Raw genomic sequence first — 57671 nt, forward strand, 5'->3', positions numbered from 1 at the left:
GAATCCGGTCATCACCTCGTCGGAGATGTACAGCGCGCCGTCGGCCGCGCAGATCTCCTTGAGCCCGGCGTTGAAGCCGTCCAGCGGCGGGACGACGCCCATGTTTCCCGGCGACGCCTCGGTGATCACGCACGCGATCTCACCCGGCTGCGCGGCGAACGCCGCACGCACGGCCTCCAGGTCGTTGTACGGCAGCACGATCGTGTCGCCGGCCTGGGCGCCGGTGACTCCGGGCGTGTCGGGGAGGCCGAAGGTGGCGACCCCGGAGCCGGCGGCGGCCAGCAGCGCGTCGACGTGCCCGTGGTAGCACCCGGCGAACTTCACGACCTTCGCACGCCCCGTGAACCCACGGGCGAGCCGGATCGCGGACATGGTCGCCTCGGTGCCGGACGACACCAGCCGTACCTGCTCCACGGGCTCGATCCGGGACACGATCTCCTCGGCGAGCGCGACCTCGCCCTCCCCCGGCGTACCGAAGGAGGTCCCCCGGGCCACCGCGTCCTGGACGGCCGCGATGACCTCGGGGTGCGCGTGGCCGAGGATCATCGGCCCCCACGAACACACGAGGTCGACATACTCACGTCCGTCGGCGTCGGTGAGGTACGGACCCGTACCGGACACCATGAACCGGGGCGTACCGCCCACGGCCCGGAAGGCACGCACGGGGGAGTTCACGCCGCCGGGCGTCACGAGGGACGCACGGTCGAAGAGCGTCTGTGAAACTTGGGCTTCGTATGAATACGCCACTTTGGTCCTGATCTGCGATTCGGAGGTTCGGGGGCCCGGCTGAATTTCTCGGCCGGCGGTGAGCGGGGAGCGCACGCCGCCCGTATGAGGCTCGTACAACGAAAGGGCGTCAGTCCCCTCGCGTCTGCGAAACTGGGGCGGGACAGGTAAAGCTCACACATGCCATGGTGTCAGAGGCACCGACGGTCTTGCGGACAGGTGTTTCACCGCACGCCCGTGGGGGAGGTCACTGACACGATGATCGGGTTGCGCGGCGGGGCTGTGTCTCCTAAGAAGTAGTCGGGTGGATGAGATATGCATCGCGGTGGCGGAGTGGGCGAAGGGACCGACGACCTGGGGCCCGAGCCTGCCCGGCGAGGGCGGCACCGGCGCGAGGCCGAGCGCGTACGGAAGGCCCAGGCGGGTGGCGCCGATGAGCCCGGGAGCAGGAGCAGTGGACGGGTGGGGGTGACCTACAAGTACTTCGGCGCCCCCGACGGGGCCACTGCCGCACGTGTGCCCATTTCCATGCGCCCCGAGGAGCTGGGCGGCGACGAGCTGGGCATGGGCGGCATGTTCAGCAAGATCAAGCCCGAGACGGTGGCGGCCATGGTCCTCACCGGCATACAGGGCATACCCCTGAACAAGGTCCCCCCGCTGGAGCTGGTGGTGCTCCACCCCGACTACGCGGTGGTCAAGCTCCCGATGACGGTCGTCGATCCGCTGCGGGACGTCGGCGAGGAGTCGGTCGGCGCGGCGGCCTTCATCTGGTCCACGGTCCCGGACCGCGGCGGTCCGCGCGACGCGTTCAACGTCTACCAGCTGCTCCACGAGTGGCAGGACTTCTCCCACCGGCTGCACGACGCGGGACATCAGGCGTACTGCCTGGTGTGGCCCTGACCGGCGGGGTGTTCCCGGGGGGCCTTGCGGGGTAAGCGGCCGGGAGGACCGGGACGGCCGGCCCGTGCGGCACACCGGGTGCTCGCGCCCCGCCCCGGTATAGGAGCATATGAGGCATGACGGCGGATGAACTGCATGTGGTCGTGGAGACCACGGACGACGGTGTCGTCCTGATTCGCGTCCGGGGCAGCCTGGACGGGTGGTCCGGATCCGAGGCCCTGGTCCGGGCCCTCGACGGGGCCTCCGCGCAGGGCCGGCGCCTGACCGTGGCCGACCTCTCCCAGTTGGAGTTCGCGGACTCCACGGGGCTGCACACCCTGCTGAACGCCCACCAGCGGCACACCGAGGCCGGCGTGCCGCTGGTGCTCGCCGGGCCTTTCATGATCGGCGTACAGCGGCTCTTCGAGGTCTCGGGCACGCAGGACGCCTTCCGCTTCGCGGACACGGTGGACGCGGCGCTGACGTGCTGACCGTCCCGGCGGCGCCGTCCGCCGGCCACCCGGCAGGAAGTGTGGTCCGGGGCCGGCGGGGCAGTCGCAGAAGGTATGAACGGGGAGCAAGAAGTGCCGCGGGACGGTGAGCGTTCGGCCAGGGGGCCGGAGGAAGCCGTCGGTCCCCCTGCCTGGACGGCTCCGCCCGGCACCACCCACGCCCCCGGTGTGCCGCGGAACGCGGCGGCGGCGCGCGACATCGTCTCCCGCCTCCTGGAAGAGGAGTTCTGCGGGCTGGGCGGAGAGGCCCCGGCCGACGTCGTGGTGGCCGACGCCCTGTTGGTGACGTCGGAGCTGGTGACCAACGCCGTCAGGCACGGTGGCGGGCTCATGGCGTTCTCCGCGACGATCACCGACGACGGACTCCTCCTGACCGTCGGCGACGCCAGCACCCGGGCGCCGGTCACCGCGGAGCACACCACCACCCTCCATATCGGCGGCTACGGCTGGGAGCTGGTCCGTCGTCTGGCGGCGCGCGTGTCCGTCACCTACCACGAGGACGGCAAGAACATCGTGGCGCTGGTCGCCCTCGTCTGACTCGCCCCGCACGCGGCACGGCGCTCGCCACGCGGAGCGGCACGCGGTACGGCGCCCGGTGCGGCACCACACGTCGCAGCGGGGCCCGGACGCCTGTGGCCGGAGGCTGTTGGCATAATTTCCGCCATGGTCCGTGACCCTCTCGACAACCCCGTTTCAGCCACCGCGCCGGTGGTGGCCGCCGAAGGCGAGGTCGGCGGTCACTGGGTCGTCCGGGCCCGGGGCGACCTCGACTGCGACAGCATCGATCCGCTGTTCATCGCCCTGTGGCAGGCCGTGGCCGGGCACGAGGTGGTCGTGCTGGACGCGTCGGCGGTCACCTTCGCGGACTCGTCGTTCCTCAGTCTTCTCATCGACGTGCACCAGCGCACGCAGCTGCGTGTCGCGGCCCCCCGCCCGGCCCTGCTACGGCTCCTGCGGACCGCGGGTGTCGACCGGGTCATCCGCACGTACGCCACGCTCGACGAAGCCCTGGCCGAGCCGCCGGACGCTCCCTGACCGGGCCGCCGCGGCGACGCCGCCCAGGTCAGCCGGAGGGGGCGGGCGGCGGAACGGTCTCGTGCCGCGCGGGCGGCGGGCCGTCCTGCGCGTGAGCCGCACCGGTCTCCCCGACCGCCGGTCCGGGGACGAAGAGCGGCAGGATCCCGGTGACGTCCAGGATCCTGCGCAGGAAGTCGGGCGTGTTCTCCAGGTGCAGCCCCACGCCGCGGGACGACGTGCCGCGGTGGATCAGCAGCAGGCTGGAGACACCCATCGAGTCGCACAGCCGCAACTGGGCGCAGTCCAGGAACAGGTCGCGCAGGCCGGGTTCCGCGGCGAGGCAGTCGTGGGCGCGCTCCACGAGCTGCTCGCTGGTGTCGTAGTCCAGGTCACCGACGAGACGCAGACGTACGGTTCCCGGACCGGGTTCAGTGGTCAGGGTGAAGGGCGGACAGTGCAGGTCGGTCATCCGAGGCTCCGGGGTTGTGGCCGGCTGCCGTACGGACGTCCAGGACGGTACGTGCCTGGTCGAGCAGCCGGATCGATCGGGGGAAGTCCTTGAGCTCCGCCCCCAGGACGTCGAGCACGGGTCGCAGGGATCCGGCCGGAACTCCCCGGGCGTCGAGAATGCCCGCGGTCCAGGCCAGGAAGCCGGTGAAGAGGTCGTCGTCGTCCACGTACAGGGCCACGCCCAGGTAGTCGACGATGTGGGCGATGTCCTGTGCCGTGTGCTCGCGCTGCTGGTCCGTGTAGTGCGCCGCCGCGGGAAAGCGGCTCTCCAGCTGCGCCAGCACCGCCCGCACCAACTGCGGGCGGCTGCGGGCGACGAGGGTGTACTCCTGGTCACCGAGGTGCGGAAGGTCGTCTATCTGCTGCCTGGCACCGGCCAGGTACGGGACCGGGAAGCCGTCCGCGATGCGGCGCGCCGCGCCGCGCGCGTCCGGCTCCCATGCGTCGGCGCCCAGGAGGCGCGCGTAGCGGCCGTCGGGCCCGAAGGCCGCCCCGCCCACGAGCACGGGCACCCCGACCGCCTGGCAGGCGGTGATCGCCGCGTGCGCGGAGGGCAGCCGGGTGGGAATGGAGGAGGACAGCGCGACGACGTCGGCACCGTGGCTGTGCAGGTGTCCGATCAGATGGGGCGTGGGGACCTGGGCACCGAGGAAGTCGACCTGCCAGCCGCGCAGCGTGAGCACCTCGGCGAGGAGGCGGGCCGGCAGGACGTGCCACTCCTGGTCCACGCACGCGACGGTGACCCGGCCCAGGTGCGGGGTGGTGCGCAGCGACGGGTGGTGGGCGAGCGCGGCGATGATGCGCTCGGCGATGGCACTCGCCGCGTGTTCCTGGGCCACGCTGAGGCGGTTGGCCGCCCATTCGGTGCCGACCCGCGCCTGTACGGGGGCGATCACGTCCAGCAGCACGCTCTCCGCGTCGATGCCGTCGTCCAGGGCGCTGAAGGCCACCTCGGCGGCGGCGTGTTCGTCCCGTTCGGTCACCGCCGTCCACAGCAGGTCCTGGTAGCCCCGAATCCGGGGCGCGGCGAGCGCGTGCGTAGTCATGCCGTGTACCTGCCCCGGGTGTGGCCGTCCACCGCGCTCAGGTGCGTCGTCTGCGGTGCGGTGATCGCGACGAGCGCCATGTCGTCGTGCCGGCCGTCGTGCAGCCACTGGGACGCGAGCATCTGGATGCGCTCGACGACCGCCTGGCCGGGCATGCCCCCGCACTCCGCGAGGGCCCGCATCAGCCGCTCCTCGCCGAACAGTTCGTCGCCGAGGGGCCCGCCGCGCGCTTCGGTGACGCCGTCGGTGTAGAGCAGGCACGTCTCGCCCGGGCGGAGGTAGGTCTCCACGGTCCGGGCATCGATGTGGGGCAGGGCCCCGACGAGGGTGCCGCGGGTGTCGATCTCCTCGACCCGGCCGTCGTTGCGGACCACCAGGGGGGCGGGGTGGCCGGCCGACGTCAGCCGCAGGCGCACCCGGTTCCCGGTCCGCTGGACCGAAGCCATCACCAGGGTCGCGAACCGGGTGTGGTGCGAATTGAGGAGAGCGCCGTTGAGGAGCCGGAGCATCCGTTCGTGGTCGTCCGCCATCGGCGTCAGTGCCTGGAGCGTGTTGCGGATCTTGCCGGTGAGCACGGCCGCGTCCAGGCCCTTGCCGCAGACGTCTCCGAGGACCGCCAGGGACGGGGCGTCGGGCGTGCTGCCCGGGTGCACGTCGTAGAAGTCACCGCCGACCCGGTCCCGCGCCGCTGCGGGCTGGTAGCCGCCGGCGAACTCCACACCGTTCACCCGGTGCAGCCGGGGCGGCAGCAGATCCCGCATCAGGGTGCGGGTTATGCCGCTCTGTTCCGCGTAGAGGCGTGCGGCGGACAGGGCCGCACCGGCCCGGGCGGCGAACAGCCGGGCGAAGACCTCCTCGCTCTCGCTGAACTCGGAGGAACCCGTACTGCGCAGCAGGATCAGGACGCCCGCCGGGACGCCGTGGCCCGGGAGCGGGGTGACGGACGCCGACGCGACGGGACCGTTGAACCCTTCCGGGAGCACCCAGTCGGGCAGCGTCGCCGGGTCGATCCACCGGGAGGGAACGGGCGGGAAGCCCTGCAGCGCCTCGCTCAGGCCGGGGACCTGGTCCGGATCCGCCACCACGGTGCCGCGGACCGCCGCCCCGCCCCCGACCGCGTACGCCATCGGGAGGTTCCGTCCCACGGCGGGTGCGATGACGACCGCGGCGTCGGCGATGTGCCGGGAGGCGAGCTGGGCGGTGGCCTGCATGCAGCGGTCGGTGTTCAGGGAGGCCAGCAGGACGTTCGACGCCTCGGCCAGGAAGGTCGTGCGCTCCCGCTCCGTGGCGAGTTCCACTTCCGCGAGCCGCCGGTCGGTGTCGTCGACCAGCCACCAGACCACGTTCCCGTCCTGGGCCGGGGTCGGATGCGCCTCGAAGCTCTGCGCGCCGATCTCACCCCGGAAGACCTGCCGGTCCACGTCTGCTGCCGGGCGGGAGGGGCGCGTGGTCTCCTCGTGGGCCCGTACCAGCCAGGACGGCGCCGACGCGGACAGTGCCGTGCCTCGCGCCGCACCGTCGAGCAGCAGTACCGCCGCCGGATTGGCGTCGACGACGGCTCCGGCCCTGTCGGCGACGAGCACCGGGTACGGGGCCATGGCCCAGTCGGCGGACGTGGACCGTTGGTGCGTTCTCGTAGCGATCTGTTCCTTCGGAGGAGCCATGAGGGGGGACCCGCCGGGGCGAGTCGCACCACCTTCCAACTGGACGAAAATTACTTTCCCTTCGGCAACCATTGCCCACGCAGGGCACGGATGGCAACCCGCACCCCCCTCCGGAGGAAGGTGTACGGCGGTACGCGCATCACACCCGCCGCGAAGCTTCACGTGATGCGCACACCTCGGCTACGCGTGCCCGCCCTGCGCCCTCGTAGTCCCCGTCCGCCCGCTCTCAGCCCGCCCCCGGGCGTCCGTGCCAGTCGAGACAGACGACCAACGCGTCGTCCGTCGCCGGGCCGCCACTGCCACGGTGCCCCAGCAGTGCCTCCAGCACGGCGCGCGGTACCTGCGACGCCGGCAGCAGCCGTGTGTCGGTAATCACCCGGGTCAGGGCGCGCAGGCTGTACTTCTCCCCCGCCGGTGACAGGGCGTCGTACACCCCGTCGCTCACGAAGAACAGCCGGTCGCCGGGTTCGACCCTGAAGTCCTGCACGGTGTAGACCGTGTCCTGGAACATCCCCAGCGGCATCTGGGCCTCCAGCTCGACGGGCTCGACCGTCCCCGCCCGCAACCGCCAGACGCGCGGCGATCCGGCGTCGATGATCTCCACGTTGCCGGTGGCCAGGTCGAAGCGGAGCAGGAGGGCGGCCAGGTACTGGCTCCCCCCGTGCTGGCCGTAGACCGCCTGGTCCGCCAGGTACGCCTGGTCCGCCAGGCCCAGGCCGGCCCGGCGGGCGTTGCGCAGGGCGTTGACCGCGAGGTTGGTGAGCAGCGCCGCGTCGATGCCCTCGCCCATGCCGTTGTTGACGGTCAGGACGAGGTCGTCGGCGGACGCGGACCAGTCGAAGCTGTCTCCGTGGATGGCGTAGGCCGGGGCCAGTTGGGCGCCGATGCTGTACTCCTCGCGGGCACACGAGCGCCCGGGCAGGAGCTGCCACTGCATCTCCGCGGCCAGCGTCAGGCGTTCCGCCCGGCGGGCCCTGAGGAACAGGTCGGTGTCCCGCTCCGCGACGACGACCTCGTGGGCCAGCGCGTCCGCGTACCCCCGCAGATCCTCCAGTACGCCCGCGGCGGGTTCCTCGCCGTCCCCGCCGGGCAGAGTGACGCTCAGCACTCCCAGCCGGTCGCCGCGGACACTGACCGGCAGGTGCACCGTCGTGGTGGAGGCGGCCCGGTCGGACACGCAGTGCGGCTGCTGGGCCCCGAAGGCCCGGCCGGCCGCGCTGTCATGGACCGACAGCGGTGCGCCGGTATGAGGAAGGTCTCCCACCGGCTGGAGCCGGGACATGGAGTAGTCGGCGAGCAGCAGCTCGACACCCACTGCCTGGTGCCGCCGCTCGATCAGCGAGCGCAGCACGTCGAAAACCTGGTGCGGCGCGGCCTCACGCAAGGTGCGTTCGACCGCGCTGGGTCTGTCCACTTGTACACGTCCTGCTTCCATTGGCCTATCTTCGATTCTGCGACTGCTCACACCGACCAGCCGGCACGGTCCACAGAGGCTCACTCGGGAGTGTCACATGCGAGAGGATCCCGCCCCTGCCCCACAGGAGGCATCCGACGGCATTCTCGGCGCTGAGCAGCTGCTGGAACTCATCCAGACCGCCTGGGAGAGCAGCCGGGACGCCTTCGACAGTGCCCCCGTCTCGCAGACCCAGACCCGTGTGATGTACGTCGTCGAGCGTGAGCCGGGGATCAACATGCGCGATCTCGGGCGCCGGCTCACCATGGCCGCGCCGTCCGTGAGCCGCCTGTGCGACCGGCTCCAGGCAACCGGTTTCCTGAGCAGGAACCCCCGGGTGGAGGACCGCCGCGAGATTCAGCTGCGGCTCACCGACGTCGGTCGGGCACACCTGGGGGAGCTCAGGCGCCGCCGGGAGCGGTTCCTGCGTCAGGCGATGGGCGACATGACACCGGCCGAGTGCCGTGCCTTCGCCACCGGCCTCACGGCGTTCTGCGAGGTGGTGGGCGGGTCGACGCAGTCGGCAGGCCGCACGCCCGACCGCCGCCACACCGCGTAGGAAGTCGCCGCACGGGCGCCCGCAACGCGACCCGGGAAGGCTCCCGCACGCCGGCACCCCGCGTCCCCGACGGCTCCGTGCGGGCCCGGCCCCCTGGCACCCGGACGGTCCCGGAACGCGCCGGGCCGCGCGGCCCACCGGCTCGGCGCACCTCAGCTCCCGCCGGAGAGCCTGCCGCTGAGGGCGCCGTGGAGATCGGCGCTCTGCTCGTTCAGCCCGATGATCTCCACCTGCTTCCCCCGCTGGGCGTACTTGGTCGTGACGGCGTCCAGCGTCGCGACCGAGGAGGCGTCCCAGATGTGCGCGGCGGACAGGTCGACGACGACGCGGTCGGGGTCGGTGGCGTAGGCGAACCGGCCGACCAGGTCGTTGGACGAGGCGAAGAAGAGCTCGCCGGTGACGGAGTAGACGACGCGACTGCCGTCCGGATCGGTGACCGCGGTGACGTCGGCGAAGTGGGCGACCCGCTTCGCGAAGATGACCATCGCGGTGATCGAGCCGACGACCACACCGACGGCGAGGTTCTCGGTGGCGACGACGCAGACCACGGTGACGACCATGACCGTGATCTCGCCCGCGGGCATCCGCCTGAGCGTCCGGGGCGCGATGGAGTGCCAGTCGAAGGTCGCGAAGCACACCATGACCATGACCGCGACGAGGGCCGCCATCGGGATGTCGGAGACGACCGGCCCGAAGACGATGCACAGCACCATCAGGAACGTACCGGCGAGGAACGTGGACAGCCGGGTCCGGGCACCGGAGACCCGTACGTTGATCATGGTCTGGCCGATCATCGCGCAGCCGCCCATGCCGCCGAAGAACCCGGTCACGATGTTGGCGATGCCCTGTCCGATGGACTCGCGGGTCTTGCTGGAGTGGGTGTCGGTGATCTCGTCGACCAGCTTGGCCGTCATCAGCGACTCCATCAGGCCGACCAGCGCCATCGCGAACGCGTAGGGCGCGATCGTGCTCAGCGTGTCCAGGGTGAGCGGCACGTCCGGCAGTCCGGGCACGGGGAGCGACGAGGGCAGCTCGCCCTCGTCGCCGACCGTCGGTACGGCGATGCCCGCGGCGACGGTGATCACGGTGAGGACGACGATGGACACCAGCGGGGCCGGGACCGTCTCGGTGATCTTGGGGAGGAACACCATCAGCGCCAGCCCGCCGACGACCAGCGGGTACACCGCCCAGGGCACGTCAGCGAGGTGGGGGACCTGTCCCAGGAAGACGAGGATCGCCAGCGAGTTGACGAAGCCGACCATCACGCTGCGGGGCACGAAACGCATCAGCCTGGCGACGCCGAGCGCCCCGAGGACGATCTGGAAGACCCCTCCGAGGATGACGCCCGCGATCAGATAGCCGAAGCCGTGCTCCCGGTTGAGCGGGGCGATGACCAGGGCGACCGCGCCGGTGGCCGCGGAGATCATGGCGGGCCTGCCGCCGACGAAGGAGATGACGACGGCCATGGTGAACGACGCGAACAGGCCGACCGCCGGATCGACCCCGGCGATGATCGAGAACGAGATGGCCTCGGGGATCAGCGCCAGGCCCACGACGAGTCCGGCCAGGGCCTCGGTCCGGAAGACCTTCGGGGACAGCCAGGGCGGACGGTGACCGCGGAGCCGGCCGGCCGGCGACAGTACGGAAGAGGACAAGGGGAGCAGGACCTGTCGTACTCGGGCACACCCGGCGGCACCGTGGGGCGTGCGTGGGCTGCGGGGCCGGACGGCGTGCCGCAGGCCGTCCGCGGCGGCGGACGGGGGTAGGGGGCGGGCAGCGCGGGCGGCCGCCGCCCGGGGCGGCGTACCGCCACGACCCGGGAGCGCACGCCCCGTCAAGAACGAAGGGGCGCCGGAGGCATCATCGGTCCGGCCGGAGTGCGCGGGCGCTGAGCAACTCTACCCTAACGTTAGGGTAGAGATCGGAGCGCCGTCCGATCGTGGCCACGGCGAGATGCGGGAAGGGCACCCCAGTGGGCAGCGAGCACATGCAGATCGGCGAGGTCGCCGCACGGACCGAGCTGTCGCTGCGCACGATCCGGCACTACGAGGAGTCGGGGCTCGTGGTCCCCTCCGCCCGCTCCCGGGGCGGGTTCCGCCTCTACACCGAGGCCGATGTCGACCGGCTGATGGTCGTCCGCCGGATGAAACCGCTCGGCTTCACCCTGGAGGAGATGCGGGACCTGCTCGAAGCGATCGACTGCCTCGACCGCGACGGGGAGGGGGTGCCGCGGGAGCGCGACGCGCTCCTGGAGCGGGTACGCGCCTACGAACGGGCCGCGTCCGAGCAGGTGCTCAAGCTGCGGACCCAGCTGGCACGGGCCGAGGAGTTCGCCGGAACGCTCCGCCGCCGCCTGGAGCGGACCGGCCCGCCCGAGGTGTAGCCGACGACGAGGCCCGGCCCGCGATGCGGGGAAGGGCCGAGGCCATCACCCCGTAACGGCCCGCTCCAGCCATTCATTGGCCGAAGAATGATCTCCAGCGCCCCCTCCGGCCGTGCCGATGCAAGGAGCACCGACACCGGAGGAGGCCCGCCGTGGGCGACGCCCTGCTGGCCCTGTCCGTTCCGCTCCTGATCCTCGCCAGTGGTGTCCACGCGGCGTGCGACCGCCGTCGGCGGCGCCGGCACCCGGCGCCGCCGTCCCCCTACACCCGTCAGGCGCACCGGCTCGCCGCACAGGACGCACTGCTGCGGGCCGGGGCCGTCATCGACGGCGCGTACACCTGCCTGGGGGGCTTCTACGAGAGCCCGGCCGCGCCGCGTCCGGCCCCGGCGGCCCCCCGTGTCAGCGGCGGGGCGGAGCCCAACCGGGGTCACGGCCCGTCACGGCCAGCACCCGCTCGAAGGCGGTGACGCCGGGCGTTACGGGGAACGGCTCGCCGAACACCTTCATCTCCCGGGCCTGCGGGGCCAGCGCCGCCAGCCCCGGCCCCACTTCCCCCACCACCGCCGGGTCGGGCACGAAGTCCTGTCCGGTCGCCCGCGCCAGGTCCCAGGCGTGCACCGTCAGATCCCCCAGCACCATGAGCCCCACCGTCCGCGCGGGCAGCCCCATGCCGCCGGTCACCCCGTCCTCCGCCCCCGGGACGTCCCAGGCCCGCACCAGGCTCGCCGTCTCCTCGTCGAACCGGCCGTGCCAGTCCCCCGTGACGACGTCCGGCGTCCCGCTGAAGTCGGCCGGCTGCCTGGCCGCCAGGGCCCGGAAGTTCACGACGACGAGGAACAGGTGGTTCAGCAGGGCCCGCACGTCGTACTCGGCGCACGGCGTGGGAGCGGTCAGATCCACGTCGCCGGTCCCCCGTACGACAGGGCGCGCCCGCGCCGCCGCCGCGTCCAGAAGCTCACTGATCTTCTTCATGGTTCCGACGATGCGCCGGTCCGGCGCACCCCGTCTTGAAGAAACGCGACAGCGGCGGCACGAGCGCGTCCTAGGATCCCGTCCATGGCCGGATCCGGACGCGACACGCGGGGCATCGTCGACGCCCCCGACCTCTTCACCCACGTGCGCTTCCGCCGTCGTGAACCCGCTCCCGCGCTGCGCCCCTTCCTCGAGCACTACTGGCTGATCGACTGGGACCTTCCGGAGCCGTACACCTCCCACGTGGTGCCGCACCCCTCCGTCCACCTCGTCTTCGAACGGCACGAGGCCGGCAGCGCTGGGGAGCGGGCGGGCCGAGCCGAGGTCCACGGCATCGTCCGCGGACTGTTCAGCCAACGGCTGGAGGGCAGGGGGCGGGTGTGCGGAGTGAAGTTCCGGCCCGGCGCCTTCCGGCCGTTCGCACCGGGCCGGCCGGTGTCGGACTGGACCGGTCGGCGCGTCCCCGCGGCGGAGGTGCTCGCGGCCCCGCCGGTCGGGGCCGTGCTGGATCCGGACGGGGAGGACGCGCGGGTCACCGCACTCGACGCGTACCTGCTGCCGCTGGTCCCCCCGCCCGACCCGCAGGCCGAGCACGCGACGGCGCTCGCCGACCTCGTCCGCACGGACCGCTCGCTGCTGCGCGTCGACGCGCTCGCCCGGGCGGGCGGGCTGTCCACGCGCTCGCTGCAGCGGCTCTTCTCCGCATACGTGGGGGTCGGGCCCAAGTGGGTCATCCTCCGGCACCGCATCCATGAGGCGCTGCACCGCGCCGAGAGCGACCCGGAGCCCGACTGGGCGGGGCTCGCCGCCGATCTCGGGTACAGCGACCAGGCACATCTGGCCAGGGACTTCACGGCGATCCTGGGCCTGCCCCCGACGGCGTTCACGCCGCGCTGACCGTGCCGCCGCGCTCCCGAAACCCTCTCGCCGCCGTACTCCGCCCAATGGCATCCTGACCAGGTGAACGGACCTGAGATCACCCTCGAAGCAGCCCCGGAACTCCGGCTCTTCGTCGCCCATGAACGCCGCGGGGGACGCACCGCCGTCGTCACCGACGGCTCGTCGACCCTGGGACACGTCGTGGAGTCCCTCGGCATCCCGCTCACCGAGGCCGGACAGCTGCTCGTCGACGGCACGCCGGTGCCCGTGTCGCACATCCCCCGCGCGGGGGAGCGGGTCGAGGTGCGGGCCGTGCGGCGCCCGCAGCGGGTCCCCGGCGCCCCGCTGCGCTTCCTGCTGGACGTCCACCTGGGCACGCTCGCACGCCGGTTGCGGCTGCTGGGCGTGGACGCGGCCTACGAGAGCGAGGACATCGGGGACCCCGCGCTGGCGGCCCTGTCCGCGGAGCAGCAGCGGGTGATGCTCTCCCGGGACCGGGGGCTCCTCAGGCGCCGGGAGATCTGGGCGGGGGCGTACGTCTACAGCGACCGCCCGGAGGAGCAGCTCCGCGACGTGCTCGGCCGGTTCGCCCCGGTGCTCGCCCCGTGGACCCGCTGCACCGCGTGCAACGGACGGCTCGCGGAGGCCGACAAGGAGTCCGTGAGCGCCCGCCTGGAACAGGGCACCCAGCAGTCGTACGACGTGTTCGCCCAGTGCACGTCCTGCGAGCGGGTGTACTGGCGGGGCGCCCATCACGCCCGTCTGGAGGCCGTCGTGGCCGACGCGGTACGCGAGTTCGGCGGGGCGGGCAGCGGAGCCGCCGCCTCCTGATCCCGGGGGCGGCCGCCGGCGGGAGACGTACGGCCGCCGGTGGGAGGAGCCGACGCCACGTGCCCGCCGGGTCACCGGTACGGTCCGGGCGTCGCCGGTACAGCTGCCGCCGGACCGCGAGCGGCCGGTCCACCGCGGGCTCCCCACCCGCACGGCCCACGGGCACGGCGTGAAACGCTGGTCCCATGGTCGTCGCCCGCTCCGTCGCGCTCTTCGTCGTCGCCGCACTCTTCGAGATCGGGGGCGCCTGGCTCGTGTGGCAGGGCGTGCGCGAGCACCGCGGCTGGATCTGGATCGGCGCGGGGGTCATCGCCCTGGGCGCGTACGGCTTCGTGGCCACGCTCCAGCCGGACGGCGACTTCGGCCGCATCCTCGCCGCGTACGGCGGGGTGTTCGTCGCCGGCTCGATCGCCTGGGGCATGGTCGCCGACGGCTACCGCCCCGACCGCTGGGACGTGACCGGGGCCCTGGTCTGCCTGGCCGGCATGGCGCTGATCATGTACGCGCCCCGCAGCCACTGAGGCCGCACGGCCGCTGGACCTGCGCACGGGCGGCCTGCCTATTCTTGGCCCGTACCGATCAGCTGTCCGAGGAGTTCGCCATGGCCGCCACCCCCATCGCCGTCATCACCGGTGCGAGCAGCGGCATCGGCGCCGCGACCGCCCGGCAGCTGGCAGCCGCCGGATACCGCGTGGTGCTCACCGCCCGCCGCAAGGACCGCATCGAAGCGCTCGCCGCCGAGCTCACCGGGGCGGGCCACCAGGCGACGGCCTACGCCCTGGACGTCACCGACCGGGCGGCCGTGGACGAGTTCGCCACCGCGTTCCGCTCCCTGGCCGTCCTCGTCAACAACGCGGGCGGGGCCCTGGGCGCCGACCCCGTCGCGACCGGTGACCCCGCCGACTGGCGCCAGATGTACGAGACGAACGTCATCGGCACCCTCAACGTCACCCAGGCCCTGCTCCCCGCCCTCACCGCGAGCGGCGACGGCACGATCGTGATCCTCTCCTCGACCGCCGCACTGTCCTCGTACGAGGGCGGCGGCGGCTACGTCGCGGCCAAGCACGGCGAGCACGTGCTGGCGGAGACCCTCCGGCTGGAGATCGTCGGCACCCCGGTCCGGGTCATCGAGGTCGCGCCCGGCATGGTGAAGACCGAGGAGTTCGCCACCACCCGCTTCCGGGGCGACACCGAGAAGGCCGCGAAGGTCTACGCGGGCGTCGACGCCCCGCTCACCGCGGACGACGTGGCCGAGACCATCACCTGGGCCGTCTCCCGCCCCAGCCACGTCAACATCGACCTCCTCGTGGTCCGTCCCCGCGCGCAGGCCTCCAACTCCAAGGTCCACCGCACGCTCTGAGGCCGGCGGCCGGCACGGCCGACGTGCGGGCGCACGGCTGACCGCCACGGAACGCGTACGACGGAGCACGGACGAGTCCCGGCCCCCCGCCACGGGGGCCGGGACTCCTCCCTGTGCCCACCGGGCCGTCCGGGAGTCCACCGACCCGTCGCCGTACCGCGTTCGGCTGCCAGCGGGTGCTGTCCGCCCCCCGGCGATATTGGGTGAGGGAACACTGCCGGGCCGCCGCATCGCGAGGCCCGGCGCCGCCCGCGAGAGGACACCCGGTGCCCCGGTTCATAGCGAAACGCCGAAGCCGTCCGGACTGGTACACGGCGATGCCGCCGCCCTCCGTACCCCTGAGCGCCGGCGCAGCCGTCCCGCACACCACCGGCGGACCCGCCGCGGAGCGCTCAGCCACGAAGAGACGAGGCCGGAGTATGCCCCTGCACCCCCTGCGCGGATTCACAGCGGGCCGACGGCGTCACGCCGCGGTCCTCGCCGCGGTGCTGACCTGTTCGACGGTGCTCACCGGACAGGACCCCGCCGCGGCCGGCGGCGCACCCGCACCGTCCGTGCCCGCCCCGCGACTGGACTGGAAACCCTGCGTCCAGGACAGCCCGTTCGACTGCGCGACCGCCAAGGTGCCACTGGACTACGGCAGTCCGGGCGGTCGCGCCGTCGAACTGGCCGTCGTCAGACGGAAGGCGACCGGCCCGGGACCGCGCGTCGGCACCCTGTTCTTCAACCCCGGGGGCCCCGGCGGGCCCGGGACGGTCCAGATGCCGCAGAACTACGAGTCCTTCCCGCGCGAGGTGCGGGAACGGTTCGACATCGTCAGCTGGGACCCCCGCGGGATCGGCAGCAGCACCGCGGTGAACTGCTTCGCGAACCCCGAGGAGGCCGCCGACTGGAACGGGAGCAAAGCGGCGGGCTTCCCCGTGGGCGAGAAGGAGCGCACGGCTTTCGTCGCCGCGTACGAGGACCTGGTGCGGCGCTGTGAGAAGCGTGACCCCGACCTCCTGCGCCATGTGTCGACCGCCGAGACCGCCCGCGACCTCGACCAGCTCCGCCGGGCGGTGGGCGAGCCACAGCTCAACTACCTCGGGATCTCCTACGGCACGATCCTGGGCGCCACCTACGCCAACCTCTTCCCCGGCAAGGTCCGCGCCATGGTCCTCGACAGCAACATCGCCCCGCGGGCCTGGACGAACGACGCGTCCGGGGACGCCCGGCGCACGACGTTCCTGCGCGTGGGCTCGGACCTGAGCGCGGCAGCGACCCTGAACGAGTTCCTCGACCTGTGCGGGTCCGCGACCACCGCCCGCTGCGCCTTCTCCGCCGGCGGCCCGGAAGCCACCCGGGACAAGTTCGACCGGCTGACGCGGCGGCTCCGGGACCATCCCGTCGGCACGTGGACCTATGCGCGCACGGTCGCCGACACGGTGAACAGCCTCTACATCGTCACCCCGGGGTGGGCGGACCTGGCCGGCAGGCTGGAGGACCTGTGGCAGGGCCGCGAGCCGGAACCGGCCCCGTTCCCGCCCGCGCCCCCGGTACCGGATCCGAATCCCTACCTGGGTGAGGAGCAGGCCGCCGCCGTGCTCTGCGGCGACAGCCCGAATCCGCGGGACCCCGGTGTGTTCCACGCCCTGGAGGAGGCGAGCGCCGCCCGTGCGGGAGACGCCGGACGCTTCTGGACCTGGGCGGCCGAGGGGTGCACCACCTGGCCCGTCTCCCCCGGCCGCTACTCCGGCCCCTGGGACAGGCCGACCGCACACCCCGTCCTGGTGGTCGGCACCGCCTACGACCCCTCCACCGCCTACCCGAACTCGCCGGCCATGGCCGAGGAGCTGGCGAACGCCCGCCTCCTCACCAACGAGGGGTACGGGCACACCGCGCTCCTCAACCCCAGCAGCTGTGTCCAGGAGCACGAGAGCCGCTACCTCGTCGACGGGACCCTCCCGGCGGTCGGAACGACCTGCTGGCAGGACACACCGCCCTTCTCCGCGCCCAAGCCGACCGGCGGGGTCGCCACCGGTGGCGGCGGGACGGCCGGCGTCGTCTCCTGAACAGGCCGCCCCGGCACACGGCGCACACCGGCAGGCCCGGACCGCAGTCGGTCCGGGCCTGCCGTACGTGTGGGGGCGGAGCGCCTCAGCCCTTCACGCACACGAGCTGCTTGAGCTTCGCGACGACCTCGACCAGGTCCCGCTGCTGCTCGATGACCTGCTCGATCGGCTTGTAGGCGGCCGGGATCTCGTCCACCACACCGGAGTCCTTGCGGCACTCCACGCCCCGCGTCTGGTCCTCCAGGTCCTGCGTCGAGAACTTCCGCTTCGCGGCGTTCCGGCTCATCCGCCGTCCCGCACCGTGCGAGGCCGAGTTGAAGGACTTCTCGTTCCCCAGCCCCTTCACGATGTACGAACCGGTGCCCATAGAGCCCGGGATGATCCCGAAGTCCCCGGAGCCGGCCCGGATCGCGCCCTTCCGGGTGACCAGCAGGTCCATGCCGTCGTACCGCTCCTCCGCCACGTAGTTGTGGTGGCAGGAGATGACCGGCTCGAAGGTGACCCTGGCCTTCTTGAATTCCTTCCGGACCACGTCCTGGAAGAGGCCCATCATGATCGAGCGGTTGTACTTCGCGTACTCCTGCGCCCAGAAGAGGTCGTTCCGGTACGCCGCCATCTGCGGGGTGTCGGCGATGAAGACCGCCAGGTCACGGTCGACGAGTCCCTGATTGTGCGGAAGCTTCTGCGCCTGTCCGATGTGGAAGTCCGCGAGTTCCTTGCCGATGTTCCGGGAACCGGAGTGCAGCATCAGCCACACCGCGCCCGCCTCGTCGAGACAGAATTCGATGAAGTGATTGCCCGAACCGAGCGTCCCCATCTGCTTCGTGGCACGCTCCTGCCGGAATTTCACCGCGTCCGCGATGCCGTCGAAGCGTGTCCAGAAGTCGTCCCAGCCCGACGTCGGGAAACCGTGCAGCCTTCCCGGATCCACGACGTCGTCGTGCATTCCGCGGCCCACCGGAATGGCCTGCTCGATCTTCGACCGGAGCCGCGACAGGTCGCCCGGCAGGTCGTTGGCCGTGAGCGACGTCTTCACCGCGGACATTCCACAGCCGATGTCCACGCCCACGGCGGCCGGGCAGACCGCCCCGTGCATCGCGATCACCGAACCGACGGTCGCACCCTTGCCGAAGTGGACGTCCGGCATGACGGCCAGACCCTTGATCCAGGGAAGCGTGGACACGTTCCGCAGCTGCTGCATCGCGCCGTCCTCGACGGACGCCGGGTCCGCCCACATCCGGATCGGTACGTTCGCGCCCGGCACCTCTACATACGACATAACCCCTCGATTCCCCCGAAAAGACTGAAAGCGCAAAACCGGTGCCGAGGTCGGCATATAGGTCTGCCGACCGGCATTCACAGCGGCGCGTGCGATACACATTGTGTCCATCGGCCGCCATCGAGCGGCAACCTGTTTTCGTACCGAAGGGAGTCTGGGACCGTGCGACACATGGCGTACGTACCCGGCGTCGCGCTCCTCGTAGCGCTCGTCGCCGGCTGCAGCGCCGGCTCCGACGCCGACGACCCCGCTGCCGACAGCAAGCCCGGCAGCCCCACGGTCTCGGCCGCACCGCCCGGCAAGTACCGGACACTGCCCGAATCCTGCCGTACGGTGCCGCGTTCGACGCTGAAGGACCTGCTGCCGGGGGTCGCCGAGCTGCCCGAGAAGCAGCGGGAGAAGGTCTACGAGGGCACGGCCCTCAACACCTTCGACACCGACCGCAAGGTCGGCTGCCGCTGGAGCGCGAACGCCCCGGACGCGTCCCGGAACGTCTCCATCGACCTCGAGCGCGTCGTGTCGTACGACCCCTCGGTGAGCGACGACGACCGCGCCGACGAGGTGTACACGAAGAAGGAGGACGCCGCCGGGCTGGCCCCCGGGGCGAACGGCGCGACCCCCAGCAGCACCGTCGCCGGCTCCCCCGCCCCGAAGCCCGGCGGAACCTCTTCCGGTTCCCCGGACGCACCGGCCACCGGCTCCCCCTCGGCCGCCCCGTCCGCCGACACCGCCGAGGACCTCCGGCCGCGGCTGCTGGAAGGCCTCGGGGATGCCGCGTTCCTGGACGACGAGCTCGCCCGGGCGGGATCCGCCGCCCAGCACCGCACCGTGAGCGTGGTGTTCCGCACATCGAACGTCATCGTGACCGTCCGGTACACCGAGCAGCCCGCCCGCATCACCGAGGTGCCCGACAGCCAGGAACTGCAGGAGAAGGCCCAGGCCCTGGCCCGGAAGCTGGCCGAGACACTCAGCGAGTGACCCGGCCCGGCGGATCCCGCCGAAGGGCCGCCCCGCACCCCCGGCCCCTGCGACCGAGGCGGCATCCGGCCGCCGACCGACGTACCGTGGCCCTCCGGATCGCCGGGCCCGCCCCGCGGACCGGCCGATCCGCCCGCACGACGTACAGCCCGCCCGCACGACTGAGACCGCCGTGCCGTCCGAGTGAAGGAACCATGCACCGATCAGCCCCGCGACTGTCCCGCATACTCGCCTGCGCCGCCGTTCCGGTGATGCTCGTCGTCGCCGGCTGCTCGTCGGACTCCGGCGACGACAAGAAGGGCTCGGACTCCTCCGCCTCCTCGCCGAGCGGGAAGAAGACGGAGCCGACCGTCGAGCCCGCGAAGTACGACACACTGCCCGCCGACACCTGCAAGTCGATCGCCAGGAAGACGACCGAGTCCCTGGTCCCGAAGGCCAAGGTCAAGTCGGGCACGGCGGGGAAGTCCAACAACACGGAGACCCGCAGCAGCTGCGCCTGGAACGGCCTCGACGACAACGGCGTCAAGGGCTCCCAGTACCGCTGGCTCGACGTCGGCTTCCTCCGCTTCGATTCGGACCAGGCCCTGGGCAGCGGGGCGAAGCGGGCGACCGACGAGTACACGAAGCAGGTCGCCAAGGCGCAGGCGGCCGAGGGGGCCAAGAAGGTCTCGGCCGCACCGGCCGACGGAATCGGCGAGCAGGCCACCTCCGTCACCTACGACCTCTCCAAGACCGGCGAGGACTTCGAGTACGCGACGGTCGTCGCCCGTACGGCCAACGTCGTCGTCACCCTCACGTACAACGGTGCGGGTTACGCGGGAGCCAAGACGCCCTCAGCCGCGGACATCCTCAAGGGCGCCCAGAAGGCCGCCAAGGAAGCCGTCGCCGCTGTCGGCGCCGAGGCCCCCGCAGCGGAGAAGCCCTCGGCCACCCCGTCCGACGAGGCCTCCGCCAAGACGTCCGACAAGGCGTCCGGCAAGACGTCCAGCAAGGCACCCACCAAGTCGTCCACGAAGACGTCCACCAAGTCGTAACTCCCCCGCGACGCACGAGAGCGCACCTGCCCGGCCGGGCAGGTGCGCTCTTCCGTACCGGCACCGGCCGGCGTGGGGTGCCTAGCTGGTGCACTCCGAACCCGCACCGGCGCTGAAGATGTAGCCGCCCTTCCAGTTGATCAGATTCGAGGTGCCGGCCTCGTTCTTCATCAGTGCGGACAGGCCGACGCACCGGCCGCCGGCCGCGGCGGTGCTGCTGTAGACCGGGCCCGCGTACGAGGAGAAGTTGCCCTTGTCGACATCGGCGCCGGCGGTGTTGTTGCCCGCCCAGATCCGCAGATCCATGTAATTGGCGCTGCCGGACGTGTTGTTGTCCATGAACGCGCAGGCGCTCGTGGTGTTGGCGTTGGTGTAGAAGAACAGCGTCCCGTAGCGCGTCGTCGCACTGGGAAGCGCCTTGGCGTCGGTGAGTTCGTACGCGGAGCCGCAGAGGGTGGCGGCCGCCGCGGCGGTCGCGCTCATGCTCGCGGCGATGGCACGCGTCTCGGCGTCGGCACCGGCGGCCACCTTCACGGCGGGCGGCTCGGCGGCGATCGCGACGGGCGCGGTGACACCCATGGCGGCGACGGCCGCTCCGGCTACCGCGAAACAGGTCAGAGTCCTACGGACAGAAGACACGATTCCCCCTGGATCAAATAAAGTTGACGGACCGTCTTCCGCGTCACGGGCCGAGCGGGCCGGCAACGGCGGTGAAGACGGTGGGACCGTAACCGCTCGGGTTCCGCACGGCCACCGCTTAATCCGGTCACTCGATGTAGAGGACACCTGTACGTGACGCACACACCGCGCCGCGGGCAGGGGATTCGCCCGGAACGGCCGTCGGCGACCTTTATGAACGGCGCCTCGCCCTCACGTTGAGTAGAACAGTGTGCCGTCCGTCACACACGAGCCGTCGGCTCAGCCGCACCGGGCACCGGGCCGGACGGGACGAGGGCGTCCCCCGGCCGCGCCACGCATGCCGAACGGGCGGTCCGTCCACAGGAGCGAGCCCCGTCCTCCGAGGTGCGTCTCCACTGCTTCCCGAGCCCGCCCGAAGGACGCGGAAGAGGCTCACCGGCGGCCCGCGGGCCGCCCCGGGGCCACCGCGCCGGGGCAGGCGCCGGAAGGGCTCCGCCCGTACCGGCCCGCACCCTCTCGCACACATGTGCCAGGCTGTCGCTCGCAACAGACCGAGCAGGAAGGGGAACGCGGGTGGCCGCAATGCAGCTGACACGCACGCACCGCATACTCATCGGGGTCGTCGTCGCGGGTGCGGTACTCATCGCCGCGATCGGCTTCGCGGGGTCGTACGCCGCCGTCCGCGAACTCGCCGAGGAGAAGGGATTCGGCCGGTTCTCCCTGGTCTTCCCGATCGGCATCGACGCGGGAATCTGCGTCCTGCTCGCGCTGGACCTGCTGCTGACCTGGATGCGGATCCCGTTCCCGCTGCTGCGCCAGACCGCCTGGCTGCTGACCGCCGCCACCATCGCCTTCAACGGCGCCGCCTCCTGGCCCGACCCCCTCGGCACCGCGATGCACGCGGTGATCCCGGTCCTGTTCGTCGTCTCCGTCGAGGCCGCCCGGCACGCCGTCGGCCGGATCGCGGACATCACGGCCGACAAACACATGGAGGGCGTCCGCCTCACCCGCTGGCTGCTCTCCCCCATCCCCACGTTCAAGCTGTGGCGGCGCATGAAGCTGTGGGAGCTGCGCAGTTACGAGCAGGTCATCAAGCTCGAGCAGGACCGGCTGATCTACCAGGCCCGCCTGCAGGCCCGCTTCGGCCGCAGCTGGCGCCGCAAGGCGCCCGTCGAGTCGCTCATGCCGCTGCGCCTGGCGAAGTACGGCGTGCCGCTCGCCGAGACCGCCCCGGCCGGCCTCGCCGCCGCCGGCATCGAGCCGGCCCTGCTGCCTCCCGCCCCGGCGGCCGTCGAGGGCGAGCCGCAGCAGCCCCAGCTCCCGTACGCCCCCCAGCCCGAGCAGCAGAACCCCGCGGGACCCCCGCAGCACCAGGAACAGCCGGCACAGGACCAGGCGCCTCGGCAGCACCGGCCGGCCGGTGAGGTCGACCGGCCCCAGGAGGGCCCCGGCTCCCACGACAGCCCCTGGTTCGCCGCACCCCAGGTGCCGGAGGACGCGTACGAGAGCGCGTACAACCCGACGTACGTGGAGGGCCTGGAGCCCACTCCCGTGATGATCCCCTCGGGCCCCGGCGGCCGGACCCGCCCCCTCGGCAACGTGGGCACGATCGGCACGTTCCCGCACCCGCGCAACGGCGAACCGCAGCCCGCCCCGCACCTGGAGCAGCAGGACCCGCTGGTCAAGCAGGAACAGCAGCCGGAACAGCAGGACGTGCGGGAACCCCGGGAGCCGCAGGAACACGACCCGCAGCAGCCTCGCGACGCGCAGCGGGAGGCCGAGTGGGCCGCCGCGGAGGCCCAGTTCGGCGAGATCGCGTACAAGGTGTTCGCCGAGTACACGCAGGAGCACCAGAACTACCCCAGCGCGGCGGTGCTCGACATCCACCTGAGCGACGTCCACAACGTCCGCCACCCCCGCAGCGCCCCGATCCTGCGGGGTCTGCTGCCGGGGTTCAGGCAGCGCTTCGACAACGAGATGTCCGCCGACCACATCGCCTGAACCACATCGCCTGACCCCTGGCACGGAGAACGAGGAACCGGGCGGGCCGTCGAACGGCCCGCCCGGTTCCGTACGACCGCGCGACTACGCGCCGAGGAGCGTCCGCACCCGGTCCGCGCCCACGGCCAGCAGCAGCGTGGGCAGCCGCGGCCCGGTGTCCCGGCTCACCAGCAGCCGGTAGAGCAGCGCGAAGAAGGACCGCTGGGCCGCCTTCAGCTCCGGCGTCGGCTTGGCGTCCGGCTCCAGACCCTCCATCACCTTCGGCACGCCGTAGACGAGCGTGGTCAGCCCGTCCAGCGACCAGTGCGAGTCGAGCCCTTCCAGCAGCAGCCGCAACGACTCGCGCCCCTGCTCGTCCAGGGAGCCGAGCAGTTCCTTGTCCGGCTCGTCGCGGACGACGGTGCGTGCCTCGGCCGGGACCTGAGTGGTGATCCAGTTCTCCGCGCGGTCCAGCCGGGGCCGGGCCTCGTCGAGCGAGGTCAGCGGGTTGTCCGGGTCGAGCTCGCTGAGGATGCGCAACGTCTGGGCCTCGGCGCCCGCCGTGATGTCGGCCACCGACGCGAGCGTGCGGTACGGCAACGGGCGCGGGGTGCTCGGCAGCTCACCGGCGGCCGTGCCGACGGCCCGCGTGTAGGCGGCGGCGTCGGCGGGCAGCACCGAGCCGTCGGCGACCTTGCGGGCCAGCGAGTCCCACTCGTCGTACAGCCGCTGGATCTCCTGGTCGAAGGCGATCTTGAAGGACTGGTTGGGCTTGCGGCGCGCGTACAGCCAGCGCAGCAGCGGCGCCTCCATGATCTTGAGGGCGTCGGCCGGGGTCGGCACACCGCCCTTGCTGGAGGACATCTTCGCCATGCCGGAGATCCCGACGAACGCGTACATCGGCCCGATCGGCTGGACTCCGTCGAAGATCTCACGCACGATCTGGCCGCCGACGACGAACGAGGAGCCGGGCGAGGAGTGGTCCACGCCGCTGGGCTCGAAGATCACGCCCTCGTAGGCCCAGCGCATCGGCCAGTCGACCTTCCAGACGAGCTTGCCCCGGTTGAACTCCTTGAGGCGGACCGTCTCGGCGAAACCGCAGGCCGAGCAGGTGTAGTTCAGCTCGGTCGAGTCGTCGTCGTAGGACGTGACGACCGTGAGGTCCTTCTCGCAGTTGCCGCAGTAGGGCTTGTACGGGAAGTAGCCCGCGGAGCCGCTGCCGCCGTCGTCCTCGTCGGCGGCACCGGAACCCTCCGCGGCCTCCAGCTCGGCCTCGTCGACCTTCTTCTGCTGCGGCTTCTTCCCGCCCTTGGCGCCGGCCGCCCCGTCCTTCTTGGTGCGGTAGCGGTCGAGGACGGCGTCGATGTCGCCGCGGTGCCTCATGGCGTGCAGGATCTGCTCGCGGTACGTACCCGCCAGGTACTGCTCGGTCTGGCTGATCCCGTCGTACTCCACGCCGAGCTCGTCCAGCGCCTGCGTCATCGCCGCCTTGAAGTGCTCGGCCCAGTTCGGGTACGCGGACCCGGCCGGGGCGGGCACCGACGTCAGCGGCTTGCCGATGTGCTCGGCCCACGACTCGTCGACGCCCGCGACCCCGTTCGGGACCTTGCGGTAGCGGTCGTAGTCGTCCCAGGAGATCAGGTGGCGCACGGTGTACCCGCGGCGGCGGATCTCGTCGGCGACGAGGTGCGGGGTCATGACCTCGCGGAGGTTGCCCAGGTGGATCGGGCCCGACGGGGAAAGGCCGGACGCGACGACGACCGGTTTGCCAGGCGCACGTCGCTCCGATTCGGCGATGACATCGTCCGCGAAGCGGGAGACCCAGTCGGTCTCGGTGCTGCTCTGACTCGAAGCCACGGTCGGCACGTCCTTCTCTCGTGTAGGACTCATAGGGGCGGGATCCATTCTCCCAGGTACCGACCGCAGCGCGAAAACGGCTTTGCGGCGCGTGGGATACTCGGGTGATCCCTTGTCTCCTACGGAAACGGCAGCCGGCTCATGGCTTCGGTCCCTTCCCTCGCTTCCACGCTCCAGCAGCAGCTGGCGGACGCCCTGACGGCAGCTCTGCCGGATGCCGGCACCGCGGACCCGCTGCTGCGCCGAAGCGACCGGGCCGACTTCCAGGCCAACGGGATCCTCGCGCTCGCCAAGAAGCTCAAGGGCAATCCGCGCGAGCTGGCGTCCAAGGTCACGGCCGCCCTCCCGACGGGTGACCTGATCAAGGACATCGAGGTCTCCGGCCCCGGCTTCCTGAACGTGACGCTCACCGACCGGGCGATCACCGAGACCCTCGCCGCACGCGCCGCGGACGGCGACCGCCTCGGCGTCCCGGTGAACACCGCCGCGGGCACGACGGTCATCGACTACGCCCAGCCGAACGTGGCCAAGGAGATGCACGTCGGCCACCTGCGGTCGGCGGTCATCGGCGACGCCATGGTGCAGATCCTCGAATTCACCGGCGAGAACGTCATCCGGCGTCACCACATCGGTGACTGGGGCACGCAGTTCGGCATGCTCATCCAGTACCTCATCGAGCACCCGGGCGAGCTGGGCCACCAGGAGAGCGGGGCGGCGGACGGCGAGGCCGCGATGTCCTCCCTCAACCGCGTCTACAAGGCATCGCGGGTGCTCTTCGACTCCGACGAGGAGTTCAAGACCCGCGCCCGGGACCGGGTGGTCGCCCTCCAGGCCGGTGACCCGGAGACGCTGGCACTCTGGCAGGGCTTCGTCGACGAGTCGAAGGTCTACTTCTTCTCGGTGTTCGACAAGCTCGACATGGAGGTCCGTGACGCCGACATCGTCGGCGAGTCCGGCTACAACGACATGCTGGAGGAGACCTGCCGGATCCTGGAGGAGACGGGCGTCGCCGTCCGCTCCGAGGGTGCGCTGTGCGTGTTCTTCGACGACGTGAAGGGGCCCGACGGCAACCCGGTCCCGCTGATCGTCAAGAAGACGAACGGCGGCTACGGCTACGCGGCGACGGACCTCTCCGCGATCCGCGACCGGGTGCGGGACCTCAAGGCCGACTCCCTCGTCTACGTGGTCGACGTCCGGCAGTCCCTGCACTTCAAGATGGTCTTCGAGACGGCCCGCCGCGCAGGCTGGCTGAACGAGGACGTCAAGGCGCACCAGCTGGCCTTCGGCACCGTCCTGGGCAAGGACGGCAAGCCGTTCAAGACCCGTGAGGGCACCACCGTCCGGCTGGAGGACCTGCTGGACGAGGCCGTCGAGCGGGCCACCGCGGTCGTCCGGGAGAAGGCCGGGAAGGTCGGCCTGTCCGAGGACGAGATCGTCGAGAACGGCCGGTACGTCGGTGTCGGCGCCGTGAAGTACGCGGACCTGTCGACCTCGGCGGTGCGGGACTACAAGTTCGACCTGGACCAGATGGTGTCGCTGCACGGCGACACGTCGGTGTACCTCCAGTACGCGTACGCCCGGATCCGCTCCATCCTGCGCAAGGCGGGGGACGCCGAGCCGGCCGCGCACCCGGAGCTGGAGCTGGCCCCCGCCGAGCGAGCGCTGGGCCTGCACCTGGACCAGTTCGGCGAGGTCCTGGCCGAGGTGGCGACGGCGTACGAGCCGCACAAGCTGGCCGCGTACCTCTACCAGCTCGCCTCGCACCTCACCACGTTCTACGACCAGTGCCAGGTGCTCAGCGACGAGAATCCGGCGGAGGTCGTCGCGAACCGGCTGTTCCTCGTCGAGCTCACCGCCCGCACCCTGCACCGGGGCATGGCACTCCTCGGCATCCGGACGCCCGAGCGCCTCTGACCGCACCCCGGGCACCCCGGGCACCCCGGCAGACGACAGGCCCGGTACCCCTGGAATCACCCCAGGGGTACCGGGCCTCTGCTGTTGCTGCGCGCCACCGTCGTCCCGGCGGGGCCGCTGTCGTCACGGGCCGCCGCGAGGAGCCCTGGCCTTCCTACGCGCCACCCTCCCGGGAGGGCTGCTGTTCCTGCGCGCCACCGCCCCGGGTCACTGGGGCCGTCCCAGCGCCCATCCCGACACGTCGGCCAGCCGGCCGCGCCACAGGGGCAGGTGCAGGGCGGCGGCACCACCGAGGACGAGGGTGACGTCCCTCAGATGGATCCAGCGCGGCAGCTGTGCCACGCCCTCACCCGCGACCAACTCCCTGATCCCCTGGTCCACCGTCTCGGGGAACTCCGCGATCAGGTTCGCGCCCTCGCCCTCGACCTGGCGCAGACTCCGCGCCCAGTCGGACTTCCACGCCTCGTGACCGATCACGTCCCCGTGGAGCACACCGCCGGTGAGGGTGAGGGTGATCGGCAGGCTCGACCGCAGCTCTCTGTCCAGCAGCTGGATCAGCAGCTGGAGCTGCAGATCGGGTACGGGTTCCGTGATCACCGCAGACGCTTCCGGCGGTGCCTGGACGGACTCGGTCATGGCGCACTCCCTTCACCTGACGGACGGCTGGTGAAGGGCCGTGTGCCCCCGGTCCGCGCTGTCACACCCCCGGCGCCCGGACGTATCCGTCACAGCCAGCGGCGGATGGGCAGGACCGCGGCCTCGCGGACCCGCTGCACCGGGGAGCGACGCTTCCACCGGCCTTCCTCGATCAGGACGCTCTTCGTCACGTCATCCTCGAAGTGACCGTCCAGGACGGCGGTGAAGTCCTGGTCCAGCACCGCGAGCATCACTTCCTCGTCGTGGTCCAGCGAGCGCCTGTTGAAGTTCGTCGAGCCGATCAGGGACGCGACCCGGTCCACGGTCAGCGCCTTGGTGTGCATCATCGTCGGCTGGTACTGGTAGATCTTCACGCCGCAGGCGATGAGTTCCTCGTAGTGGTGCTGTCCCGCCAGCTGGCAGACCCGCTTGTCCGTGTGCGGTCCGGGCAGCAGGATCTCCACGGAGACGCCCCGCGCAGCCGTGGCGCAGAGCAGCTCGATGAAGTAAGTGTCGGGTGCGAAGTACGCCGTGGTGAGCCTCACCCGCTCCTCGGCGGACTCCAGCACCACCCGGAGCAGGGTCTGCATGTCCTGCCAGCCGAAGCTGGCCGAACCCCGCACCACCTGGACGATCGCGTCGCCCTCCGGCTGGAGGTCGACGAACCGGTCGCGGTCGGTGAACAGCTCGTCGTGGCACTCCGCCCAGTTCTGGGCGAACGCGGCGGCGAGACCGTCCACCGCCGGACCGCGCAGCTGCACGTGGGTGTCCCGCCACTCACGCTCGTCACGGGCGTCGCCGCACCACTCCTCCGCGATACCGACGCCGCCGGTGAACGCCGTCTCCTCGTCGGTCACGAGGACCTTGCGGTGACAGCGGTGGTTCTGCTTGAGCGGCGACAGGTACAGGGGCTTGCGGAACCACGCCACCGCCACCCCGGCCTCCTCCATCATCGCCAGTTGGTCCTTCTCGATCAGCCGGCTGCCGAAGCCGTCCAGGAGCAGCCGCACCCGCACGCCGGCGCGGGCCCGCTCCGACAGCGCCTCGGCGAAGTCGCGGGCTATGTCACCGCGCCAGTAGACGAAGGTCATCATGTCCACGGTGTGCTCGGCATCACGTATCGCACCCAGCATCGCGGCGAAGATCGCGTCCCCGTTGCGAAGGGGCACGAGCGCGTTGCCCTCGGTGGCGGCGATGCCGATCAGCCGTTCAAGCCGCCGCCGCAGCCGCAGGATGCGCTCGGGGTAACCGGTGTCCGGTCTGTCGTCCGTCTCTGTGGGCATGGGTCACCTGACCTGATCGAAGGGTTGGGAACCCGGCGACTGTACTCCCCCGCCGCATCAGTACTCGGCTTCCACCCACTCGGCCCTGTCCACCCAGTAGAGGTACTCCGGCCGCCCCGTGATGCTGCTCGTACGGAACGGCTTGCCGTTGTCGTCGATGCGCAGGGTCCCGCTCCGGTCGCCGCTGCTCCACTCCAGCTCCAGGTACCAGGTCACGTCGTGCCCCTCCACATGAGCATCGAGGTTGAACACCTCCACGTCGGTGGAGCTCACCCGGTACGGGAAGTCCTTCGCCGGGACGACGACCCCGCCGTCCTGCCCCGCGACCGGCTGCGTGTGGGGTTGACCGTCGTCCAGGTCGATGTCGAAGGACTGCGGGGTGATACCGCTTCCGCAGCCCTCCCCCATCGAGTACGCGGCCCAGGCGAGCGCCGGTTCGCGCGACACGACCCGCACGTGCAGCCCCTTGAGCACCACGGCCTGCGACGACGCCCCCTGGAGGGTGAGTTCGAGCATCATGTCGCCCCCGTCCACACCGCCGAGCGCCTTCGCCCAACCGCGGCTGCCCTGAGGATCGGTCGGCGGCGGCGGTACGGTCCCGGGCTCACGGTCGAGCAGGTAGTGCTGCCCGCACGGCGCCTCCCAGTTGTACGAGCTGATGACTGCGCTCACGGGGACGCCCTTGTCGTCCTCCGCCCCGCCCTGCCGCGCCGGTGCCGCGGCCGGAGGGGAGGGTGTGGCGGTGGCGCTGCCGCCGGCCGACGGGGAAGCCGACCGGCTCGGCGTCGCGGACGGGCTGCGGGTGCTGCTGCTGGCGCTCGCGCTCGGCGCGACCGGGGCCGCCCCGGTGGCCACGTCGGTACGCCCGCCACCCGCCCCGTCGTTCTCCGCGAGTCCGCGGAACACCAGGGCGGCGGGCACGGTGAGCGCGACGACGGCCACCGCGGCGAGCAGGACGCGCACCCGACGGGAGGGCCGTCGAGGCGCGGTGACGGGCCGGTCCGCCACAGACCCACCGGCCGCGGGGCGCTGCTCCCCGGGCGGCGTGACGTCCCCGGCCCCGATTCCCGCCGCCGACGCGGAATCCGACCCCACGAGCGGTTCCGCTTCCGTTTCCGCTTCCGGTTCTGCTTCCGGTTCGACTTCCGGTTCTGCTTCCGGTCCCGGCCCTGGTGCGGCGCTCCCCGATGGCCCGTCCCCCGGCTCCACAGCGACGGCCGCCGACTCCGACTTCCGCGCCCCCCGCCGCTTCGCCTCGTCGGCCAGGATCCACTTCCGGTGCAGGCCGACCAGCTCGTCCCCCGACGCCCGGCACACCCGCGCGAAGCGTTCGACCGGCGCGTAGTCCTGCGGAACGGCGTCGCCGTTGCAGTACCGGTGCACCGTCGACGTGCTCATGTGCAGCTTCCGGGCGAGCGCTCCGTAGCTCAGCCCGGACCGTTCCTTGAGCCCACTCAGCTCAGCCGCGAAGTCCTGGATCTCCGTACCCACCCCGACCGTTCCTCCCTCTGCTCCGTCCCGGAAGCGCGTTCCAGGACGGTCTCGTTTCCGCAGGTCAGATGGCATTTCAGCGTTCCGGCGTCCCGTCCCGGCCGGCAGCCGTTGCCTCCGGAATCCGGCGCCGCACAGGATGTGGGCACACCGCTGAACACAGCCTTCGTCCACACCGGGAGACGCAGTGCGTACCCGCTTCGAACTGAGCCTCACGGATGCGGTCGCCGCAGGAGTGCTGATCGCCTCCGCAGCAACCGTCATCGCCCTCCTGTGGCACCTCTGACCGCTCGTCATTGTCCAGTACATCCAGCACCGTCCGGCCCGCCAAAGCGGCGCCCCGGACACGACAGACCTTCCGCGGACCACCTGTCCGCAGACCGTCCGAACGACCTTCCGAACAACCATCTGAACGACCATCCAACGGGGAGAACCACCTCATGCGTAACCGCAACTTCCGCCGCACCGCCCGCACCTCCGCCCTCGGCACCGCTGCCCTGCTGGCCGCGCTCACGCTGACCGCCTGCCAGGGAGACGACCAGGCGGCGGCGGACAGCGCCCCGGCACCGTCCGCCCCTTCGGAGCAGCCGTCGGACAGCCCGAAGGCACCCGCGGACCAGCAGAAGGACTCCACCGGTTCCGACGCGGACTCCGGTTCGGCCTCCGGCTCCGACTCCGTTTCGAGTTCCGGTTCCACCCACGCCGAACCCGCCGCGCAGAAGCCGAAGGGCACCGCCAAGGACACCGGCGCCGACAGCGGCCCCGTCACCCGCGCCTGCGACGGCGGGAACACCAAGGTGACGATCACGGCCGTGACCCGCCCCATCAACCACATGCTGCTCACCGTGACCAACACCGGTTCGAAGGCCTGCAACGCCTACTCCTACCCGTTCCTCGCCTTCGGCGAGGCGCAGGCCGTCCCGCCGGTCTACGAGGAGAGCAAGCCGCAGGCCGTCGTCACCCTCAGCCCGGGCCAGTCCGCGTACGCCGGTGTCATGACCTCCTCCGCCGACGGCAGCGGCGAGGGCGGCTACTCCACCAAGGACCTGACGGTCAGCTTCCAGAACCGCCAGGGCTCCGGCTCCACCGGCCCGTCGTCGAACGTCCCGCTCGCCAAGCCGGTCTACGTCGACAGCACTCTGAAGGTCACCTACTGGCAGGCCACCATGACCGAAGCCCTCACGTACTAACCCACGCCCCACCCCGCCCCCACCCCACCCCGCCGGTCGGTGTGAGGCAGGGGACAGGCAAACCGGACATAGTGCCCGCTGTGCCTGTCCCCTGCCTCACGGTCATGCCCCGGCCTGGCGCCCGCCCCGGCCGCGGGCACGGCGGTCGTTCTGGTGGGACTGAGTAGGAGCACTCATGTGTCCGGTCGGCCGCCCCTGTTGACTCGTACGCATGCCCGATGACCTGCTCGATCCCCGTAGCCCGTACGCCTGGGTCGCACCCCTGCTCTCGACGCTCGTCACCCTGCCCGCAGCGGGCGCGGCCCTGTTCTACGGTGCGCTCTCCCCCATGGCCTGCGACTCCTGCAACGGCGCGGCCGCCGACCGCTTCACCGACTCGTTCGCAGTGGGCTGGGGCGTCCTCTGCGTCGGTCTGCTGGTCTCGCTGGCCGTGCTGCTGGCGAGCTGGGTCCTGCCGTGGCGGCAACGGCGGGAGCCGACACGCCTGCTGCTCGCCTGGGCCGCGCCCGCTGCGGTCCTGTGCGCCTTCATCGCCTTCATGGGTCTCGTCGACTGGCCCTGACCCGGCAGATCAGACCCGGCAGATCAGGGTGCTTTGAGCAGGTCGCGAAGCCCTGCGACGTACGTGCGCACGTCCCGTTCGGCAGGCAGGTCGGCGAGAGGTTCCTCGTCTCCGGGCAGTCGGCAGGGACGGCACAAGCCGTCCGGAAGCGCCTCGGCGCGACCGGGCGCACCGCACTTGGTGCATTCCATCATCACCAGCCGGACCGGCGCACCGGCAGCGGGCGGCTGCGGTACGGCGGGCGGGTGGGGCGGGATCTTGTCCGTGAGACGGCGACGGACGAACCCGACCGGCGAGTCGACCTGGGCGGGCAGCCCCGCGGCGAGGGCCCGCACGAGGTAGTCGGCGTCCACGCCCCGCGCGAACCACTCGGCGGCCAGGGGCTCGAGGACCGCGCAGTCGGCGGCGGACAGTGCCAGCCGGGCATCGACACGCCCGAGTCGCGCCAGGGCCGCGTATGCGGGCGAGCGGTCGTCCGACGCGGGCGGGGCCGGTTCCTGCGCCCGCTGCCGGGGTACGACCGGCGTCACGGGCCGGACGACCACGGGCTCGACGGCCGAAGGCTCGGCCACCGAAGGCTCGGCCACCGAAGGCTCGGCCACCGAAGGCTCGACGCCCACGGGCCCGGCGATCGCCGACTGCTCGCGTTCGGCACCGACGAGGTGCGCCCACCACTCGTTGTCGCGGGCGGTACGGGACCAGAACGTGCGGAAGACCCAGCGCACTTGGCCGCCGGCACCGCTCACCAGGCACCGCACCCGGCGCAAGTGCCCTGCGACGGACAGCGCCTTGAGGGCGGAGCCGACCGCCTGCTGCCCGTAGAGCGGCAGTTGTCGGGCCAGGCTCTTGACGTCCATGGCCGCACCGTCGGGCAGGTGGTCGATGAACCCGGCGATGCTGCGCTCGCGCAGGGGCAGCAGCATGAAGTCGTGACCGCTGCGCGGCTGTTGGTCCGGGGCGGATCGCTTGCCGTAACCGGGGTGGGCCATCGGGTACGGGCGCGAGGATGCGGGTGCGCGCAGGGCGGGGCTAGGGTGCTGGATAGCCACGAGATCGTCTTCCGTTCCGATCTTGGGGTGAGACCCCGGCCCGGTGTTGCTAGCGCCGTGTCGGGGTCGTTCGTTTCCCGCACCGTAAACAGCCGCCACTCTCCGCCGCAAGTCGGCCACTATTAGTCATACTTGCTGGCCGTGACGGGGCCGGGAGGTTGGGGTGGTTTCCCCCAACCCTTCTTTTCCCTACCGGTTGAAAGAAGGCGCTCGAATCCCGGAGCCCGTGTCCCGAAGTCCGAATCCCGGATCCCGAGCGTCGGGCCAGACGGTTCCCAGCACCACCCGGAAGAGTGATCCCGCCCTTCCCGGAGCTCGGCCCCCGACACCCGAGCCCCGGGCTTCGGGCATCGGGCATCGGGCTTCGGGGCCGCCGTCCGCAGACAAGGGGACCCTGGAGGGGAGTCCGGCAACGCCGCCCTCCCTCCCGGTGCGAGCCGCGCTCCGTGGACGCCCGTCAGGCGTTCCGGCCGAGGCGTACCGCTCATCCGGTGGCAGGGGAACCCGGAGACCCGCCGGCCCTCGGAGAAGGACCCATGAACGCTGAGGAGCCGGGGGCTCAGAGGACGAGGAACCGTGCGCTCACAGGAACCGTGAGCTCGCCACCGGCCCCGAGGACCGCAGCCGGGCCCGGTCACCCCGGAGCCAGGTGCCGCGTACCGCCGAGGCGAAGTCCGTGAGCGCGTCGAGGGGATCGGCTGGTGTCTGGTCGTCCCCCGTGTCCGGCGCCGGGTCGGCGCCCGTGATGTCCGCGGCGATCTCCGCCTCCGGCCGCCCGTCGGCCGCCCCGCGCTCCATGCCGCCGTCGGCACCCTGCCCGAGGGTCTCGCCCCACGGGGGCACGACCGACTGGTGGAGCAGTGTCACGCTGTCGGCGGCGACGGCCGGCGGGTCGGTCCAGCAGCTCGCATGCTCGTGCAGGACCTGCCCCGGCGCCCGGTGGAAGAGCTCCCCGAGCGCCTCCGGCCCCCCGTCCGCGCGGGCGGTGTCGTCGAGGTCGTAGGCGATGACGACGGTGTCCTCCCGGCCGGCATCGAAGGGCACCGCCGGAAGGCCCAGCACCTCGGCGGCGGCCAGACCCAGGATCCGGCTCCCCCGGTCCGGCAACAGGGACACCGAGCCGGGCCGTACCCCGGCGGCGCCGAGCACCGCCTTCAGCCGGAGCAGCCCGTGCAGACACCGGCCGTGGGTGTCCTGGACCCAGGCGTACCGGCCGGCCATCCCGGCGTCGAAGCCGTGCGGGGACAGCGTGCCCAGCACGGTTCCGCCCATGACGTACTGCCAGCCGCGCAGATCCGAGTGGTCCAGCGGGCTCACCGGCCCGGTGTCCGCCGCGCGGTCCAGGACCCGGTTCTGCCGGTCGTGGGCCCCGAGCCAGGTGTCCTCGGCGGGGGCGGGGAGACGCGCGCGCTGGCGGCGGGCCAGCTCCAGGTCACCGGCCAGGACCGCGTTGAAGACCAGGAGGTAGCGATCGGGCCAGTCGGCGAGCCCGTCCTCGTGCGCGAGGAGTGCCTCGACGGCATCGCGGTGCCTGCCCTCGTCCTCGTACGCGGAGACCAGCTCGCGCAGCAGGCCCGAGGAACCCGGTGACAGGCGCAGCGCCTCACCCAGGGCGGGTATCGCCAGGAAGGACACACCGCGCTCCACGCAGGCGTAGCCGTAGTCGTAGAGCGGGCGCACCCGGTCGGGGTGCGCGGCCAGAGCCGCGGCGGCCTTGCGCAGATCGTCGAACCCCGCCGCTGCCGCCGCTCGCCCGACGACGACCGCGACCTCCCCCAGCGGCACCGAGGAAGCCCGCCGCAGCTCGCGCAGCGCGCCCGGGACATCGCCTCTGTCGAGGTGCTCCCGGGCCTCGGCCAGCTCGGGGGACGGGGGACGGCGATTCCTGCGTGCGATCATGCGCACGATCCTCTCGGCAACCCGCGCCGTCCTCAACCCAATTGATCTTCCGGCTTCGAGGGCGCCGAGGGCGCCCCGGCACGTCGGCGGGGCCCGTCGGCGCGGCTGCCGGACCCGCGCGGACCGCGGCCGGCACACGGAGAGCGGGCCACGGCCCCGCCGTGACCCGCTCGAGAACTCCAGGGCTCAGCGCCCGAGCCGCCGTGCGACCTCCGTCGCCCAGTACGTCAGGATCATCTGCGCGCCCGCGCGCCGGATCCCCGTCAGGCTCTCCAGGATCGCCGCGTCCCGGTCGATCCAGCCCTTCTCCGCGGCGGCCTCGATCATCGCGTACTCACCGCTGATCTGGTACGCCGCGACCGGCACGTCCACCGACTCGGCGACCTTCGCCAGGATGTCCAGGTACGGCCCGGCAGGCTTCACCATGACCATGTCGGCGCCCTCCTCCAGGTCGAGCGCCAGCTCGCGCATCGACTCGCGGACGTTCGCCGGGTCCTGCTGGTACGTCTTGCGGTCGCCCTGCAGCGAGGAACCCACCGCCTCGCGGAACGGGCCGTAGAACGCGGAGGAGTACTTCGCGGTGTACGCCAGGATCGACACGTCCTCGTGCCCCGTCTGGTCCAGCGCGTCGCGGATCACCCCGACCTGGCCGTCCATCATGCCGCTGGGACCCACCACATGGGCGCCCGCGTCCGCCTGGACCTGCGCCATCTCGGCGTACCGCTCCAGCGTCGCGTCGTTGTCGACGCGGCCGTCCTCGGTCAGCACCCCGCAGTGACCGTGGTCGGTGTACTCGTCCAGGCACAGGTCGGACATGACCACGAGGTCGTCGCCCACCTCTTCCCGCACCGCCCGCAGGGCCACCTGGAGGATCCCGTCCGGGTCGGTGCCCGCCGTGCCCCGGGCATCCTTCTTCTCGTCCGACGGGACGCCGAAGAGCATGATCCCGGAGACCCCGGCCGCGACCGCGTCGAGCGCGGCCTTCCGCAGGGTGTCCAGGGTGTGCTGCTGCACGCCGGGCATGGCAGAGATCGCGACCGGGGCGTCGACGCCCTCGCGCACGAACGCGGGAAGGATCAGGTTCGCGGGGTCGAGCCGGGTCTCGGCGACCATGCGCCGCATGACGGGCGTCGTCCGCAGCCGCCGGGGCCGCGAGCCGGGGAAGTTTCCGTACACAGTCATCCTTCGAGACTAGACCCGCACACATCACCGATTTACCGACACCCGGGCCGGAAAAAGCGGGGCCCGGCCGCTTCGGGAAGAAGCAGCCGGGCCCCGCGCATCCGTTCCGACCGTCAGGTGGTCGTCCGGCGGCGTCTCGCACCCGGACGCCGCTCGCTCGGCCGGGTCACCGGGTCACCGGCCTCCTTGGCCGCGTCCCGACGCCGCGCGCCGAAGTCCGCCAGCGCCTGGGCCAGCTTGTGGACCGACGGCTCCGGGGACAGGACGTCGACCCGCAGGCCGTGCTCCTCGGCCGTCTTCGCCGTGGCGGGACCGATGCACGCGATCACCGTCACGTTGTGCGGCTTGCCCGCGATACCGACCAGGTTGCGGACCGTCGACGACGAGGTGAAGAGCACCGCGTCGAAGCCACCGCCCTTGATCGCCTCACGGGTGTCGGCCGGCGGCGGCGAGGCGCGGACCGTGCGGTACGCGGTGACGTCGTCGACCTCCCAGCCGAGCTCGATGAGCCCGGCCACCAGCGTCTCCGTGGCGATGTCCGCGCGCGGCAGGAACACCCGGTCGATCGGGTCGAAGACCGGGTCGTACGGCGGCCAGTCCTCCAGCAGACCGGCCGCGGACTGCTCGCCGGACGGCACGAGATCAGGCTTCACACCGAAATCGACCAGCGCCGCCGCGGTCTGCTCGCCGACGGCCGCGACCTTGATCCCGGCGAAGGCACGGGCATCGAGCCCGTACTCCTCGAACTTCTCCCGCACGGCCTTGACCGCGTTCACCGAGGTGAAGGCGATCCACTCGTACCGGCCGGTGACGAGCCCCTTGACCGCACGCTCCATCTGCTGGGGCGTACGGGGCGGCTCGACGGCGATCGTCGGAACCTCGTGCGGCACCGCACCGTAGGAACGCAGCTGGTCGGAGAGCGACGCGGCCTGCTCCCTCGTACGCGGCACGAGCACCTTCCAGCCGAACAGCGGCTTGGACTCGAACCATGCCAGCTGGTCACGCTGCGCCGCGGAGCTGCGCTCCCCGACCACGGCTATGACCGGCTGGTGCCCGTCCGGCGACGGGAGGACCTTGGCCTGCTTCAGGACCTGGGCGATCGTCCCGAGCGTCGCCGTCCAGGTCCGCTGGCGCGTCGTCGTTCCCGCGATCGTCACCGTCAGCGGGGTGTCGGGCTTGCGGCCCGCCGAGACCAGCTCGCCGGCGGCCGCGGCCACCGAGTCGAGCGACGTGGACACGACAGCCGTCGCGTCGCTCGCGCCGACCTCGGTCCAACAGCGGTCCGAAGCGGTACGGGCGTCGACGAAGCGCACATCGGCACCCTGCGCGTCACGCAGCGGCACACCGGCGTACGCCGCCACACCGACGGCGTTCGCGATGCCGGGCACGACCTCGAAGGGCACACCCGCGGCAGCACAGGCGAGCATCTCCGCGCCCGTGTTGCCGTCCAGGCCGGGGTCCCCCGTGACGGCACGGACCACCCGCCTGCCACCCTTGGCCGCCTCCATGACAAGATTGGCGGCGTCCCTGAGAACGGGTACCCCGACTGCTGTTGACGACACGTCAACAACCGTCACCTCAGGCGTGCTTACCCCTGCCCGCGCATGGCAGCGGACGACGTCGAGAACGTCGGGCTCGGCCACAAGGACGTCCGCGCTCGCGAGCGCCTCCACGGCGCGCAGAGTCAGCAGTCCCGGGTCGCCGGGACCGGCGCCGAGGAAGGTGACGTGCCCTGAGGACAGGACAGGGAAGTCGGATACGACGGGGCCGGTGGGGCTCAAAGTGCTCGCTCCCCCATAAGACCGGCCGCACCCTTGGCGAGCATCTCGGCCGCGAGCTCGCGACCGAGGGCCACCGCGTCGTCGTGCGACGTGGGAACGGGACCGGTGATGGACAGCTGCACCAGGGAAGTGCCGTCGGTGGAACCGACGACACCGCGCAGGCGCAGTTCGTTGACAGTCTGACCGTCGGCCAGGAGGTCGGCCAGCGCACCCACGGGTGCGGAGCAGCCGGCCTCCAGGGCGGCGAGCAGGGCGCGCTCGGCGGTCACGGCGACCCGGGTGTACGGGTCGTCGAGCTCGGCGAGCGCTGCGGCGAGGTCGGCGCTGGTTGCAGCGCACTCGATCGCCAGTGCTCCCTGGCCGGGAGCAGGCAGGACGGTGTCGACCGGCAGGAAGTCGGTCACTTCACCGGTCCGGCCGAGGCGGCTGAGCCCGGCGGCGGCGAGAACCACCGCGTCCAGCTCTCCGCTCCGTACGAATCCGATACGCGTATCGACGTTGCCCCGGATCGGCACGGTCTCTATGTCGAGTCCGTGCGACCGGGCGTACGAGTTGAGCTGCGCCATGCGGCGCGCCGAACCGGTGCCTATGCGGGCACCGGACGGAAGCTGTTCGAAGGTCAGCCCGTCCCGGGCCACCAGTACGTCGCGCGGGTCCTCGCGCTCCGGTACGGCGGCCAGGACGAGGCCCTCCGGCTGCGTGGTGGGAAGGTCCTTGAGCGAGTGGACCGCGAAGTCCACCTCGCCGCTCAGCAGCGCCTCGCGCAGCGCCGCGACGAACACGCCGGTACCGCCGATCTGCGAGAGCTGCTCCCGGGAGACGTCCCCGTACGTGGTGATCTCGACGAGCTCGACGGCGCGCCCGGTCACCTCACGGACCGCATCAGCGACCATGCCGGACTGCGCCATGGCCAGCTTGCTGCGCCGGGTGCCGAGCCGCAGCGGATTCGTGGTCTCCCCGCCCAGGGGTGAGTTGTCGGTCATGACCGCCCTCTATTCGGGTCGTTCAGGTCTGCCCGGGAGACGGCGGCCACCGTCTGCGGGTCGAGGTCGAAGAGTTCCCGCAGCGCATCGGCGTAGCCGGCACCGCCGGGCTCGCTGGCGAGCTGCTTGACCCGCACGGTGGGCGCGTGCAGGAGCTTGTCGACGACGCGGCGCACGGTCTGCGTGATCTCGGCGCGCTGCTTCTCGTCCAGGTCGGGGAGGCGTCCGTCGAGCCGCGCGATCTCGCCGGCCACCACATCGGCGGCCATGGTGCGCAGGGCGACGACGGTCGGGGTGATGTGGGCGGCCCGCTGGGCGGCGCCGAAGGCGGCGACCTCGTCCGCGACGAGGGTGCGCACCTGGTCCACATCGGCGGCCATCGGGGCGTCCGCGGACGCCTCGGCGAGCGACTCGATGTCGACGAGGCGCACACCGTCGACGCGGTGGGCCGCTCCGTCGATGTCGCGCGGCATGGCGAGGTCCAGCAGGTGGAGCCGGGCGGGGCCGCCGGAGCGGGCCTGCGCGGGCACCCGGCGCACGGCAGCCTGCGACGCGGCGGTGGCGGAGCCGTTCTCCACCCAGGCGGCGTGCTGGTCCAGCGGGTCCGGCGCGGCGGCGGGAGCCGTGGACGGCCGCTCCGCGGCGTCGAAGTCCACGCCGAGCGCCCTGGCGACGGCCTCCGCGGTCAGGACGAGCCCGGTGGCGCCGGTACAGGAGACGACCACGTCTGCACGTGTCAGTTCGTCCGCCACGGCGCCCATCTCCACGGCGCGGGCCGTGACCCGGCCGCCCTGGCCGAGGATCTCGACGAGCCGGTCGGCACGGGCCCGGGTCCGGTTGGCGACGACGATCTCGGCGACTCCCGCGCGGGCCAGGGTGGCGGCCGCGAGCGAGGACATCGAGCCCGCGCCGATCACCAGGGCGCGCTTGCCCCCGGCCCACTCGGTGACCTCGGTGCCGTCCGCGAGCTGCTCCAGCCCGAAGGTGACGAGCGACTGCCCGGCGCGGTCGATCCCGGTCTCGCTGTGGGCGCGCTTGCCGACCCGCAGGGACTGCTGGAAGAGGTCGTTCAGCAGGCGTCCCGCGGTGTGCAGGTCCTGGCCGAGCGCGAGCGCGTCCTTGATCTGGCCGAGGATCTGGCCCTCGCCCACGACCATCGAGTCCAGCCCGCACGCCACCGAGAACAGGTGGTGGACGGCACGGTCCTCGTAGTGCACGTAGAGATAGGGGGTGAGCTCGTCCAGACCGACTCCGCTGTGCTGCGCGAGCAGCGTGGAGAGCTCGGCGACACCCGCGTGGAACTTGTCCACGTCCGCGTACAGCTCGATGCGGTTGCAGGTGGCCAGCACGGCGCCCTCGGTCGCGGGTTCCGCGGCGAGGGTGTCCTGCAACAGCTTCGTCTGGGCCTCGGGCGCCAGCGACGCCCGCTCCAGTACGGAGACGGGAGCGCTGCGGTGGCTCAGTCCTACGACCAGAAGGCTCATGCCGGCATCACGGCGGGCATGTCCCCGTCGGGTCCCTTCCGGTTCGCCGGGGTGGCGCGCATGGGCGGCGCCTCCTCGTCGGGGTCCTCGAGCGCGACGCCCTCGGCGGCGGCTTCCTCGCCGGCCTTGCGCTGCTCGTGGAACGCGAGGATCTGCAGCTCGATCGAGAGGTCGACCTTGCGCACGTCCACACCGTCGGGCACGGAGAGCACCGTCGGGGCGAAGTTCAGGATGGAGGTCACACCGGCGGCGACGAGCCGGTCGCAGACCTGCTGGGCCGCACCGGGCGGAGTGGTGATGACGCCGATGGACACACCGTTGTCGCTGATGATCCGGTCCAGGTCGTCGGTGTGCTGGACGGCGATCCCGGCGACCGGCGTACCCGCCATGGCGGGGTCGGCGTCGATCAGGGCGGCGACCCGGAACCCGCGGGAGGCGAAACCGCCGTAGTTGGCGAGGGCGGCGCCGAGGTTGCCGATGCCGACGATGGCGACCGGCCAGTCCTGGGTGAGGCCGAGTTCACGGGAGATCTGGTAGACGAGATACTCGACGTCGTACCCGACACCACGCGTGCCGTAGGAACCCAGGTAGCTGAAGTCCTTGCGCAGCTTGGCGGAGTTGACCCCCGCGGCGGCGGCGAGTTCCTCGGAGGAGACCGTGGGAACCGAGCGCTCGGAGAGCGCCGTCAGTGCGCGTAGATACAGCGGAAGCCGGGCGACGGTGGCCTCGGGAATTCCTCGGCTACGGGTCGCCGGTCGGTGAGTTCGGCCAGTTGCCACGGTGCTCCTGCGGGATGAGCGGGGCTGCAGGCGGCCGTATGTCCTAAGACCGCCCCGTCGACAGCAGGCTATGTCTTTGTGAACGCGTGCACAAAGATAGTGTCCGTTTTGTCCGGTCAAAGTGACCGGGGTCACGCATATTCCGTACGGGATCCCGGAACCCGGGACCGCACGGGTCCGTTGCAGGCCGGAACGGGGCACAGCGGAACACACTCCTCATGTCCATGCCCCCGAGACCACTCAAAACGCCCATGATGTTAACCGGGTTTCACCCATCGACCCCCTTCACGTACCCAACGCCGTGCGCAGCCTCGCCGGGTCCACCCGCCAGAACGTGTGCTGCTCGCCGTCGATCAGGACCACCGGGACCTGCTCCCAGTACTCCTTGTGGAGCGCCTCGTCCTGCGTGATGTCCTTCTCCACCCAGGACGCGCCGGTCTCCTCGCAGACCGCGCGCACGACCAGCCTCGCGTCGTCGCACAGATGACAGCCGGGCTTCCCCACGAGGGTCACCACCCGGTCAGCGGGGTTCTTCTTCTTCGCACGACGCAGCAGGGCACTCATACCCTCATTCTGCGCTCCTCACGGCGTCACCCGTTCGACACTCCGGTCCCGGAGAGTTCACGCCGACGCATCCCGCCGGGTCCGGAACGGCCGGACCGAATCGCTATGGTTACCGCATGGCCGCTCCTGGATGGCTCAGCCCCCGCAGACGCCCCGCGACAGCACGAAGCGTGCTGGCCGGCGAGGCCGCTGCCGAGGCCGCACGGAAGTCGGCCCTTCCCGCCGACGAGTCCCCTCTCCCCGCCGACGCCGTGGAGCTGCTGGCCGCGGCCGAAGAGGCCGGGGAGCCCGCGTTCCCGGTGGCCGGGGACGACCGGGCCGCCGCCTTCTTCGACCTCGACAACACCGTGATGCAGGGCGCCGCGATCTTCCACTTCGGCCGGGGCCTGTACAAGCGGAAGTTCTTCGAGCGCCGCGAGCTGACCCGGTTCGCCTGGCAGCAGGCGTGGTTCCGGCTGGCCGGTGTCGAGGACCCCGAGCACATGCAGGACGCCCGCGACAGCGCGCTGTCCATCGTCAAGGGCCACCGTGTCTCCGAGCTGATGTCCATCGGCGAGGAGATCTACGACGAGTACATGGCCGACCGCATCTGGCCCGGCACCCGTGCCCTGGCACAGGCCCACCTGGACGCGGGCCAGAAGGTCTGGCTGGTCACGGCCGCACCGGTGGAGACCGCCACGATCATCGCCCGCCGCCTGGGGCTGACCGGCGCGCTGGGCACGGTCGCCGAATCGGTCGACGGCGTCTACACCGGCCGCCTGGTCGGCGAACCGCTGCACGGCCCGGCGAAGGCCGAGGCGGTACGCGCACTGGCGGCGGCGGAGGGCCTGGACCTGGAGCGCTGCGCGGCGTACAGCGATTCGCACAACGACATCCCGATGCTGTCGCTGGTCGGCCACCCGTACGCGATCAACCCGGACACCAAACTCCGCAAGCACGCCCGTTCCCTGGACTGGCGCCTGCGTGACTACCGCACCGGCCGCAAGGCGGCCAAGGTCGGCATCCCGGCCGCAGCGGGCGTCGGAGCCCTCGCCGGCGGCACCGCCGCGGCAGTCGCCCTCCACCGCCGCCGCCGCTGACCCGCCGTGGCGGCCCCGCCCGTCCGGGGCCGCCACCGCTCGCACCCGCCACCCACCGCGTCGACGGACCGCCGGCCCGGGCGGCCCGGTCACGCCCCGCCCCCGGGGCACGCCCGGGGACGTACGGCCAATCGGGACGGGCTAAGCAGCCACGGCCACCCGACGCTCCGGCCAGTCGCGTTGCGTACGGGCGAGCACAACCCGTCGCTCCCGTAGGCAGATCACGAAGCGATCCGATCAACAAACGGTCACGATCTATGACTGGAACCATCACTTAGAGGTCATCAAAGCGACGTAATCGATGATTTGAGCAACTGGGTGTAGCAACGCCTGTACGAAGCGTTATTCTCCTCAGACGCATTAGGAGCTCGCCACTCGCTACGACGAGTGACGGTTTTCGAACTGCACGTGATGGAAGCTCTGCCTCTGGGAGTCCCGTGTACCCACACGTCGGGGTTGACACCTCGGGCCTGGCTACGCTGCGCGCAACGGTCCTCGACCACTTGCGCGGCTTCGTCCCCACCGCGTACGCCGCGCCCGCATTCGCCACCCCTGCACCTGCCGGCCCTTGCTATGCGCTGGCCGAACACAGCGCGGCGGTCGGAAGACGCAGCAGCCGCGGCGCCACGACCACGCCGGCCGTTCGCCGGCCGACAGCCGACAGCGACAGCGCGCGCATGATGGATCTCGTCGAGCGCGCACAGGCCGGTGAGGCCGAGGCCTTCGGCCGCCTGTACGACCAGTACAGCGACACCGTGTACCGGTACATCTACTACCGCGTAGGAGGGAAGGCGACAGCGGAGGACCTCACCAGCGAGACCTTCCTCCGCGCACTCCGCCGTATCTCCACCTTCACCTGGCAGGGCCGCGACTTCGGCGCCTGGCTGGTCACCATCGCCCGGAACCTGGTCGCCGACCACTTCAAGTCCAGTCGCTTCCGACTGGAAGTGACCACCGGCGAGATGCTCGACGCCAACGAGGTCGCGCGCAGTCCCGAGGACTCCGTCCTGGAGTCCCTCTCCAACGCCGCGCTGCTCCAAGCCGTGCGCAGGCTCAACCCCCAACAGCAGGAGTGCGTCACCCTGAGATTCCTGCAGGGCCTCTCGGTCGCCGAGACCGCCCGCGTCATGGGCAAGAACGAGGGCGCGATCAAGACCTTGCAGTACCGCGCCGTCCGCACGCTCGCCCGACTGCTGCCCGACGACGTCCGCTGAGGGCCGCCACCCACTTCCGTCACCTTGCGTGACGTGTTCGTGACATACTGGTCCGATCATCGGTAGTCCGTAACCCAACTGCCGCGCCACTCGTTGTGCCGGATGCAGCCCCCCTGTCGACCCACCTGACCGTCTTCACACTCGCTCGATCGTGTGGAATCGCGTCCGGTGGGCAACCTTCCGGACCCTCAGGGGAGTCGACCGTCATGACGAGAGGAGGTGCCGCCAGTGATCGCAAACGTTTCGGCACACCGGCGGGCGAACGCCTTCGCCCAGGCCCTGGAGGAGCAGTCGCCCCAGGGTGCGGCGGCCGTACAGCCCGAGGAGCCGGCCGAACAGGCCGACCACGGAACGCTGTTGGCCCTGGCGAACGGCATCGGTGAGCTACCGAAGCCGGAATTGGATCCCGAGGTCAAAGTGGTGCAGCGAGCACAGCTCGTCGCGGCCATGGAGACCATGTTCGCCGAAGGCGGTGTGTCCACGGGCCCTACGGTGCCCGAACAACGGAGCAAGGGAGCCCACCGGGCCTCCCCGCTCAGGAAACTGCGCCCACGCTCCCGCTGGGCGAAGGGCCTCACCGCGGGCGGCCTCACGGTCGGTGTGGCCGCGGGCGCGTTCAGTGGAGTGGCCGCTGCCAGTTCCGACGCCCTGCCGGGTGACTCCCTGTACGGGCTCAAGCGCGGCATGGAGGACATCAGCCTGGGCATGGCCAACGGCGACGCCGACCGGGGCGAGGTCTACCTCGACCAGGCGTCGACCCGGCTCAGTGAGGCCCGCCGCCTGATGGAGCGTGGCCGCGCCGGCGAGCTCGACCACGAGTCGCTCGGCGAGGTCAGGCGTGCTCTCAACGGCATGACGCACGACGCCACCGAGGGCCACCGCCTGCTCCACTCCGCGTACCAGCGGGACGGCTCCCTGGGGCCGATCCAGACGCTGGACTCCTTCTCCCGCTCGCACCGCGCGAGCTGGAGCAGCCTGCGTGACCGGCTGCCCGTCCAGCTGACCGACATCGGCGACAAGGTCAGTTCCGTCTTCGACGCCATGGACCAGGAGGTCGTGCCGCTGCAGTCCCTGCTCCCCCGGACCCCGGGGACCGGCGGGAACACCGAGCGGTCCGGCTCCCCCCAGGAGAGCGACGCCCCCTCCGGTACGGACCCCACGCCGCCCTCCGCGTCGAAGGCCCCGGACACCGGCACTGACGGCAGCGGCGCACCGGAGCCGTCCACGGACGGCAGCCCGTCGGACGGCCTCCTCGGCGGCGGTGCGGACGGCCTGCTGGACGAGGTCCCGGCGGACGGCACCACGCCGTCCGGCCCGAGTGGCGGCAGCACCGGCGGGTCCCCCGCACCGGACGTCACCCTGCCGCCGCTGCTTCCGGGCCTGCTGCCCGGTCTGGGCATCGACAGCGAGGACGTGGAGCCGTAGCCGGAGCGCGTGGAGGAGGGGGTCGTCCCGACCGGACGGTCCCCTCCTCCGCGCGTGCGGTCAGAAGAAGACGGACCGGCGCTGCACCAGCAGCTTGTACAGCGTGTGCTGGATCTGCTCCCGCACCTGGTCCGTCAGGTTGAACATCAGCATCGGGTCCTCCGCCGCCTCCGGCGGATAGCCGTCCGTCTCAATCGACTCCCCGAACTGGATGGTCCACTTCGTCGGGAGCGGCAACGCACCCAGCGGGCCCAGCCACGGGAACGTCGGCGTGATCGGGAAGTACGGGATTCCCAGGACCCGCGCCAGCGTCTTCGCGTTGCCGATCATCGGGTAGATCTCCTCGGCACCCACGATCGAGCACGGCACGATCGGCACCCCTGCCCGCAGGGCCGTCGACACGAAACCGCCCCGTCCGAAGCGCTGCAGCTTGTACCTCTCGCCGAACGGCTTGCCGATGCCCTTGAACCCCTCGGGCATCACACCGACGACCTCGCCGCGCTGCAGGAGCCGCTCGGCGTCCTCCGCGCAGGCCAGCGTGTGGCCGGCCTTCCTGGCCAGCTCGTTGACCACCGGCAGCATGAAGACCAGATCGGCCGCGAGCAGCCGCAGGTGCCGCTGGGCCGGGTGGTTGTCGTGCACCGCGACCTGGAGCATCAGCCCGTCCAGCGGGAGGGTCCCGGAGTGGTTGGCCACGATGAGCGCCCCGCCGTCCGACGGGATGTTCTCGATGCCCTTCACCTCGACCCGGAAGTACTTGTCCGCGAGCGGACGCAGCACCGACATGAGGACCTGGTCGGTCAGCTCCTCGTCGTAACCGAACTCGTCGACGTCGTAGTCCCCCGTGACCCGCCGCCGCAGGAACGCGAGCCCGCCGGCGATCCGCCGGTCCCAGCCCTCGCTCCGGGAACCCTCCAGCGGCTCCTGGGGCGGCGCGGCCCCCTGGGCCGCCGCCTCCGGCACCTGCCCGCCCGGGAGGGCGCTCACGGGCGCCGTACCGGCCGCTGCGGGCACCTGGCCCCGGCCGCTGCCCGGCAGCACGCTTCTGCGCCGTGCCGCGCCGGAACGCGAACGGTCGTCGTCGAACGGGATCACCTTGGCGTCCGCCATCGTCGGTCGCGCTCCTCTACCTGGCGCCGTCAGTCGAATGTGTCGCACCGGTTCCGCCCCGGGCCGGGCCCCCCGCGAGCGGCAGCTCGGCCAGCCGGCCGATCGCCCTGCCCACCGTCTCCGGCGGCAGCAGCCCCGGTCCCTTCGCCCTCACGAACTCCTCGAAGGTCTCCGCCGTGGTGAACCGCGGCCGGAAGCCCAGCGTCTCGCGCATCTGCACGGTCGAGACGACCCTGCCGTGCGTGAGCAGCCGGATCTGCTCCGGCGAGAAGTCGGTCATGCCGATCGTACGGAGGGCCGAGCCCACCCAGGTGACGGCGGGCAGCAGCAGCGGCACGGTCGGCCGCCCCAGCCTCCGCGAGCACTGCGAGAGCAGCAGGACACCGTCGCCCGCGATGTTGAAGGTCCCGCTGTTCAGCGTTCCGCGCCGCGGTTCCCGGGCGGCGATCTCCAGGACGTCGACGACGTCGTCCTCGTGGACGAACTGCAGCCGGGGGTCGTAGCCGAAGACCGTCGGCAGGACCGGCAGCGACAGGTAGTCGGCGAGCGGCGAGTCGGGCTCCGGGCCGAGGATGTTCGCGAACCGCAGCACGCACACGGCCACGTCCGGCCGTCGTCGCGCGAAGCCGCGCACGTACCCCTCGACCTCCACCGCGTCCTTGGCGAAGCCGCCGCTGGGCAAGGACTTGGGCGGCGTCGTCTCGGTGAAGACCGCCGGGTCCCGGGGCGCGGAACCGTACACGCTCGTGCTGGACTTGACCACGAGCCGCTGCACCGTCGGGGACTTCTGGCAGGCACCGAGCAGCTGCATGGTGCCGATGACGTTGGTCTCCTTGACCGTCGTCCGGCCGCCCGCGCCGAGCGCCTTGCCGGAGACGTCCAGATGGACGACCGTGTCGACGGAGTGCTGGGCGAGGATCCTGGCGAGCGCGGGCTGCCGGATGTCCGCCGTCACGAACACGGCGTCCCCCAGCGGGTGCGCGGGCACCACCGCGTCGACGGCGATCACCCGCTCGACACCGGGATCACGCTGGATGCGGCGCACGAAGCGGCCGCCCAGCTGCCGGGCCGCGCCTGTGACGAGCACGATCTTCCCCAAGATCAGCGCCTTCCGTCGTTCGTGGAGCGGGGTCTTCCCCTGGCCGTCACCGTAGTCGCTGGACGTTGCCCTGTGACGACCCCATGGCGGGCTTTACCGAACCGATGGCCGAAAGGGCGAAGCCGGACACACCGAAGCCCTCCCGCCAGGTCGGCGGGAGGGCTCCGGATGCACGAACTGCGTTCGCCTACTTCTTGTTGCGACGCTGAACGCGCGTGCGCTTGAGCAGCTTGCGGTGCTTCTTCTTGGCCATCCGCTTACGCCGCTTCTTGATAACAGAGCCCACGACTACCCTCGCTCACTTCTTCTTCACTGGTGCGGGGCGTCTGGGCCCACACGACCTACGTCGGCCTAGCCTACCCGCCACCGGGTGAGGGGCGTAATCCGAGGGCAATGTCAGGCCGACTCCACCCCCACGAAGGACTCGCGGAGATACTCGTGAACCGCTTGCTCCGGGACCCGGAAGGACCTTCCCACCCTGATCGCCGGCAGATGACCACTGTGCACCAAGCGGTACACGGTCATCTTCGACACCCTCATGACCGAGGCGACTTCCGCCACGGTCAGAAACTTGACCTCGTTGAGAGGCCTCTCGCTGCCAGGAGCCATGACCCACCTGTACCTTCCGCACCGGACGCGCACCGGCTTCCCCTCCGGTGACTCTTCGTCGCTGTGCGCTCACTCCCCAGATTAGGGGCGGGTGATGCGAGTGGGGAAGAGGTGAGACGATCGGCCGCCTACTGTGACAGAAGCGCTCGATTGAGTACATACCGAGCGAGCGGCCGGTAGTGGTCCGCCCTCACGGCGTCATCAAGCGGAACGGCGACGGACACCAGCCCCTCCGCCTCGCCGACGAACAGCGCGGGATCGTCCGTGTCGGCTAGGCCGATGGCCTCGATACCCAGCTGACCTGCCCCGCAGACCCATCCGTGGTCCCCGACCACCAGCTCCGGCAGCACCCCTCCGGCCTCCACCGCCCCCTCCAGAACGGCCCGAACCGGCAGCGGCGAATGGGTGTGCGCGCCGGGCTCACTCCCGTGAGCCCGCACGCCCGGTTCGCGCACCAGCGCGACACCTCGTACGTAGTCGAGGGCGTACGTGCGTACGCCGAACCGGGTCGTTATGTCGACACATCGGCCCTGCGCGGGGGTGAGTACCGCGCACCCGGCCGCCGACATGGCGTCTGCCAGCCCTGCGTAGAACCCGAGCAGCCGATGCGGATGACCGGTCCCGAACAGCACCGGGGCCCGCCGTTCCGCAGCACCCGCGAGCCGCTCCGCGAACGCGCCCAGACCGGCCAGGGTCCGCTCCGGATCGATCACATCGGGACCTGACACATGATCAGGATCATCCGAGACCCCGCACTTGTCGGCCATCAGACGCAGCACGTCGCGCTCTCCCCAGGACCGTTCGGGATCGAGGCCCAGCAGCACACGCGGGTCCCTCGCGGCGAAGAGCCGATAACTCCTCAGGCCGGCCTCCCGCGACGTGGCCACGGGCCCGGCCAGCCGGGCCGCCAGCAGATGAGCGCGCAGCGCTCCGGTGCTCAACACCCTCCCGATGCTCCCGCACCCGGGCCCTCCCGGGACGAGAACCCGGATCCGGCCCCACCGTTGGCGTAACCCCGGCTCAGGCCAGCATCCCCCGCAGCGGGAACGCCGCCCGCCTGGCCGCCAGCACCGCCTGGTCCAGCCGGTCCGCCGGGTCGTACCCGTCCTCCCACGACTTCCACGACGGCACACGTCCGTCCGTCATCCGGGCCGGGCCCAACTGCCGTGTCCGGGCGTAGACCTCGTCCCGCCACGACGACGGGATCACCGACTCCGGGTCCACCGGGGCATGGGCGGCGATCCCGACGAGATGGGTCCAGGACCGCGGCACGACATCCACGACCGCGTAACCGCCTCCGCCCAGCGCCACCCAGCGACCGTCCTCCGCATAGGCGTGAGCGAGCTCGTGGCAGGCCGACATGACCTCCCGCTGCGCGTCCAGCGACACCGCCAGATGGGCCAGTGGATCCTCGAAGTGCGTATCGGCCCCGTGCTGCGTCACCAGCACCTGCGGCCGGAAGTCAGCCAGGAGCTCCGGCACCACCGCGTGGAACGCCCGCAGCCATCCCGCGTCCCCCGTGCCGACCGGCAGCGCCACATTCACCGCGCCGCCCTCCCCCGCACCGCCACCGGTCTCCTCCGGCCACCCGGTCTGCGGGAACAGGGTGCTCGGATGCTCGTGCAGCGACACGGTCAGGACCCGCGGGTCCTCCCAGAACGCCGCCTGCACCCCGTCCCCGTGGTGCACGTCCACATCGACGTACGCGACGCGCTCGGCACCCAGCTCCAGCAGCCGTGCGATGGCGAGCGCCGGATCGTTGTAGACGCAGAAGCCCGAGGCCGCTCCGGGCATCGCGTGGTGGAGCCCGCCGGTGAAGTTCACCGCGTGCGCGGTCTCCCCGCGCCACACGGCCTCCGCGGCCCCCACGGACAGCCCCGCGATGAGCGCGGACACCTCGTGCATACCGGTGAAGGCCGGGTCGTCCTCCGTCCCGATGCCGTACGCCTGGTCGGCGGCCCGGGGATCCGCGGACGCGGCCCGCACGGCCGCCACGTAGTCCTCGCGGTGCACCAGTCTCAGCGTCGACGGCCCGGCGGCCTTGGCCGACCGCGTGTCCACCGCCCCGTCGAGCCCGAAGGCCCGCACCAGTCCCATCGTCAGGGCAAGCCTGACCGGATCCATGGGATGACTGTCTCCGAAGTCGTATCCCGTTACCGCGTCATCCCACATCAGCCGCGCGCGCCCGCTCATGCCCGACACCGTATCGGGCGGGCTCCGGAGCGAACGACCGGGCGTACACCAGCGTCGCGAGGACCAGCACCATCGGCACGAGCATCGCGCCCCGATAGCTCCAGGCGTCCCCCAGCGCCCCCACGAGCGGCGACCCGACGAGGAACCCCACGTAGTTGAAGACGTTCAGCCGGGCGACGGCCACATCGCTCGCCCCGGGAAACATCCGCCCCGCGGCGGCGAAGGCCTGCGGCACGATCACACAGAGCCCCAGCCCCAGCAGCGTGAACCCGAGCATCCCCCACCAGGCCCCGGGCGCCGCGGCCACCACACCGAAGCCGGCCGCGGCCAGCACGCTCCCGCCACGCACCACGGCCACCGCCCCGAACCGTCGCACGCCCAGGTCCCCGACGGCCCGCCCCAGCAGCGTGGTCACCATGTAGACGTTGTACGGAACGGTCGCCAGCTGCTCCGAACTGCCCAGCACGTCCTGCAGGTACTTCGCACTCCAGTTGGAGACGGTCGAGTCCCCGATGTACGCGAACGCCATCACCAGGCAGAGCGGCATCAGCAGCTTGAACGGCACGGACGCGCCGGCACCGGCCGCCGCGGTCCCTTCGCTGCCCGCCCCGCCCCTCGTCCCGGCCTTCCCGTCCGTGTACCACCGGCTGCCCACGAGGGCCGCGGGCAGCAGCACGAGCACGGCCGGCAGATAGGACACCGCCAACGACAGGTCCCAGTGCGCTCCCGCCCAGGCCAGCGACGCCCCGGCGATCCCGCCCAGACTGAACGCGGCATGGAACCCGAGCATGATGCTGCGGCCGTACGCCCGCTGCAGGCTGACACCCATCATGTTCATGGAGGCGTCCAGTGCACCGACGCCCAGGCCGAAGGCACCGAGCGCGAAGGCGGCCTGCCACACCTCGCTGCCCGCGCCGACGCCGAGCAGCGCCAGCATCACCACGGGCTGCGCCCACCGGAGCACGGTCCCGGGCCGCACCCGTGCGACCACCTTCTCGGTGGCCACACTGGCGACCCCCGCCAGGACCGGTACGGCGGCCAGGAAGACGGGCAGCAGCCCGTCGGATATCCCGTACCGGTCCTGAATGGCGGGGATGCGCGTCACGAGAAGGGCGAAGGTCACCCCTTGCACCAGGAAGCTGAGGGCCAGTGAGGCTCTGCCGTACCGCAACCGCGCATCCGTCATGGCCGCGAGCGTAGAGCCAGGAGCTACCCCTGGGTAGATCGATCAGAACAGCAGTTTGGGGATCTGCGACATGTCGGAGAAGTGCCCGGTGACTCCGACGAGCCGGTCCGCGGGCATCATCGACGTGAATCCGTACACCTCCATCCCCGCGGCGCGGGCCGCCTCGACGCCGAGCGGGCTGTCCTCGACGACGACACACCGCTCGGGGGCGACGCCCATCCGTTCGGCCGCGTGGAGGAACAGGTCCGGGGCCGGCTTGCCACGCCCGACGTCCTCGGAGCTGAAGATCCACTCCTCCTCGAACCACTGGTCGAGTCCGGTCCTGCGGTGCCCGGCGGCGATCTTCTGGTGGCTTCCGGACGAGGCGACGCAGTACGCCACCCCGTCGGCGACGAGCTCGCCGAGCAGTTCCTCGACCCCTTCGACCGCGGCCAGCTGTTCCTCCTGGAACGCGGCGAGGGTGCGGCGGTGCAACTCGTCGTCGAAGTCCGCAGGCAGTTTCTGACCGGTCCGCTCCTCCACGAGGTCGTGGATCCGGTGGACGGCGGCCCCCATGTAGTCGCGGAGGGACTCCTCGTACGAGGTGGGGTGGCCGAGCTCGGTGAGGTAGCCGGCGAGGACGGTGTTGGAGATCGGCTCACTGTCGACGAGCACACCATCGTTGTCGAAGATGACCAGTTCGTAGCGCATGGTTCGACCCTAGACGCTCAGAACGCAGAAAAGCCCCGTGCCACAAGGGCACGGGGCTTTCCCGGAATAATTGTTCGGCGGCGTCCTACTCTCCCACAGGGTCCCCCCTGCAGTACCATCGGCGCTGAAAGGCTTAGCTTCCGGGTTCGGAATGTAACCGGGCGTTTCCCTAACGCAATGACCACCGAAACACTATGAAATTAACCAACACCGGATGAAAACACGGCCGTTCGTTATTTCAGAACTAACACAGTGGACGCGAGCAACTGAGGACAAGCCCTCGGCCTATTAGTACCAGTCAGCTCCACCCGTTACCGGGCTTCCACATCTGGCCTATCAACCCAGTCGTCTACTGGGAGCCTTAACCACTCAAGGTGGTGGGAATACTCATCTCGAAGCAGGCTTCCCGCTTAGATGCTTTCAGCGGTTATCCTTTCCGAACGTAGCCAACCAGCCATGCCCTTGGCAGGACAACTGGCACACCAGAGGTTCGTCCGTCCCGGTCCTCTCGTACTAGGGACAGCCCTTCTCAATATTCCTACGCGCACAGCGGATAGGGACCGAACTGTCTCACGACGTTCTAAACCCAGCTCGCGTACCGCTTTAATGGGCGAACAGCCCAACCCTTGGGACCGACTCCAGCCCCAGGATGCGACGAGCCGACATCGAGGTGCCAAACCATCCCGTCGATATGGACTCTTGGGGAAGATCAGCCTGTTATCCCCGGGGTACCTTTTATCCGTTGAGCGACAGCGCTTCCACAAGCCACTGCCGGATCACTAGTCCCGACTTTCGTCCCTGCTCGACCCGTCGGTCTCACAGTCAAGCTCCCTTGTGCACTTACACTCAACACCTGATTGCCAACCAGGCTGAGGGAACCTTTGGGCGCCTCCGTTACTCTTTAGGAGGCAACCGCCCCAGTTAAACTACCCATCAGACACTGTCCCTGATCCGGATCACGGACCCAGGTTAGACATCCAGCACGACCAGAGTGGTATTTCAACGACGACTCCACAACCACTGGCGTGGCCGCTTCAAAGTCTCCCACCTATCCTACACAAGCCGAACCGAACACCAATATCAAACTATAGTAAAGGTCCCGGGGTCTTTCCGTCCTGCTGCGCGAAACGAGCATCTTTACTCGTAGTGCAATTTCACCGGGCCTATGGTTGAGACAGTCGAGAAGTCGTTACGCCATTCGTGCAGGTCGGAACTTACCCGACAAGGAATTTCGCTACCTTAGGATGGTTATAGTTACCACCGCCGTTTACTGGCGCTTAAGTTCTCAGCTTCGCACACCCGAAAGTGCACTAACCGGTCCCCTTAACGTTCCAGCACCGGGCAGGCGTCAGTCCGTATACATCGCCTTACGGCTTCGCACGGACCTGTGTTTTTAGTAAACAGTCGCTTCTCGCTGGTCTCTGCGGCCACCCCCAGCTCACCGAGTAAATCGGATCACCAGTGATGGCCCCCCTTCTCCCGAAGTTACGGGGGCATTTTGCCGAGTTCCTTAACCATAGTTCACCCGAACGCCTCGGTATTCTCTACCTGACTACCTGAGTCGGTTTAGGGTACGGGCCGCCATGAAACTCGCTAGAGGCTTTTCTCGACAGCATAGGATCATCCACTTCACCACAATCGGCTCGGCATCAGGTCTCAGCCTCAATGTGTGACGGATTTACCTACCACACGGCCTACACCCTTACCCCGGGACTACCACCGCCCGGGCTGGACTACCTTCCTGCGTCACCCCATCGCTTACCTAATACAAGTCTGGTTCATCGGCTCCACCACTACCCTCAACTCCGAAGAGATCGGGCCGGCTTCACGGACTTAGCATCGCCTGATTCAGTATTGGGCGTTTCAAAGCGGGTACCGGAATATCAACCGGTTGTCCATCGACTACGCCTGTCGGCCTCGCCTTAGGTCCCGACTTACCCTGGGCAGATCAGCTTGACCCAGGAACCCTTAGTCAATCGGCGCACACGTTTCTCACGTGTGTATCGCTACTCATGCCTGCATTCTCACTCGTGAACCGTCCACAACTCGCTTCCGCGGCTGCTTCACCCGGCACACGACGCTCCCCTACCCATCCATACGGGCGTTGGCCCTATGTGTATGAATGACACGACTTCGGCGGTACGCTTGAGCCCCGCTACATTGTCGGCGCGGAATCACTTGACCAGTGAGCTATTACGCACTCTTTCAAGGGTGGCTGCTTCTAAGCCAACCTCCTGGTTGTCTCTGCGACTCCACATCCTTTCCCACTTAGCGTACGCTTAGGGGCCTTAGTCGATGCTCTGGGCTGTTTCCCTCTCGACCATGGAGCTTATCCCCCACAGTCTCACTGCCGTGCTCTCACTTACCGGCATTCGGAGTTTGGCTAAGGTCAGTAACCCGGTAGGGCCCATCGCCTATCCAGTGCTCTACCTCCGGCAAGAAACACACGACGCTGCACCTAAATGCATTTCGGGGAGAACCAGCTATCACGGAGTTTGATTGGCCTTTCACCCCTAACCACAGGTCATCCCCCAGGTTTTCAACCCTGGTGGGTTCGGTCCTCCACGAAGTCTTACCTCCGCTTCAACCTGCCCATGGCTAGATCACTCCGCTTCGGGTCTAGAGCGTGCAACTCAATCGCCCTATTCGGACTCGCTTTCGCTACGGCTTCCCCACACGGGTTAACCTCGCTACACACCGCTAACTCGCAGGCTCATTCTTCAAAAGGCACGCAGTCACGACTGCTGTTCCGAAGAACAACAGCGACGCTCCCACGGCTTGTAGGCACACGGTTTCAGGTACTATTTCACTCCGCTCCCGCGGTACTTTTCACCATTCCCTCACGGTACTATCCGCTATCGGTCACCAGGGAATATTTAGGCTTAGCGGGTGGTCCCGCCAGATTCACACGGGATTTCTCGGGCCCCGTGCTACTTGGGTGTCTCTTAAACGAGCCGTTGATGTTTCAGCTACGGGGGTCTTACCCTCTACGCCGGACCTTTCGCATGTCCTTCGCCTACACCAACGGTTTCTGACTCGTCTCACAGTCGGCAGACTATGAAAAAGAGATCCCACAACCCCGTATGCGCAACCCCTGCCGGGTATCACACACATACGGTTTGGCCTCATCCGGTTTCGCTCGCCACTACTCCCGGAATCACGGTTGTTTTCTCTTCCTGCGGGTACTGAGATGTTTCACTTCCCCGCGTTCCCTCCACACTGCCTATGTGTTCAGCAGCGGGTGACAGCCCATGACGACTGCCGGGTTTCCCCATTCGGAAACCCCCGGATCAAAGCTTGGTTGACAGCTCCCCGGGGACTATCGTGGCCTCCCACGTCCTTCATCGGTTCCTGGTGCCAAGGCATCCACCGTGCGCCCTTAAAAACTTGGCCACAGATGCTCGCGTCCACTGTGCAGTTCTCAAACAACGACCAGCCACCCATCACCCCGTTCCTGAGAACGAGTTCACTGGGGCCGGCAACCGAAGACCGTGACTCAACGAGCCCGTACCTTCAGATACCCAACAGCGTGCCCGACCCAACCGATCCTCTTCACTTTCCACGCCGAAGCAGTACTCACGAAAACAACCTGTTGTGCCGAATAGTCAACGTTCCACCCATGAGCAACCACCGTCGAACATTTGCCGACGTAATGGTCTCTGGATTCCCCGAAGGAAACCTAGATGCTCCTTAGAAAGGAGGTGATCCAGCCGCACCTTCCGGTACGGCTACCTTGTTACGACTTCGTCCCAATCGCCAGTCCCACCTTCGACAGCTCCCTCCCACAAGGGGTTGGGCCACCGGCTTCGGGTGTTACCGACTTTCGTGACGTGACGGGCGGTGTGTACAAGGCCCGGGAACGTATTCACCGCAGCAATGCTGATCTGCGATTACTAGCAACTCCGACTTCATGGGGTCGAGTTGCAGACCCCAATCCGAACTGAGACCGGCTTTTTGAGATTCGCTCCGCCTCGCGGCATCGCAGCTCATTGTACCGGCCATTGTAGCACGTGTGCAGCCCAAGACATAAGGGGCATGATGACTTGACGTCGTCCCCACCTTCCTCCGAGTTGACCCCGGCAGTCTCCTGTGAGTCCCCATCACCCCGAAGGGCATGCTGGCAACACAGAACAAGGGTTGCGCTCGTTGCGGGACTTAACCCAACATCTCACGACACGAGCTGACGACAGCCATGCACCACCTGTATACCGACCACAAGGGGGGCACCATCTCTGATGCTTTCCGGTATATGTCAAGCCTTGGTAAGGTTCTTCGCGTTGCGTCGAATTAAGCCACATGCTCCGCTGCTTGTGCGGGCCCCCGTCAATTCCTTTGAGTTTTAGCCTTGCGGCCGTACTCCCCAGGCGGGGAACTTAATGCGTTAGCTGCGGCACCGACGACGTGGAATGTCGCCAACACCTAGTTCCCAACGTTTACGGCGTGGACTACCAGGGTATCTAATCCTGTTCGCTCCCCACGCTTTCGCTCCTCAGCGTCAGTAATGGCCCAGAGATCCGCCTTCGCCACCGGTGTTCCTCCTGATATCTGCGCATTTCACCGCTACACCAGGAATTCCGATCTCCCCTACCACACTCTAGCTAGCCCGTATCGAATGCAGACTCGGGGTTAAGCCCCGAGCTTTCACATCCGACGTGACAAGCCGCCTACGAGCTCTTTACGCCCAATAATTCCGGACAACGCTCGCACCCTACGTATTACCGCGGCTGCTGGCACGTAGTTAGCCGGTGCTTCTTCTGCAGGTACCGTCACTTGCGCTTCTTCCCTGCTGAAAGAGGTTTACAACCCGAAGGCCGTCATCCCTCACGCGGCGTCGCTGCATCAGGCTTTCGCCCATTGTGCAATATTCCCCACTGCTGCCTCCCGTAGGAGTCTGGGCCGTGTCTCAGTCCCAGTGTGGCCGGTCGCCCTCTCAGGCCGGCTACCCGTCGTCGCCTTGGTAGGCCATTACCCCACCAACAAGCTGATAGGCCGCGGGCTCATCCTTCACCGCCGGAGCTTTTAACCCCGCCCCATGAGGGACAGAGTATTATCCGGTATTAGACCCCGTTTCCAGGGCTTGTCCCAGAGTGAAGGGCAGATTGCCCACGTGTTACTCACCCGTTCGCCACTAATCCACCCCGAAGGGCTTCATCGTTCGACTTGCATGTGTTAAGCACGCCGCCAGCGTTCGTCCTGAGCCAGGATCAAACTCTCCATGAATGTTTTCCCGTAATCGGGAGAGCACCATAGAAGAGCGGGACAACCAACCGGAATAGGGCTGGTCATCCACAGCGTCCTCGCTGATGTTGCCTACCCGCCACATGGGCCAGTAGGACTTCAAAGGAACCACCAACCCACCGAAGTGGGCCGGGGTATCAACAAATTTGGCGTTGACTTTTGGCACGCTGTTGAGTTCTCAAGGAACGGACGCTTCCTTCGGTCCCGTTTCACCGGGGCCCTCCGGGCGCTTCCCTTCGTTCTTGCGTTTCCGACTCTATCAGACTCTTTCGTGTCCGATTCCCGGTCGAAGCGGGCCCCCTGCGAGCAGAGGATTTACGCTTTCCAGTTCTTCGCTTTCGCGTTTCCCTTTCCGGCGAGTCCGACTCTATCAGATCCTTTCGGGCCTGATTCCCAGTCAGTGGGGCTTGCCTTCCCGG

At 70.1% G+C, this 57671-nt stretch carries 49 protein-coding genes and 3 rRNA genes (1 of these 52 cut by a window edge); 20 read left to right on the forward strand and 32 right to left on the reverse strand.

Annotated features, from left to right (window positions below; genetic code table 11):
• A protein-coding gene (hemL, locus tag OG927_RS14255; RefSeq protein WP_079099337.1) for a glutamate-1-semialdehyde 2,1-aminomutase crosses the window boundary here: on the reverse strand, window positions 1-747 show its 5' portion. 561 nt of this gene lie to the left of the window's left edge; 747 of the gene's 1308 nt are visible here — the first part of the coding sequence; it begins with the start codon at window positions 745-747; its stop codon lies beyond the left edge, outside the window.
• A 294-nt stretch (window positions 748-1041) separates the two neighbouring features.
• Between hemL and OG927_RS14260 the strand changes: the two genes are divergently transcribed.
• The 4 genes from OG927_RS14260 (at window position 1042) to OG927_RS14275 (ending at window position 3152) form a co-directional block, all read left to right on the forward strand.
• Window positions 1042-1626 (forward strand): hypothetical protein, encoded by a 585-nt coding sequence (locus tag OG927_RS14260; RefSeq protein WP_079099338.1) that lies wholly within the window; start codon window positions 1042-1044, stop codon window positions 1624-1626.
• Between the two features lie 116 nt (window positions 1627-1742).
• The gene (locus OG927_RS14265) at window positions 1743-2096 is read left to right on the forward strand and encodes an STAS domain-containing protein (protein WP_330320262.1); all 354 of its coding nucleotides are present in this window, start codon (window positions 1743-1745) and stop codon (window positions 2094-2096) included.
• Window positions 2097-2171: 75 nt separating this feature from the next.
• Window positions 2172-2654 carry an ATP-binding protein gene (locus OG927_RS14270; RefSeq protein WP_124282033.1) on the forward strand — a complete coding sequence of 161 codons (483 nt, stop codon included), beginning with the start codon at window positions 2172-2174 and terminating at the stop codon, window positions 2652-2654.
• A gap of 126 nt (window positions 2655-2780) precedes the next feature.
• Window positions 2781-3152, forward strand: coding sequence for an STAS domain-containing protein (locus OG927_RS14275; protein WP_330320263.1), 372 nt, complete (start codon window positions 2781-2783; stop codon window positions 3150-3152).
• A 28-nt stretch (window positions 3153-3180) separates the two neighbouring features.
• Here OG927_RS14275 and OG927_RS14280 read toward each other — a convergent pair whose 3' ends face one another.
• The 4 genes from OG927_RS14280 to OG927_RS14295 all read right to left on the reverse strand — a co-directional run bounded on the left by OG927_RS14280 (window position 3181) and on the right by OG927_RS14295 (window position 7768).
• Window positions 3181-3603 (reverse strand): STAS domain-containing protein, encoded by a 423-nt coding sequence (locus tag OG927_RS14280; RefSeq protein ID WP_079099339.1) that lies wholly within the window; start codon window positions 3601-3603, stop codon window positions 3181-3183.
• Window positions 3563-4690 carry a cobalamin B12-binding domain-containing protein gene (locus OG927_RS14285; RefSeq protein ID WP_124282031.1) on the reverse strand — a complete coding sequence of 376 codons (1128 nt, stop codon included), beginning with the start codon at window positions 4688-4690 and terminating at the stop codon, window positions 3563-3565. Before OG927_RS14285 ends, OG927_RS14280 begins: the two co-directional genes overlap by 41 nt.
• On the reverse strand, window positions 4687-6354 hold the full coding sequence (locus tag OG927_RS14290; RefSeq protein ID WP_124282030.1) for a PP2C family protein-serine/threonine phosphatase: 1668 nt from the start codon (window positions 6352-6354) through the stop codon (window positions 4687-4689). Before OG927_RS14290 ends, OG927_RS14285 begins: the two co-directional genes overlap by 4 nt.
• A gap of 226 nt (window positions 6355-6580) precedes the next feature.
• Entirely contained in the window at window positions 6581-7768 is a 1188-nt protein-coding gene (locus OG927_RS14295; RefSeq protein ID WP_330320264.1) for a PP2C family protein-serine/threonine phosphatase, read from the reverse strand.
• Between the two features lie 97 nt (window positions 7769-7865).
• Here OG927_RS14295 and OG927_RS14300 point away from each other — a divergent pair, with 97 nt between their 5' ends.
• Window positions 7866-8366: a MarR family winged helix-turn-helix transcriptional regulator gene (locus tag OG927_RS14300; RefSeq protein ID WP_209470282.1), complete on the forward strand. Its 501-nt coding sequence runs from the start codon at window positions 7866-7868 to the stop codon at window positions 8364-8366.
• Between the two features lie 152 nt (window positions 8367-8518).
• Here the strand turns inward: OG927_RS14300 and OG927_RS14305 are convergent, their stop codons facing one another.
• A complete protein-coding gene (locus OG927_RS14305; protein WP_056799543.1) occupies window positions 8519-10021 on the reverse strand; it encodes a SulP family inorganic anion transporter in 1503 nt (500 codons plus the stop codon).
• 317 nt (window positions 10022-10338) lie between these two features.
• On the opposite strand from OG927_RS14305, the gene OG927_RS14310 reads away from it, so the two are divergent.
• Complete coding sequence (locus tag OG927_RS14310; RefSeq protein ID WP_330320265.1) at window positions 10339-10749, forward strand: MerR family transcriptional regulator; 411 nt, start codon at window positions 10339-10341, stop codon at window positions 10747-10749.
• Window positions 10750-11151: 402 nt separating this feature from the next.
• Here the strand turns inward: OG927_RS14310 and OG927_RS14315 are convergent, their stop codons facing one another.
• The gene (locus OG927_RS14315; protein WP_330320266.1) at window positions 11152-11724 is read right to left on the reverse strand and encodes a TIGR03086 family metal-binding protein; all 573 of its coding nucleotides are present in this window, start codon (window positions 11722-11724) and stop codon (window positions 11152-11154) included.
• Window positions 11725-11808: 84 nt separating this feature from the next.
• On the opposite strand from OG927_RS14315, the gene OG927_RS14320 reads away from it, so the two are divergent.
• The 5 genes from OG927_RS14320 (at window position 11809) to OG927_RS14340 (ending at window position 16845) form a co-directional block, all read left to right on the forward strand.
• Window positions 11809-12621, forward strand: coding sequence for a helix-turn-helix domain-containing protein (locus OG927_RS14320; RefSeq protein ID WP_330320267.1), 813 nt, complete (start codon window positions 11809-11811; stop codon window positions 12619-12621).
• A 63-nt stretch (window positions 12622-12684) separates the two neighbouring features.
• Window positions 12685-13434 carry a Mut7-C RNAse domain-containing protein gene (locus OG927_RS14325; RefSeq protein WP_056799555.1) on the forward strand — a complete coding sequence of 250 codons (750 nt, stop codon included), beginning with the start codon at window positions 12685-12687 and terminating at the stop codon, window positions 13432-13434.
• A gap of 185 nt (window positions 13435-13619) precedes the next feature.
• Window positions 13620-13955: a YnfA family protein gene (locus tag OG927_RS14330; protein ID WP_209470279.1), complete on the forward strand. Its 336-nt coding sequence runs from the start codon at window positions 13620-13622 to the stop codon at window positions 13953-13955.
• An 80-nt stretch (window positions 13956-14035) separates the two neighbouring features.
• Window positions 14036-14794, forward strand: a complete 759-nt coding sequence (locus tag OG927_RS14335) for an SDR family NAD(P)-dependent oxidoreductase (protein ID WP_056799560.1) — start codon at window positions 14036-14038, stop codon at window positions 14792-14794.
• A gap of 419 nt (window positions 14795-15213) precedes the next feature.
• The gene (locus tag OG927_RS14340) at window positions 15214-16845 is read left to right on the forward strand and encodes an alpha/beta hydrolase (RefSeq protein WP_056799563.1); all 1632 of its coding nucleotides are present in this window, start codon (window positions 15214-15216) and stop codon (window positions 16843-16845) included.
• Window positions 16846-16930: 85 nt separating this feature from the next.
• On the opposite strand, the gene OG927_RS14345 is transcribed toward OG927_RS14340, so the two are convergent.
• Window positions 16931-18124 (reverse strand): RtcB family protein, encoded by a 1194-nt coding sequence (locus OG927_RS14345; RefSeq protein WP_330320268.1) that lies wholly within the window; start codon window positions 18122-18124, stop codon window positions 16931-16933.
• A 171-nt stretch (window positions 18125-18295) separates the two neighbouring features.
• On the opposite strand from OG927_RS14345, the gene OG927_RS14350 reads away from it, so the two are divergent.
• A complete protein-coding gene (locus tag OG927_RS14350) occupies window positions 18296-19102 on the forward strand; it encodes a hypothetical protein (protein WP_056799575.1) in 807 nt (268 codons plus the stop codon).
• A 194-nt stretch (window positions 19103-19296) separates the two neighbouring features.
• On the forward strand, window positions 19297-20136 hold the full coding sequence (locus OG927_RS14355) for a hypothetical protein (protein WP_056799578.1): 840 nt from the start codon (window positions 19297-19299) through the stop codon (window positions 20134-20136).
• A gap of 81 nt (window positions 20137-20217) precedes the next feature.
• Here the strand turns inward: OG927_RS14355 and OG927_RS14360 are convergent, their stop codons facing one another.
• Window positions 20218-20775 carry a hypothetical protein gene (locus tag OG927_RS14360; RefSeq protein WP_209470275.1) on the reverse strand — a complete coding sequence of 186 codons (558 nt, stop codon included), beginning with the start codon at window positions 20773-20775 and terminating at the stop codon, window positions 20218-20220.
• Window positions 20776-21348: 573 nt separating this feature from the next.
• Between OG927_RS14360 and OG927_RS14365 the strand changes: the two genes are divergently transcribed.
• A complete protein-coding gene (locus OG927_RS14365; RefSeq protein ID WP_330320269.1) occupies window positions 21349-22776 on the forward strand; it encodes a DUF2637 domain-containing protein in 1428 nt (475 codons plus the stop codon).
• 84 nt (window positions 22777-22860) lie between these two features.
• Here OG927_RS14365 and lysS read toward each other — a convergent pair whose 3' ends face one another.
• Window positions 22861-24621 carry a lysine--tRNA ligase gene (gene lysS, locus OG927_RS14370; protein ID WP_199862736.1) on the reverse strand — a complete coding sequence of 587 codons (1761 nt, stop codon included), beginning with the start codon at window positions 24619-24621 and terminating at the stop codon, window positions 22861-22863.
• Between the two features lie 132 nt (window positions 24622-24753).
• Between lysS and argS the strand changes: the two genes are divergently transcribed.
• Window positions 24754-26526, forward strand: a complete 1773-nt coding sequence (gene argS, locus OG927_RS14375; RefSeq protein WP_056792948.1) for an arginine--tRNA ligase — start codon at window positions 24754-24756, stop codon at window positions 26524-26526.
• A 207-nt stretch (window positions 26527-26733) separates the two neighbouring features.
• On the opposite strand, the gene OG927_RS14380 is transcribed toward argS, so the two are convergent.
• The 3 genes from OG927_RS14380 to OG927_RS14390 form a co-directional block, all read right to left on the reverse strand.
• On the reverse strand, window positions 26734-27162 hold the full coding sequence (locus OG927_RS14380; RefSeq protein ID WP_056792947.1) for a hypothetical protein: 429 nt from the start codon (window positions 27160-27162) through the stop codon (window positions 26734-26736).
• Between the two features lie 89 nt (window positions 27163-27251).
• On the reverse strand, window positions 27252-28445 hold the full coding sequence (locus OG927_RS14385) for a phospholipase D-like domain-containing protein (protein ID WP_056792946.1): 1194 nt from the start codon (window positions 28443-28445) through the stop codon (window positions 27252-27254).
• A 57-nt stretch (window positions 28446-28502) separates the two neighbouring features.
• Window positions 28503-29936 carry a helix-turn-helix domain-containing protein gene (locus OG927_RS14390; protein ID WP_056792945.1) on the reverse strand — a complete coding sequence of 478 codons (1434 nt, stop codon included), beginning with the start codon at window positions 29934-29936 and terminating at the stop codon, window positions 28503-28505.
• A 440-nt stretch (window positions 29937-30376) separates the two neighbouring features.
• Between OG927_RS14390 and OG927_RS14395 the strand changes: the two genes are divergently transcribed.
• Together OG927_RS14395 and OG927_RS14400 are read left to right on the forward strand one after the other, a co-directional pair.
• The gene (locus OG927_RS14395) at window positions 30377-31126 is read left to right on the forward strand and encodes a DUF4232 domain-containing protein (RefSeq protein WP_330320270.1); all 750 of its coding nucleotides are present in this window, start codon (window positions 30377-30379) and stop codon (window positions 31124-31126) included.
• A gap of 211 nt (window positions 31127-31337) precedes the next feature.
• Window positions 31338-31688 (forward strand): hypothetical protein, encoded by a 351-nt coding sequence (locus OG927_RS14400; RefSeq protein WP_056792943.1) that lies wholly within the window; start codon window positions 31338-31340, stop codon window positions 31686-31688.
• 23 nt (window positions 31689-31711) lie between these two features.
• Here the strand turns inward: OG927_RS14400 and OG927_RS14405 are convergent, their stop codons facing one another.
• From OG927_RS14405 to OG927_RS14440, 8 genes are all read right to left on the reverse strand, one after another.
• Entirely contained in the window at window positions 31712-32677 is a 966-nt protein-coding gene (locus OG927_RS14405) for a MarR family transcriptional regulator (RefSeq protein WP_330320271.1), read from the reverse strand.
• Window positions 32678-33319: 642 nt separating this feature from the next.
• Window positions 33320-34636 carry a hypothetical protein gene (locus OG927_RS14410; RefSeq protein WP_330320272.1) on the reverse strand — a complete coding sequence of 439 codons (1317 nt, stop codon included), beginning with the start codon at window positions 34634-34636 and terminating at the stop codon, window positions 33320-33322.
• Window positions 34637-34822: 186 nt separating this feature from the next.
• A complete protein-coding gene (gene hemB / locus OG927_RS14415; RefSeq protein ID WP_199862733.1) occupies window positions 34823-35818 on the reverse strand; it encodes a porphobilinogen synthase in 996 nt (331 codons plus the stop codon).
• Window positions 35819-35931: 113 nt separating this feature from the next.
• Window positions 35932-37599, reverse strand: a complete 1668-nt coding sequence (locus OG927_RS14420; RefSeq protein ID WP_056792939.1) for a bifunctional uroporphyrinogen-III C-methyltransferase/uroporphyrinogen-III synthase — start codon at window positions 37597-37599, stop codon at window positions 35932-35934.
• Window positions 37596-38582, reverse strand: coding sequence for a hydroxymethylbilane synthase (hemC, locus tag OG927_RS14425; RefSeq protein WP_056792938.1), 987 nt, complete (start codon window positions 38580-38582; stop codon window positions 37596-37598). Before hemC ends, OG927_RS14420 begins: the two co-directional genes overlap by 4 nt.
• Window positions 38579-40066, reverse strand: coding sequence for a glutamyl-tRNA reductase (locus tag OG927_RS14430; protein ID WP_056792937.1), 1488 nt, complete (start codon window positions 40064-40066; stop codon window positions 38579-38581). Before OG927_RS14430 ends, hemC begins: the two co-directional genes overlap by 4 nt.
• Window positions 40063-40845, reverse strand: a complete 783-nt coding sequence (locus OG927_RS14435) for a redox-sensing transcriptional repressor Rex (protein ID WP_056792936.1) — start codon at window positions 40843-40845, stop codon at window positions 40063-40065. The genes OG927_RS14430 and OG927_RS14435 overlap by 4 nt, the downstream gene beginning before the upstream one ends.
• 285 nt (window positions 40846-41130) lie before the next feature.
• Window positions 41131-41409: a glutaredoxin family protein gene (locus tag OG927_RS14440; protein ID WP_056792935.1), complete on the reverse strand. Its 279-nt coding sequence runs from the start codon at window positions 41407-41409 to the stop codon at window positions 41131-41133.
• A gap of 116 nt (window positions 41410-41525) precedes the next feature.
• On the opposite strand from OG927_RS14440, the gene OG927_RS14445 reads away from it, so the two are divergent.
• The 3 genes from OG927_RS14445 to OG927_RS14455 all read left to right on the forward strand — a co-directional run bounded on the left by OG927_RS14445 (window position 41526) and on the right by OG927_RS14455 (window position 45127).
• A complete protein-coding gene (locus OG927_RS14445) occupies window positions 41526-42488 on the forward strand; it encodes an HAD family hydrolase (RefSeq protein ID WP_056792934.1) in 963 nt (320 codons plus the stop codon).
• A 437-nt stretch (window positions 42489-42925) separates the two neighbouring features.
• Window positions 42926-43702 carry an ECF subfamily RNA polymerase sigma factor, BldN family gene (locus tag OG927_RS14450; protein ID WP_056792933.1) on the forward strand — a complete coding sequence of 259 codons (777 nt, stop codon included), beginning with the start codon at window positions 42926-42928 and terminating at the stop codon, window positions 43700-43702.
• Between the two features lie 228 nt (window positions 43703-43930).
• Entirely contained in the window at window positions 43931-45127 is a 1197-nt protein-coding gene (locus OG927_RS14455) for a DUF5667 domain-containing protein (protein ID WP_124282017.1), read from the forward strand.
• Between the two features lie 60 nt (window positions 45128-45187).
• Here the strand turns inward: OG927_RS14455 and OG927_RS14460 are convergent, their stop codons facing one another.
• From OG927_RS14460 to OG927_RS14510, 11 genes are all read right to left on the reverse strand, one after another.
• The gene (locus OG927_RS14460) at window positions 45188-46237 is read right to left on the reverse strand and encodes a lysophospholipid acyltransferase family protein (protein ID WP_330320273.1); all 1050 of its coding nucleotides are present in this window, start codon (window positions 46235-46237) and stop codon (window positions 45188-45190) included.
• Window positions 46238-46253: 16 nt separating this feature from the next.
• Complete coding sequence (locus tag OG927_RS14465; RefSeq protein WP_056792930.1) at window positions 46254-47336, reverse strand: NAD-dependent epimerase/dehydratase family protein; 1083 nt, start codon at window positions 47334-47336, stop codon at window positions 46254-46256.
• 187 nt (window positions 47337-47523) lie between these two features.
• Window positions 47524-47622, reverse strand: a complete 99-nt coding sequence (locus OG927_RS14470) for a 30S ribosomal protein bS22 (protein WP_003948845.1) — start codon at window positions 47620-47622, stop codon at window positions 47524-47526.
• 110 nt (window positions 47623-47732) lie between these two features.
• Entirely contained in the window at window positions 47733-47945 is a 213-nt protein-coding gene (locus OG927_RS14475) for a helix-turn-helix domain-containing protein (RefSeq protein WP_056792929.1), read from the reverse strand.
• Window positions 47946-48073: 128 nt separating this feature from the next.
• Window positions 48074-48889 (reverse strand): phosphatase, encoded by an 816-nt coding sequence (locus tag OG927_RS14480; RefSeq protein ID WP_124282016.1) that lies wholly within the window; start codon window positions 48887-48889, stop codon window positions 48074-48076.
• 76 nt (window positions 48890-48965) lie between these two features.
• The gene (locus OG927_RS14485) at window positions 48966-50138 is read right to left on the reverse strand and encodes an acetoin utilization protein AcuC (protein ID WP_330320274.1); all 1173 of its coding nucleotides are present in this window, start codon (window positions 50136-50138) and stop codon (window positions 48966-48968) included.
• Window positions 50107-51324 carry an MFS transporter gene (locus tag OG927_RS14490; protein WP_056792926.1) on the reverse strand — a complete coding sequence of 406 codons (1218 nt, stop codon included), beginning with the start codon at window positions 51322-51324 and terminating at the stop codon, window positions 50107-50109. Before OG927_RS14490 ends, OG927_RS14485 begins: the two co-directional genes overlap by 32 nt.
• Window positions 51325-51366: 42 nt before the next feature.
• Complete coding sequence (locus OG927_RS14495) at window positions 51367-52014, reverse strand: HAD family hydrolase (protein WP_056792925.1); 648 nt, start codon at window positions 52012-52014, stop codon at window positions 51367-51369.
• 72 nt (window positions 52015-52086) lie between these two features.
• Window positions 52087-52203: ribosomal RNA gene (gene rrf, locus OG927_RS14500) — 5S ribosomal RNA — on the reverse strand.
• A gap of 79 nt (window positions 52204-52282) precedes the next feature.
• Window positions 52283-55407, reverse strand: a 23S ribosomal RNA gene (locus OG927_RS14505).
• A gap of 301 nt (window positions 55408-55708) precedes the next feature.
• Window positions 55709-57234 (reverse strand): 16S ribosomal RNA (locus tag OG927_RS14510).
• The 16S, 23S and 5S rRNA genes sit together here, the layout of an rRNA operon.
• Window positions 57235-57671 lie beyond the last annotated feature (437 nt).

Origin of the sequence: Streptomyces clavifer (assembly GCF_036345975.1) — a bacterium.
Classification (GTDB): Bacteria; Actinomycetota; Actinomycetes; order Streptomycetales; family Streptomycetaceae; genus Streptomyces; species Streptomyces clavifer.

What these genes read in the sequence shown, in the direction of transcription:
- OG927_RS14260 (WP_079099338.1), top strand. Translation starts at nt 1,042, where the DNA reads ATGCATCGCGGTGGCGGAGTGGGCGAAGGGACCGACGACCTGGGGCCC.
- OG927_RS14265 (WP_330320262.1), top strand. Translation starts at nt 1,743, where the DNA reads ATGACGGCGGATGAACTGCATGTGGTCGTGGAGACCACGGACGACGGT.
- OG927_RS14270 (WP_124282033.1), top strand. Translation starts at nt 2,172, where the DNA reads ATGAACGGGGAGCAAGAAGTGCCGCGGGACGGTGAGCGTTCGGCCAGG.
- OG927_RS14275 (WP_330320263.1), top strand. Translation starts at nt 2,781, where the DNA reads ATGGTCCGTGACCCTCTCGACAACCCCGTTTCAGCCACCGCGCCGGTG.
- OG927_RS14280 (WP_079099339.1), bottom strand. Translation starts at nt 3,603, where the DNA reads ATGACCGACCTGCACTGTCCGCCCTTCACCCTGACCACTGAACCCGGT.
- OG927_RS14285 (WP_124282031.1), bottom strand. Translation starts at nt 4,690, where the DNA reads ATGACTACGCACGCGCTCGCCGCGCCCCGGATTCGGGGCTACCAGGAC.
- OG927_RS14290 (WP_124282030.1), bottom strand. Translation starts at nt 6,354, where the DNA reads ATGGCTCCTCCGAAGGAACAGATCGCTACGAGAACGCACCAACGGTCC.
- OG927_RS14300 (WP_209470282.1), top strand. Translation starts at nt 7,866, where the DNA reads ATGCGAGAGGATCCCGCCCCTGCCCCACAGGAGGCATCCGACGGCATT.
- OG927_RS14315 (WP_330320266.1), bottom strand. Translation starts at nt 11,724, where the DNA reads ATGAAGAAGATCAGTGAGCTTCTGGACGCGGCGGCGGCGCGGGCGCGC.
- OG927_RS14320 (WP_330320267.1), top strand. Translation starts at nt 11,809, where the DNA reads ATGGCCGGATCCGGACGCGACACGCGGGGCATCGTCGACGCCCCCGAC.
- OG927_RS14330 (WP_209470279.1), top strand. Translation starts at nt 13,620, where the DNA reads ATGGTCGTCGCCCGCTCCGTCGCGCTCTTCGTCGTCGCCGCACTCTTC.
- OG927_RS14335 (WP_056799560.1), top strand. Translation starts at nt 14,036, where the DNA reads ATGGCCGCCACCCCCATCGCCGTCATCACCGGTGCGAGCAGCGGCATC.
- OG927_RS14340 (WP_056799563.1), top strand. Translation starts at nt 15,214, where the DNA reads ATGCCCCTGCACCCCCTGCGCGGATTCACAGCGGGCCGACGGCGTCAC.
- OG927_RS14345 (WP_330320268.1), bottom strand. Translation starts at nt 18,124, where the DNA reads ATGTCGTATGTAGAGGTGCCGGGCGCGAACGTACCGATCCGGATGTGG.
- OG927_RS14350 (WP_056799575.1), top strand. Translation starts at nt 18,296, where the DNA reads ATGGCGTACGTACCCGGCGTCGCGCTCCTCGTAGCGCTCGTCGCCGGC.
- OG927_RS14355 (WP_056799578.1), top strand. Translation starts at nt 19,297, where the DNA reads ATGCACCGATCAGCCCCGCGACTGTCCCGCATACTCGCCTGCGCCGCC.
- argS (WP_056792948.1), top strand. Translation starts at nt 24,754, where the DNA reads ATGGCTTCGGTCCCTTCCCTCGCTTCCACGCTCCAGCAGCAGCTGGCG.
- OG927_RS14380 (WP_056792947.1), bottom strand. Translation starts at nt 27,162, where the DNA reads ATGACCGAGTCCGTCCAGGCACCGCCGGAAGCGTCTGCGGTGATCACG.
- OG927_RS14385 (WP_056792946.1), bottom strand. Translation starts at nt 28,445, where the DNA reads ATGCCCACAGAGACGGACGACAGACCGGACACCGGTTACCCCGAGCGC.
- OG927_RS14395 (WP_330320270.1), top strand. Translation starts at nt 30,377, where the DNA reads ATGCGTAACCGCAACTTCCGCCGCACCGCCCGCACCTCCGCCCTCGGC.
- OG927_RS14400 (WP_056792943.1), top strand. Translation starts at nt 31,338, where the DNA reads ATGCCCGATGACCTGCTCGATCCCCGTAGCCCGTACGCCTGGGTCGCA.
- OG927_RS14405 (WP_330320271.1), bottom strand. Translation starts at nt 32,677, where the DNA reads ATGGCCCACCCCGGTTACGGCAAGCGATCCGCCCCGGACCAACAGCCG.
- OG927_RS14410 (WP_330320272.1), bottom strand. Translation starts at nt 34,636, where the DNA reads ATGATCGCACGCAGGAATCGCCGTCCCCCGTCCCCCGAGCTGGCCGAG.
- hemB (WP_199862733.1), bottom strand. Translation starts at nt 35,818, where the DNA reads ATGACTGTGTACGGAAACTTCCCCGGCTCGCGGCCCCGGCGGCTGCGG.
- hemC (WP_056792938.1), bottom strand. Translation starts at nt 38,582, where the DNA reads ATGACCGACAACTCACCCCTGGGCGGGGAGACCACGAATCCGCTGCGG.
- OG927_RS14430 (WP_056792937.1), bottom strand. Translation starts at nt 40,066, where the DNA reads ATGAGCCTTCTGGTCGTAGGACTGAGCCACCGCAGCGCTCCCGTCTCC.
- OG927_RS14440 (WP_056792935.1), bottom strand. Translation starts at nt 41,409, where the DNA reads ATGAGTGCCCTGCTGCGTCGTGCGAAGAAGAAGAACCCCGCTGACCGG.
- OG927_RS14445 (WP_056792934.1), top strand. Translation starts at nt 41,526, where the DNA reads ATGGCCGCTCCTGGATGGCTCAGCCCCCGCAGACGCCCCGCGACAGCA.
- OG927_RS14460 (WP_330320273.1), bottom strand. Translation starts at nt 46,237, where the DNA reads ATGGCGGACGCCAAGGTGATCCCGTTCGACGACGACCGTTCGCGTTCC.
- OG927_RS14475 (WP_056792929.1), bottom strand. Translation starts at nt 47,945, where the DNA reads ATGGCTCCTGGCAGCGAGAGGCCTCTCAACGAGGTCAAGTTTCTGACC.
- OG927_RS14485 (WP_330320274.1), bottom strand. Translation starts at nt 50,138, where the DNA reads ATGAGCGGGCGCGCGCGGCTGATGTGGGATGACGCGGTAACGGGATAC.
- OG927_RS14490 (WP_056792926.1), bottom strand. Translation starts at nt 51,324, where the DNA reads ATGACGGATGCGCGGTTGCGGTACGGCAGAGCCTCACTGGCCCTCAGC.
- OG927_RS14495 (WP_056792925.1), bottom strand. Translation starts at nt 52,014, where the DNA reads ATGCGCTACGAACTGGTCATCTTCGACAACGATGGTGTGCTCGTCGAC.